Here is a 55,782-nt window from a genome sequence, read left to right on the forward strand (position 1 = left end):
GTTGCCGCTGTCGTTCTGCGGACGCCACATGTGGCCGCGGCGGTCGCGGAACACGACCGGGGCGTCGAGCACGATCGACGCCGGATTGAAGCCGCGCTCGAACGCGGCCGCGTACAGGAACGGCTTGAAGCTGGAACCGGGTTGGCGCCGCGCCTGGGTGGCGCGGTTGAACTTGTTGCCGGCGAAGCTCAGGCCGCCGATCAACGCGCGCAGCGCGCCGGTTTCCGGCTCCAGCGACACGAGCGTGGCTTGCGCGCGCGGCAGCTGATCGATCAACCACTCGCCTTCCTTCTCGCCGCGGCGGATGCGCGCCAGATCGCCGCGCTTGTACAGCGAAGCCGGGCTCTTGCCGGGCCAGCGCGCGCCGGCGGAGGCGGGCAGGACCACTTCGCTGGCATCGGCGAGCACGAGGGTCGCGCTGCCGTCGGCGCCGGTGCTGGCGACGATCGCCGGCACCAGCCCGGCCTGCGCCGGGATCGCGCGCAGCCGCGCCGCGATCGCCGCCGCGTCTTCGTCGGCGGCCAGGTCGAAATGCTGTTCGATCTTGTTCCAGCCGTGACGGTGGTCGTAGACGCGCAGGCCCTGCCGCACCGCGATGTCGGCGGCGGCCTGCATGGTCGGATCGATGGTGGTGGTGACGTGATAGCCCTTGGTCAGCACGTCGCCGCCGAAACGGGCGATCATCTCCTGCCGCACCATTTCAGCCACGTACGGCGCGTACACCTCGACCGGGCGTTCGTGCGGCGTGGCGTGCATCGGCTGCGACTTCGCCCGCGCGGCGGAGGCCGCATCGACGAACTTCAGTTCGACCATGCGATCGAGGATGTAGTCGCGGCGGATGCGGTTGCGTTCCGGATTGCTGATCGGATTGCCGCTGGACGGGAACTTGGGCACGCCGGCGAGCGTGGCGATCTCGTCCAAGCTCAGCTGCTGCAGCGATTTGCCGTAGTAGTACTCCGCGGCCGCGCCGATGCCGTAGGTGCGGTTGCCGAAGAAGCTCTTGTTGAGGTACAGCTCGAAGATCTCGTCCTTGGTCAGCTCGCGCTCCATCTTCATCGCCAGCAGCATCTCGGCGAGCTTGCGCGTATAGCTGTATTCGGAACTGAGGAAGAACTGGCGCGCGACCTGCTGGGTGATGGTCGAACCGCCCGGCACGCGCTTGTCGTCGGTGGTGGCCAGCAGCCAGATCGCGCGCCCCACGCCTTTGTAGTCCACGCCGTGGTGCTGGTAGAAGCGCGCGTCCTCGATCGCGATGAAGGCTTGCTTCACCTGGTCCGGAACTTGCGAAATCTTCACCGGGTAGCGGCGGCTTTCGCCGAACAGCGCCATCAGGCGGCCGTCGCGCGCGTACACGTACAAGGGTTCCTGCAATTCGACGTTGCGCAGGGTCTGCGCATCCGGCAGCTTGGAAGAGACCACGTAATACAAGGTGCCCACGGCCAATAGGCCGAGCACCACCAGGCCGGCGGAGGCGATCAGTCCCCAGCGCAGCAAACGTCGAAAACGGGACATGGAGCGGGCGGCTTCCGATTGCGGATGTCGTGGGGGCGGAGTATAGATGACCCGGGGGCCGGTTCCGCCTGACCTTAAACGGCGCTACCGGACGTTGAATGGGCGATAACGGTCACAGCTCGGCCATTCGGGGGCCCTGGGGGGATTGCCAGGCTGTGAAAAGTCCGTTATTTAATGTGCCCACGCAGTTTGTGTGCGTAAGCACCCGTGGGAAGGGGAGAAACCGTGGGTCTCGTCTCAAAATCTCAAGCGCCGTTGATCGGCGTCGATATCAGTTCGACCGCGGTCAAGCTCCTGCAGCTTTCGCGCTCGGGCGACCGCTATCGCGTGGAACATTACGCGGTGGAACCCTTGCCCCCGAACGCGGTGGTCGAGAAGAACCTGGTCGAGGTCGAGGCAGTCGCTGAGGCGATCCGCCGGGCCGTCAACCGTTCGGGCAGCAAGGCCAAGCACGCCGCGGCCGCGGTCGCCGGTTCCTCGGTGATCACCAAGATCATCCCGATGCCGGCCGGCCTGGACGAGGACGAGCTCGAGGCCCAGGTCGAACTGGAAGCGGTCAACTACATTCCGTATCCGATCGAGGAAGTGAACCTCGATTTCGAAGTGCTCGGCCCGATGCCCAACAGCCCGGACATGGTCCAGGTGCTGCTGGTGGCTTCGCGCTCGGAGAACGTGGAGACCCGGCAGTCCGCGCTCGAACTCGGCGGCCTGACCGCTCGGGTGATGGACGTGGAAGCCTTCGCCATCGAGAACGCGTTCGCGCTGATGGCCTCGCATCTGAACACGCCGCGCGATGGCATCGTCGCCCTGGTCGACGTCGGCGCTTCGATGACCACGCTCAACGTGCTGCGCAACGGCCGCAGCCTGTACACCCGCGAACAAGTGTTCGGCGGCAAGCAGCTCACCGACGAGGTGATGCGCCGCTACGGCCTGAGCTATGAGGAAGCCGGCTTGGCCAAGCGCCAAGGCGGCCTGCCCGAGAGCTACGAGGTCGAGGTGCTGGAACCGTTCAAGGAAGCGATGGTGCAGCAGGTCAGCCGTTTGCTGCAGTTCTTCTATGCCGGCAGCGAATACAACCGGGTCGACCAGATCGTGCTGGCCGGCGGCTGCGCTTCGGTGCCCGGCGTCTCCGAATTGCTGGAAGAGCAGTTGGGCGTGCCTTCGGTGGTCGCCAATCCGCTCGCCCACATGACCCTGGGCCCGCGCGTGCAGGCCCATGCGTTGGCCCAGGACGCGCCCGCGCTGATGATCGCTTGCGGACTCGCGCTGAGGAGCTTCGACTGATGTCCAGGATCAATCTGCTCCCCTGGCGCGCCGAGCGGCGCAAGCAGCGCCAGCAGGAGTTCTACGTGATGCTGGGCATGTCGGCCCTCATCGCCGCGCTGCTCTCGTTCTTCATCATCGGCTACTACAACGCGCAGATCAGCGGCCAGAACGACCGCAACGCCTTCTTGCAGGGCGAGATCGCCAAGGTCCAGAAGCAGATCGACGAGATCAAGCTGCTGGACGAGAAGAAGGGCCGTTTGCTGGCGCGCAAGAAAGTCATCGAAGAGCTGCAGGTCAACCGTTATCAGATGGTGCACCTGTTCGACTCGCTGGTGCGCACGATCCCCGACGGCGTGGTGCTGACCGGCATCAAGCAGGAAGGCGAGCAACTGACCTTGGAAGGCCGGTCGCAGTCCAACGCGCGCGTGGCCACTTACATGCGCAATCTGGAAAGCTCCGGGTGGATGACCAATCCCGAGGTCAACGTCATCGAGGCCAAGGACGCGGATAAGGCGTTGGTCATTCCCTCGTCGAACAACGTGGTCCTGCCTTACGCGTTCACGCTGCAGGTGAAGCTGGCCAATCCGAACGCGCCGAAGGAAGGCGATGTGGCGGCTCCGGGCGCCGCGCCTGCGCCGGCCGCACCGGCAGCGCCCGCCACGCCGCCTGCCAACGCCACGGGGGGAGCGGCGTCATGAGCCAGAAGAAGAAAGTTTCGCTGCGGGATCTGGATTTCAACAACATCGGCGCGTGGCCGCGCCAGGCCAAGCTCGGTTTCTGCGCGATCCTGGGTGTGCTGATCCTGTTCTTGGCCTATTGGCTGTTCGTTCGCGACAAGCGCGACGAATTGGCCGGTCTCGAACAGACCGAAGCCAGCCTGCGCGCCGAGTTCGAAGAGAAGCAGGGCCGCGCCGCCAACCTGGAGCCGCTGAAGCAGCAGTTGGCGCAGATGGAGCAGGTGTTGCAGCAGATGCTGCGTCAGCTGCCCAGCAAGACCGAGATGCCCGATCTGATCGTGGACATCTCGCAAACGGCGCTCGCCACCGGCCTGCAGAACGAGCTGTTCCAGCCCGAGCCCGAAGTGCCCAAAGAGTTCTACGCCGAAAAGCCGATCAGCTTGCGCATGATCGGCAGCTACCACCAGTTCGGCGCCTTCGTCAGCGGCGTGGCTTCGCTGCCGCGCGTGGTCATCATGACTTTCCACAATATTTCGCTGAAGCCCCGGAACAAGGAAGGCGCGATCACCGCCGCCAGCAGCGGCTTGGAATTGGCCGGTACGGTCAAGACCTACCGTTACCTGGACGAAGACGAAACCAAGCAGGCTCAAGCGCCGGCTGCGAACGGTGCGCAACCGCCGCCCGCCGCGCCTGCGCCTGGCGCCGCGGCCACGGGGGGGCAGCCATGACCGGTTTCAAATCCAAGGCCGGCGCCGGTCTGTTGGCCGCGCTGTCGGCGCTTGCGCTCAGCGGATGCGGCCGCAGCATCACCAGCACGCCCGGCGAAGCCCCGAATCTCGAGAAATGGGTCGCCGAAGTGCGCGCGCGGCCCGCGCCGCCGCTGGAACAGATCCCGCTGATGCAGCAGTTCGAAAGTTTCGAATACGCCGCCCAGAACATGCGCGATCCGTTCAGCACCGCCTTCACCAACAACAACGAAGGCAGCGGCCCGCGGCCGAATTCGCAGCGGCGCAAGCAGCAGCTCGAGCAGTTCCCGCTCGATAGCTTGGACATGGTGGGCACCCTGGGCCTCGGCTCGCGGGTGGTGGGATTGGTGATGGCTCCGGACAAGGTGACCTACCGCGTCGTCCCGGGCGAATACATGGGTCAAAGCGACGGCCGGGTGACGGCGGTCTACGAAGACCGGATCGAGCTGGTGGAGCTGGTGCCGGACGGCGCGGGCGGGTGGTTGGAACGCCCGGCCACGGTGGCGCTGGAAGACAAATGATTAGGGGAAAGCACATGAGCCTGTTCAACGCCAACCGTTCTCACGCTGCCGGACCCGCGAACACGGTACGCCTGGCGACGCTCGCCGGACTGGCCTGCGGCCTGCTGGCCGCGGCTTCCGTAGCGGCTGCAGATAAGCAACCCGTCCCGCCTGCGCAGACCGCGCCGGTCAAGATGGCGGCGGTCGATCCTGCGACCAAAGTCCCGGGCGCGCTGGAGGTGTCCAACATCGACTTCAAGCGCGGCGACGGCGGCGCCGGCAAGCTGATCCTGCGCTTCAGCGGCGACGGCGCCACGCCCGACCTGCGCAAGGACGGGTCCGACGTGATCGTCGACATCGGCAACGCTTCGCTGCCGCCGAACCTGCAGAAGCCGCTGAACGTCACCGATTTCGCCACGCCGGTCCGGCAGATCGACGCCCAGGGCAACGGCAAGGGCGCGCGCCTGGTGCTGAGCACCAGCGGCCCGTACGAATCGCTCGCTTACCAGACCGGCCGCGACTACATCGTCGAAGTCGTGCCGCGCGCCTCTTCGCAAGCCCGCGGCGCCGTGCAGGCCGCGGTCGCCGCCGGCCAGACCGCGCCGGCCAAGGCCTTCACCGGCGCGCCGGTGTCGTTCAACTTCCAAGACGTGCCGGTGCGCACGGTGCTGCAGTTCATCGCCGAGGAATCCAAGCTCAACTTGGTGGCTTCCGACACCGTGCAGGGCAACATCACCGTGCGCCTGATCAACGTGCCGTGGGATCAGGCGCTGGAAATCGTGATGCGCGCCAAGGGCCTGGACAAGCGCCGCGAAGGCAACGTGATCTGGGTGGCGCCGCAGGCCGAGATCGCCAAGTCCGAGCAGGACCGCGAGAACGCCCGCATCGAGCTGGAGAACCGCGAGGATCTGCAGACCGAATACATCCGCATCAACTACCACAATGCGGTCGACATCTATAAGGCGCTGACCGAAGCCAAGGGCATCGGCAGCAGCGGCGGCGGTCAGGGCAACAACAACGACAGCGGCTTCCTGTCGCCGCGCGGCCGCCTGGTGGCCGACGGCCGCACCAACACGCTGATGGTCAGCGACATCCCGAAGAAGATCGACGCGATGAAGCGGCTGATCCACGAGATCGACCGTCCGGTCGACCAAGTGCTGATCGAAGCGCGCATCGTCATCGCCACCGATACTTTCGCCCGCGAGCTCGGCGCGCGCTTCGGCGTGGCCGGCACCAAGCAGTACGGCAGCAACCGGGGCGTGACCAGCGGCACTCTGGAAAACAACACGTCGATCATCAACGACGGCGTGCACCAGATTCCGAGCGGCTTGAACGTCGACCTGGGTCTGGAGAATCCCGCCGGTTCGATCGCCTACACCCTGCTCGGCGCCAATTTCTCCATCGATCTGGAACTGCAGGCGATGCAGCGCGAAGAGCGCGGCGAGGTGATCTCCAATCCGCGCATCCTGACCAGCAACCAGCGCGAAGCGGTGATCCGCCAAGGCCAGGAAGTGGGTTACGTGACCTTGACCGGCGTCGGCACCGGCGGCGGCCAGGCCCTGCCGAACGTCCAGTTCAAGGACGTGCTGCTCGAGTTGAAGGTCACCCCGACCATCACCAACGACAACCGCGTGTTCCTGTCGCTGAACGTCAAGAAGGACGAAGTGGTCGGTACGCTGGACACCTCCATCGGCGACGTGCCGCAGATCGCCAAGCGCGAAGTCAGCACCGCCGCTCTGGTCGAAGACGGCCAGACCGTGGTCGTCGGCGGCGTGTACGAATTCAAGGACACCAACAGCGTGACCAAGGTGCCCTTCCTCGGCGACATCCCGTTCCTGGGCAATCTGTTCCGGACCAAGGGCCGCAACAAGGAAAAGGCCGAGCTGCTGATCTTCGTGACGCCGAAGGTGCTGAGGGTCGCGCAGCGCGACAACTTCTGATCCGGGTGCGCGAACCGGAAAAAACGGGGCCTCGGCCCCGTTTTTTATTGCGCGGCGCCGCCTTCGCGAACCATTGCGCCCGGCTTGGGTCAAACTGCGCCTGATCCCCCACCGCGATCGAGAATGGACAGCGCCCAAGAAGACCCCGCCTCCCGCCTGCACCGGACTTTCCGCGAGCTCTCCGAGCGCCTATCCGAGGCCATCGTCGGGCAACAGGCCTTGATCGAACGTTTGCTGATCGCCCTGCTGGCGGACGGCCACTTGCTGGTCGAAGGCGCCCCCGGTCTGGCCAAGACCAGCGCCATCCGCGCTTTGGCCTCGCGCCTGGATGCGGGATTCGCCCGCGTCCAATTCACGCCGGACCTGCTGCCCGCCGACCTGACCGGGACCGAGGTTTGGCGCCCGCAGGACGGGCGCTTCGAATTCCAACCCGGCCCGATCTTCCATCCGGTGCTGCTGGCCGACGAGATCAACCGGGCGCCGGCAAAAGTGCAATCGGCCTTGCTGGAGGCGATGGGCGAACGCCAGGTCACGGTCGGCCGCCACACCTATCCGTTGCCAAAGCTGTTTCTAGTGATGGCCACCCAGAATCCGATCGAGCAGGAAGGCACTTTCCCGCTGCCCGAGGCGCAACTGGACCGCTTCCTGATGTACGTGCGCATCGGCTATCCGGAAGCCGCGGCGGAATCCGAGATCCTCAAGCTGGCCAGAGCGCAGGCGCGCGAAGCGCTGCAATCGACGGCGTCCGCGCTGGCCAAAATATCGTTGGACGACGTCTTCGCCGCGCGCGCCGCCGTGCTCGATCTGCATTTGGCGCCGGCGGTGGAACGCTATTTGATCGAACTGGTGCTCGCTTCGCGCCAGGCGCAGCGTTACGACGCCGAATTGGCGCGTCGCATCGCCTGGGGCGCGAGCCCGCGCGGGTCGATCGCGCTGGAGCGTTGCGCGCGGGCGCGCGCGTGGCTGGCGGGCCGCGATTTCGTCACCCCCGACGACGTGCGCGCGATCGCGCCCGACGTGCTGCGCCATCGCGTGCTGCCGAGCTACGAAGCGACCGCCGAAGGCTGGGACGGCGATCGCTTGGTCGCCGCATTGCTGGACAAAGTGCCGTTGCCGTGACGATGAGCGAAGGCATCGCGCCGAGCCTGGCCGAACTGATCGCGCTGCGCGCCGCCGCGCAGGGCCGGCGTTCGGCCAAGCGCGGCCACCACGGCAACAGCGGCCATGCGCTTTCGCCGATGCGCGGACGCGGCATGGAATACGCCGAATCGCGCGAATACGCGCGGGGCGACGACGCGCGCCACATCGATTGGCGCTTGACCGCGCGCAGCGGCAAGCCGCACACGAAATTATTCCAGGCCGAACGCGAGCGCTTGACCTTGATCGTCGCCGATACCGCGCCCGCGCTGTACTTCGGCACCCGCGTGCGCTTCAAATCGACGCAGGCGGCGCGCGCCGGCGCGGTGGCCGCATGGGTGGCCGTGCGCGACGGCGACCGGATCGCAGCGCTGCGCGGCAGCCGCATCGAAGCGCCGGTGCCGCCCGCGGCGGGACCGCGCGGCGCGCTTCGCGTCCTCGACGCCTTGGTGCGTTGGTACGCCGCGCCGCCCGCGGAAGACGCCGGCCTGGGGATCGCGCTGGACCACGCCGCGCGCCTGCTGCGGCCGGGCTCGCGCTTGATCGTATTGGCCGACCCGCGCAGCGTCGCGGAACTTCCCGCGCGGCGCTGGCCGGCTTTGGCCCAGCACAACGAAGTGATCGTGCTGCTGTTGAGCGATCCTTTGGAGAACGCGCCGCCCAAGGATCTATTGCCGTTCGCGACGGGGCAACGGCGGATCGAGCTGGACTTGGCCAACCCCGCGCAGCGGCAGCGTTGGCGCGACGAATTCGTTGCGCCGGTCGAAACGGCGCTGCAGCGTTTGCCGGCGACCGGCGCGCGCGCGCAGGCCTTGTCCACCGATGCGCGCAGCGATGCTTGGCTGCCGCTGCTGGGCCGCGCGCAGGCCAGGGTGGCTTGAGTGGCGCCGGGCGCGTTGGTGTTGCGCGACATCCATCAACCGCCCGCGCCGGGCTGGTGGCCGCCCGCACCCGGTTGGTGGCTGCTCGCCGTTCTATTGCTGGCCGTGTTCGCGTTCGGAATTTGGATCGCCAGGCGTCGCGCGCGGCGCCGGCGCGAGATCGCCGCGCTGTTCGACGACACGGTGGCGCGAGCGGCATCCGCGCCGGCGCGCGTGGCGGCGGTGTCCGAATTGTTGCGCCGCGCGGCGCGGCGCCGCGATCCCGGCGCCGACCGCTTGCAGGACGAAGCCTGGCTGCGCTTTCTCGACGGCGAACCCGGAGGCGCGCCCTTCTCGGCGGGCGCGGGCCGCTTGCTGCTCGATGGCGGTTATCGCCGGCAGATCGATGAGGCGCAATTCGCCGCCTTGCTGCCGCTCGCGCGGCGCCGCTATCTGCAATTGATGGGGGTGCGGCGATGAACGAATTTTGGTCGACGCTGCGCGAACTGCCGGGCGCTTTCGCTTGGCCGTGGTGGTTGTGCGCGCTGCCGCTGCCGTGGTTGGCGCGGCGGTTGCTGCCGCCGCGGCGCAGCGCGTCGGCGGCGTTGAAAGTCGCGTTCGGCGATCGCCTCGACGCGATTTCCGCGCCGGGCGGCGGCGGATCGTCCGGCGGCATTTCCGTGTTCGCCTGGCTCGCGTGGGGCTTGCTTTGCCTGGCCGCGGCGCGGCCGCAGCAATTGGGGCCGGCGATCGCGCCGCCGCAGGCGGGACGCGACATGATGCTGGCGGTCGACCTGTCCGGCAGCATGAGCGAAGAAGACATGACGCTGGGCGACAGCGTCGTCGACCGCTTGACTGCGGCCAAAGCGGTGCTCGCCGATTTCCTCGACCGCCGCGCCGGCGACCGCATCGCATTGCTGGTGTTCGGCCAGCGCGCCTACACGCTGACGCCGCTGACCTTGGACCGCGACGCGGTGCGCGAACAATTGCGCGACGCCGTGGTCGGCTTGGCCGGCCGCGAAACCGCGATCGGCGACGCGATCGGCTTGGCGGTCAAGCGCCTGCGCGGGCAACCGGCCGAGCAGCGCGTGGTGATCCTGCTCACCGACGGCGTCAACACGGCCGGCGCGCTCACGCCGATGAAAGCGGCCGAGTTGGCGAAGAACGAAGGCGTGCGCGTGCACACCATCGCATTCGGCGGCGAAGGCGGCTTGTCGGTGTTCGGCTTCCGCCTGCCGGGCACGGGCGAGGACGAAATCGACGAAGCCACGCTGCAGGCGGTGGCCAAAACCACCGGTGGACGCTTCTTCCGCGCGCGCGACACCGAATCCTTGTCGGGCATCTACGCCGAGATCGACGCGCTCGAACCGGTGCAACGCCCCGGCCAGCGCGTGCGGCCGCGGATCGAACGCTATCCCTGGCCGCTGGCCGGCGCGGTCGCGCTGGCGCTGCTCGGTTTCGCCGCGCCGTTGCGGAGGCCGGCATGATCGAAGCGATCTCAGGCCTGCATTGGCTGCGCCCCCATTGGCTGTGGGCGCTGCTCGCATTGCCGCTGCTGTGGTTCGCCTGGCGCGCGCGGCGCAAGCGCGAAAGCGTGTGGCGTCGCGCGGTCGATCCGCATCTGCTGCCGCACCTGCTGGAACGCGGCGGCCCGGCGGCGCGAGGCTTCGGAATCTGGGCGGCGGTCTGCTACGTTTTGGCCGTGCTGGCGCTGGCGGGGCCTTCGTGGCGGCAGATCGAACAGCCGTTGTGGCAAACGCGCGCGCCGTTGATGATCGCGCTCGATTTATCGACCGCGACGCTGGCCGCCGATTTGCCGCCGAGCCGCTTGCTGCAGGCGCGCGCGAAGCTCGCTGCGTTGCTGCGCGAACGCGCTGGCGGCCAGGTCGGCTTGGTGGCGTACGCGGACGACGCGTTCACGGTCGCGCCGCTGACCGACGACAGCCGCAACGTCGCGCTCTTTCTCGATTCGCTGGCGCCCGACGTGATGCCGACCGACGGCAACCGCGCCGACCGCGCGATCGACATGTCGGCGAAGCTGCTGAAGCAGGCCGGCTTCGAACAAGGCGACATCCTGCTGGTGACCGATCACGCCGACGCCGATGCGGTCGCCGCCGCGCGCCGCGCGGCGCGCGGCGGCTATCGCGTTTCGGCGTTAGGATTGGGCACCGCGGCCGGCGCGGCTTATCGCGACGCCGCCGGCACGATCGCGCATGCCGAATTGGACGAATCGTCGTTGCGCGCATTGGCCGGCGCTGCGGGCGGCCGCTATGCAGGCGCCACCGCCGACGGCGGCGATTTGCAGGCCCTGGGCGTGCTCGATCCGCAACAAGGCGCAGGCGCCTCCGGCCGCGGCGAGCGCGGCCGCCATTGGCAGGACGACGGCTACTGGCTGTTGCCGCCGCTGTTGCTGCTGTCGCTGTTCGCCTTCCGTCGCGGCGGTGGCGGCGCGGCGATGGCGGCCTTGCTGCTGTGCGCGGTGCTGCCGTGGTCGCCGGCGCAAGCCGCGGGCCAAGAAGGCTGGTGGCGCCGCCCCGACCAGCAGGCGCACCGAAAAATGGAGCAGGGTGCGGAGGCCTATCGCAAGAACGATTTCGCGACCGCGCAGCAGGCGTGGCAAGGCCTGAGCGGCGCGGACGCGCAATACAACCTCGGCAATGCCTTGGCCAAGGCGGGCCGATATCCCGATGCGATCGCCGCCTACGATCGCGCGCTGCGCGCGCAGCCGGACATGCAGGACGCCATCGCGAACAAGCGCGCGGTGCAGGCGGCGATGAAGCGCAAGCCGCCGCAGGGCGGCAAGCAAGACGACAAGGGCGGCCAGGACCCAGGCAAGAATCCGAAATCGGAGCAGGACCAGAACGGCCAATCGCAGTCGCAGCAGGCGCAGCCGCAATCGGGCGGGCAGGAATCGCAGCAACGGCCGCCGCAGTCGCAGCAGAAACAGAACGCGGCCTCGCAGCCGCAACAGGCGCAGCCCAAGCCGCAAGATCCGAATGCGCAGAAGGCGGCCGACGCCGCGCAGCGCGAACGCATGCGCCAAGCCTTGGCCGAGCAAGGCAAGGCGTCGCAGCAAGCGGCGAAAAAGCCGCAGAGCGCGCAGGAAACCGCTGCCGAACGCGAGCGCCGCCAAGCCAACGAAGCTTGGTTGCGGCGCGTGCCGGACGATCCCGGCGGCCTGCTGCGCGCCAAGTTCAGGCTGGAGCAGGAGCGCCGCCAGCAATCCGGATCGTCGCCATGAAGGGCCGACACGCCATGAATTCCCGTTTCGCGCGACTACTCGTCGCTTTCGTCCTTTTGCTCCCCGTGTTGGCCGCGCACGCAGAGATCCGCGCCTGGCTCGATCGCGAACGCGTGTCCCTGGGCGAAACCGCGACGCTCAATATCGAAACCGACGAAGCCGGCGCCGATGCGCCGGATTATTCGTCGCTGATGCGCGACTTCGACCTGAGCGGCAACACCAGCAGCCGCCAGTTCGAAATGATCAACGGCCAGGGCCGCACCCGCGTCCTGTTCGCGGTGGCGTTGCAACCCAAACGCGAAGGTTTGTTGACGGTCCCGCCGCTGACGGTCGGCAAGCAGCGCACGCGGCCGTTGACGCTGACCGCGACGGCGGCATCGGTCGCGCCCGCGCGCGCCGGCGGCCCGGTGTTCATCGAAACCGAAGTCGACGACGACGAGCCCTACGTGCAGCAAGCGGTCGGCCTGGTGATGCGCTTGTACTACGCCGTGCCCTTGCTGTCCGGCCAGCTCGAACTCGACCCGCCCGAAGGCGCTTCGCTGCAACGCGTGGGCGAAGACCTGCAATACGCCCGCGAAATCCAAGGGCGCCGTTACAACGTGATCGAACGCCGCATGCTGCTGATCCCCGAACGCAGCGGCACCCTGACCGTGGCCGGCGCGCGCTTCAGCGGCCGCGGCGCCGGGGGCTTCTTCGACGACATGTTCGGCGACGGACAGCGCGAACTGCGCGCGAACGGCCCGCCGCGCATCCTGAAAGTGCAATCCGCGCCGGCCGATGCGCCGCAGCCGTGGCTGCCGCTGCGCAATCTGCAATTGCGCTACGTCGCCGCGCCGCAACAGGCGCGCGCCGGCGAAGCGGCGACGGTCATCGTCGAAGCGACCGCCGACGGCGCCACCGCCGCGCAGATGCCGGAACTGCAACTGTCCGGCGGCGACGGCGCGCAAGTGTTCGCCGAACCGGCGCAGAGCGACGAGACCTTCGCCGAAGGCCGTCCGCAGGTGAAAGTCACCCGGCGCTTTTCGGTCGTGCCCGCGCGCGTGGGCGATCTGGCCCTGGCGCCGCTGCGGTTGGGCTGGTGGGATGTGCGCAGCGATAGCGCGCGCACCGCCGCCTTGCCGGCCTTGCAATTGAAGGTGGCGCCCGGCGCCGCCGGCAATGCGAACGCGCCCGCGCCGTCGGCGAACGTAGCGCCCACTGCGGCGCCGTCGCGCTGGGTGCGCATTCCCGGTGTGCAGGGCGGCGTCGGCGTATGGGCGGTGACTACGGTGGTGTTCGCGCTGTTGTGGCTGGTGACGCTGGCCTGGGGCTTGAATCGGCGCCATGTTGCGCATGCGCCGAACTCGGCGCCGGCGGGCGAACCGCAGCCTGGAGCGGGCACCGGTTCGCTATCGATGCTGAAGCGCGCCTTGGACGCCGGCGATCTGGGCGACATCACCGATGCCTTGCTCGCCTTGGCCAAACCGGCGGCGGCGGATCTCGAAAGCCTTCTGGAGCGTTTCGACGACGCGCGCCAGCGCGATGCCGTCGAGCAGCTTCGGCGCGCGCGCTGGGGCGGCGGCGATCCGGCCGCCGCACGCACGGCCCTGCGCGCCGCATTCGCCCATGGGCCGCGCTGGAAAGCCGCGCGCGACCCTTCGCTCGCGCCGCTTGCGCCCCTGTACCCGGAGGCCTGACCGGCCAGTTTGCTAAGCTGCCCCGATTGTCTTCCGGGGAGCACCGCATGACCGCATCCGCTCAAGTCGCCGGCCAGGGGCTGCCGTTGCACGTCAAAGTGCTGATTGGATTCGCCCTGGGCGCGCTGCTGGGGTTGTCGGCGCATTTCTGGATGCCGGACGCGCCGCTCACCGCGGGCCTGATCAAATACGTGGCGCAGCCGGCGGGCCAGCTGTTCCTGTCGCTGCTGTTCATGCTGGTGATCCCGCTGATGATGTCCGCGCTGATCCTGGGCGTGTCCGAGCTCGGCGACATCGCCAGCCTGGGCCGCCTGGGTTGGCGCACGCTGATCTATACCGCCGCGCTGACCGCGATGGCGGTCGCCATCGGCTTGATCATGGTCAATCTGATCAGGCCCGGCGATGGGCTCGATCCGGCCATCGTGCAGCAGGCCATGGCCGCCAGCGCGCAGCGCGCGGGCGAGATCGCCGACGCCGGCAAGCATATGGACGCGCTGCAACTCCTGTTGGGCATCGTGCCCAAGAACGTGGTCGCGGCCATGGTCGACGACAAGCAGAAGCTGGGCGTGATGTTCTTCGCGCTGATGGTCGGCATCGGCTTGGTGCTGACGCCCACCGCCGCCACCCAAGCGTTCAAGACCGCCGTGCAGGGCCTGTTCGAGATCTGCATGCGCCTGATCGGCATGATCATCAAGCTGGCGCCGTATGCGGTGGCGTGCCTGATGTTCGCGCTGTGCGCGCAGTTCGGCTGGGATCTGCTGAAGACCCTGGGCCTGTTCGCGCTGACCGTGATCGCGGCGATCGCCGTGCACATGTTCGTGGTGCTGCCGCTGTGGGTGCGCTTCATGGGCGGCATGTCGCCGCTGCGCTTCTTCCGCGACAGCGAGGAAGCGCTGCTGACCGCGTTCGCGACCGCTTCGTCCGCGGGCACGCTGCCGATCACGCTGCGCGTGGCCGAGGAGAACCTGAAGCTGCCCAAGAAGGTCTCGCGTTTCGTGTTGACCATCGGCGCGGCGGCCAACCATCACGGCACCGCCTTGTTCGAAGGCATCACCGTACTGTTCCTGGCGCAGGTATTCGGCATGCACCTGGGCATGGGCGAGCAGCTGATGGTGCTGGGCCTGTGCATTCTCGGCGGCATCGGCACCGCCGGCATTCCGGCCGGATCGCTGCCGGTCATCGCGATGATCTGCGGCGTGATCGGTCTGCCTGCGGAGGGCATCGGCATCATCCTGGGCGTCGACCGGTTCCTGGACATGTGCCGCACCTCGCTCAACGTCACCGGCGATCTGGCGACCGCGGTGGTGGTCTCGCGGCATAGCGGCGACATCGACGTGCCCCCGGCGCTGGCCGACGGCGCAGGCCACGGCCTGCCCGAGGAGCGATAACAGCGCGGGCGACGCGCCGCAAGGGCGACAGCGCCGCGTACGGATGGGACAATAGGCCGCCCGCGACCTTCCCGGGCGCCACGCCGATCCCGACCCCATGACGACGCCCAGCCGCCGCGACCTCGCCAACGCCATCCGTTTCCTCGCCATCGACGCCGTCCAGGCCGCCAACTCCGGCCATCCCGGCATGCCGATGGGCATGGCCGACATCGCCGAGGTGCTGTGGAACGACTACCTCAGCCATAACCCGAACAATCCGAAGTGGTTCAACCGCGACCGCTTCGTGCTGTCCAACGGCCACGGTTCGATGCTGCAGTACGCGCTGCTGCACTTGTCCGGCTACGACTTGGCGATCGAAGAGATCAGGCGCTTCCGCCAACTGGAATCGAAGACGCCGGGCCACCCCGAGAACTTCATGACGCCGGGCGTGGAAACCACCACCGGCCCGCTCGGCCAGGGCTTCGCCAACGCGGTCGGTTTCGCGCTAGCGGAAAAAGTGCTGGCGCAACGCTTCAACCGCCCCGAATTCGAAGTCGTCGACCACCGCACCTGGGTGTTCATGGGCGACGGCTGCCTGATGGAAGGCATCTCGCACGAAGCCGCGTCGCTGGCCGGCACCTGGGGCCTGGGCAAGCTGGTCGCGTTCTGGGACGACAACAAGATCTCCATCGACGGCAACACCGACGGCTGGTTCACCGACGACACGCCGATGCGTTTCGAAGCCTACGGCTGGCAGGTGGTGCGCAACGTCAACGGCCACGATCCGGCCGAAATCAAGACCGCGATCGAAACCGCGATGGCCGAAACCGGCAAGCCGACTTTGATCTGCTGCCGCACCACCATCGGCTTCGGTTCGCCGAACAAGGCCGGCAAGGAATCCGTGCACGGCGCCGCGTTGGGCAAGGAAGAAGTCGCCGCGACGCGCGAAGCGTTGGGTTGGCCGTATCCGGCGTTCGAAATTCCGCAGGAGATCCGCGACGGCTGGCGCGCCGGCAACGCAGGCCTGGTGCGCGAAGAACAGTGGAACAAGCTGTACGACGCCTACGCCGCGCGCTACCCCGAACAGGCCGCCGAGCTGAGCCGCCGTTCGCACGCCGAATTGCCGGAAAGCTTCGCCGAAGCGGCGGATGCCTACATCGCGCGTTTGCAAAAGGACGGTCCGGTGGTCGCCTCGCGCAAGGCTTCGCAGATGGCGATCGAAGCCTTCGCGCCGCTGCTGCCGGAGCTGGTGGGCGGTTCGGCCGATCTGGCGCATTCCAACTTGACCTTGTGGAAAGGCAGCAAGTCGGTCGCAGGCGATTCGCCCGACGCCAACTACATCTATTTCGGCGTGCGCGAATTCGCGATGACGGCGATCAGCAACGGCCTGGCGCTGCACGGCGGCTTCATCCCGTACGACGCCACCTTCCTGGTGTTCAGCGACTACGCGCGCAACGCGGTGCGGATGAGCGCGCTGATGGGCGCGCACGCGATCCACGTCTACACCCACGATTCGATCGGGTTGGGCGAAGACGGCCCGACCCACCAGCCGATCGAGCACCTGGCCGCGCTGCGCTACATCCCGCACAACGATGTGTGGCGGCCCTGCGATGCGGTGGAATCGGCGATGTGCTGGAAGGCCGCCATCGAGCGCAAGGACGGCCCCAGTTGCCTGGTGTTCTCGCGCCAGAACCTCGCCCACCAGATCCGCAACGACGCGCAGGTGGCGGCGATCGCGCGCGGCGGGTACGTGCTGCGCGACAGCATGGGCGCGCCGGACACGATCCTGATCGCCACCGGCTCGGAAGTCGGCCTGGCGATGCAGGCCGCGGACAAGTTGGGCCGCAACGTGCGCGTGGTGTCGATGCCCTCGACCGATGTGTTCGACCGCCAGGACGCGGCCTATCGCGAGTCGGTGCTGCCCAAGGCCTGCCGCAAGCGCGTCGCGATCGAAGCCGGCGTCACCGACTTCTGGCGCAAGTACGTGGGCCTGGACGGCGCCGTGGTCGGCATCGATAGCTTCGGCGCCAGCGCCCCCATCGAAGCGCTGATGCCGCATTTCGGCTTCACCGTCGAGAACGTGGTCGCGACGGTCAAGTCGCTGGGCTGATCGAAGTTCTTGTTGGTCTCTGTCGGGGCTGAAGCCCCTCCCACAAGAGCCGTGAATCGCCGTTTTGTGGGAGGGGCGTGAGCCCCGACAAGTCCTACCCGACATTGGCTAACTGTCCGACAGCGTCCAACTGAATGACTGGCTAGTTTCGGTGCATGGATATTCCTGCATCGAAACCGGGTTATCGCGCTCTCCGCCGCGGCCGTTGGTCGGAACCGGGTCGGATCTATCTGATGACGACCGTCGCGCATGCGCGCGAAAAGCGGTTTGCAGAGTGGGAAGCCGCGTCGGTCGTTTGCGGTGCCATGAGCGAAGCCGAAACTTGGCCGGGCGCTAAGCTCCTATGCTGGGTGCTGATGCCGGATCACTGGCATGGACTAGTCCATCTCGAAGATCCGATTCGATTGGACAGATTGGTTGGGCTGGCCAAAGGCCGATCGGCTCGCGCGTTGATCGCTGCTCAAGAGCGGACCGGACCCGTGTGGATGTCTGGCTTTCATGATCGCGCATTGCGGCGCGAAGAAAATCTTCTGGATGCTGCGAGATATGTCGTAGCGAACCCCTTGCGATCTGGGTTGGTCGAGCGGATCGCCGACTATCCGTACTGGGATTCGATTTGGGTCGAAGAGCGTCGGGGCTGAAGCCCCTCCCACAAGAGCAGCAATCCGCTTTTGTGGGAGGGGCTTCAGCCCCGACGGCTACGGACGTGCGGAGTTCTGCAGCGCGTAAGACACCAGCCGCGCGTACAGCCGTTCCTTGAAATCCTTCGGCGCCCGCAGGCCCATCCGCTCCAGCGCCTCGGCATCGTCGCTGCGACCGGCGAACATCGCGCCGACCACGGTCATGGCCTTGCCCCAGGTTGTCGCCGAATTCGATTTCAGCCAACCCAGCGCCTTCACGAGCCGCTGTTCGACTTCGGTGAAATCGCTGCCCAGCGGATAGTCCGGCAAGGTGCCGTCGGTGCGGAACGGCGCCAGCGCGGCGCGCAAACGCTCGGGCGAATTGCCCGAGCCCAGGCGCAACTGCACGAGTTGGTCATAGAGCTTGCCGCTCCGGTTCGCCGTCGACAGCAGATCGTGACGGAACCGCGCATCGGCGATCCCGGCCATGGCGACGATGCAATCCTCGTCGGTCTTGCCTCGCACGTCGGCGATCCCGTACTCGGTCACGTAGACATCGCGCAGATGGCGCGGAATCGTGGTGTGCCCATAATTCCAGCGGATGTTCGACTCGGCCTTGCCGCCTTGTTCGCGCACCGCGCGCAGCAACAGCACCGAGCGCGCGTCGGGCAGGGCGTGGGCCATCGCGACGAAGTTGTATTGGCCGCCGACGCCCGAGACGACGCGGCCGTCTTCCAAGCCGTCCGACACCGCCGCGCCCAGCGCGGTGGCCATCATGCAGGTGTTGAAGAAGCGCGATTCGCGGCGCTGCAGCCGCTCCAGCGTTTCGTTGCCGCCGTAGAGTTCGTTGACCTCGCTGACCCGGCGCATGCCGATCGCGCGCCGGGTCGCATCGTCCAGGTGGCGCAGCCAACGGTAGAAATCAGGCGAACCCAAATAGAACGCACCGTGCAGGAATTCGCCGTCGCGGTCCAGCAGTTCCAAATCCAATACGCTGGCCTCGCCGTCGGCGATGCGCCGCATCAGCGCTTCGTTTTCGACCACCTTGCGCCGGATCACGCCGACTTCCACCAAATGGCGGAACCCTTCGTTGATCATCTCGCTGCAGCCGTACAGGCCTTGCGGCAGCGGATCCAATCCGCCGCTGGCGACGACCGCCGGATGCTTCTCTATCTCCGGATCCAGCGCCTTCATCACGTTGCGGTAGGCGGCGTTGTCGGTATGGCGCAGGGCGAGCGCATGGCACAACGCGTCGGACAGCGCGCCGATGCCGATCTGCAGCGTGCCGCCGTCGCGCACCAAGGCGCTGGCGTAAAAGCCGATCGCGTACTCCGCGTCGCCCACCGGCTGGCGCGGCAGCGCGAACAGTTTCGGATACGGCGCGGGCGGCGCGACGACCATGTCGAAGAAGTCCGCGTCGACTTCGGCCACGCCGCCCAGCCAAGGCAGTTGCGGGTCGATTTCCGCGATCAGCACCGGCCGCGGCAGGCCGCGCGCCACGATCGCGCCGATCGCATCGAAAGTGAGGTCGGTATTCGACGACAGCGAGAAGCGCGTGCCTTCGTCGTTGCTGGCCACTTTCTGCACCAGTACGTTCATGCCGCGATCGGCCAGCGCCTTGGCCACGTGCGTGTAGTTGAGGCTGGCGTAGCGGCGTTGCGCCTGGCGCGAATTCAGCAGCGCGCCGGATTGCATGTAGAACTCTTCCACTTCGACGTGCGCGGGCAGCGCGTCGCGCTTTTGCGCCTGCACGTAGGCCAGGCGCGGGAAGTCGTCGCCGTACAGACGCGACACGAACGGGCCGAGGAAGCGCTGCTCCAATTCGCTGCCGCCGTCGGGCGGGTCCAGCGACAGCGCGGTGTAGAGCTGCATCGGCCGCGAAGGATCGCGCGCCACGCGCTCGTACAGCGCGTTCAACAAGCGATGCGGCTTGCCGATGCCCAACGGCGCACCGACGCGGAGCGGGCCTTCGAGGCTGGCGAGGAGGGATTCGACGGCGTCGTCGAGCGAAGTGAACAGGGCGGGGGAGCTCGGGCGTGTCATGGCGCTTAGCCTACTCCGTAGCCGGTTTGTCGGCCCACTCCGCTGCCCGCAGCGTTATGCGAGCAGTAATTTGCCCGCCGCGATCAACAGCACCAGGCCCAACGCGTAGCGCAAACCCTTGACCGGCAGCCACTTCAACCCCAGCTGCGTACCGATCAGGGCGCCGACTGCGACCGCGCCCAGCCATAGGGGCAACGCGGTCGGCAATGTGCCGCTGGCGTGCATCAGGCCGGCCAGGCCCGTCAATGAGTTGATCCAGACGAATGCGACCGAAGTGCCGCTGGCCTCGCGGGTCGGCATCCAGTGCGCGAACAGCAGCAGCGGCGTGAGGAAGATCGCGCCGCCCGTGCCGGTGAGTCCCGATAGCGCGCCGATCGCGGCTCCGACCAACAGTCCCGCCAACCAAGGGACACGGCGTCCGGCGTCCTGGGTGTCGGTGGCCTCGGCGCGGGAGGCGCTGCGGAAAACGCCGAAGGCCGCAATCAGCAGCACCAAGCCCAGCAGTATCGAATAGCTTTCCTTGGGCAACTTGACCTGCGCGGCGAAGAAAGCCGCCGGCGCCGATGCCAGCACGAATGGCAGCACGTTGCGCCACCGCACGTAGCCGCTGCGCCAGAAACGGAACAGGCCGATGCCGCCGACCAGCAGGTTCAGCGCCAGCGCGGTCGGGCGCATTTGTTCCGGCGCGAAATTAAGCAACGCCATCGCAGCGATGTAGCCGCTGGCGCCGGCGTGGCCGACCGATGAATACAGTACCGCCACCGCGAACAGGAGCGCGGCGAGGATCAATTCGACCTCGCTCATGGAGCCGTCACCACCGTTATGGATTTCACTTGCCGCACCCAGCGGGCCGGACGCGCGTCTTCGGGTGCGATCAGTCGCAGCGGTCCATCTTCTTCGCCCAGCGCCGCGCCGTTGCAGCGGTCGACAAGCAGCGCGCGGCGCTTGCCGGTGCCGGGATCCAGCTCGGCGAGCGAATACAGCACGCGATAACCGTCGCGCGCGCCCACCAGCACGTAGCGCGCGAGCTGCGGGCCGGGCAATTTGTCGGCGGGCAGCGCGCCGGTCGCGCGCAGCAGCGCGTCGAGCGCCACGCCTTCGCAGTCCAGCGATTCGCCGTGCGCCGCGGCTTGCACGGTTTCGCGCGGCAGTTTGGCCAAGGTCGCGGCGTCCAGCGGTACGGCGAAAGGCGAAGGCGCGAAAGGTTCCGAAGCGTGGCCGCCATGGCCGGCAGGCTCGGGAGCGGCTTCGCGTACCGGCCTCGCGCCGGCGCAGGCGGACAGGCCCGCGGCGAGCGCGAAGCCGAGCGTAAGCCGCAGCGTCTTTTCGGCGGTGGTCATAATTTGTCCAGGGGTACCTTGAAATAGCGTACGCCGTTGTCCTCGGCCGGCGGCAATTCACCGGCGCGGATATTGGTTTGCACCGAGGGGATGATCAACGCCGGCATGGCGAGGGTGGCGTCGCGCTCCTCGCGTTTTTTGACGAACTCGGCTTCGCCGATGCCGTCGCGGACGTGGATGTTGGCGCGTTTCTGCTCGCCGATGGTGGTTTCGCAGGCCGGTTCGCGGCCGCCGGGGCCGTAGTCGTGGCAGACGAAGACGCGAGTGTCGTCGGGCAATTCGAACAGCCGCTGGATCGAACGGTACAGCGTCGCAGCGCTGCCGCCCGGAAAATCGCAGCGCGCGGTGCCGCCATCGGGCATGAACAGCGAGTCGCCGGTGAACAGCGCGTCGCCGATCAAATAGGCGCTGCTGTCGCTGGTGTGGCCCGGCACCGGAACGACCCGCGCTTCGATCGAGCCCAATGCGAAACGTTCGTCCGCTGCGAACAGGCGATCGAACTGCGAACCGTCGGTGGGGAAGTCCGCGCCCAGGTTGAAGATCGGCGCGAAGGTCCTCTGCACGGTGCGGATGCCTTCGCCGATCGCCAGCGTCGCATGCGGAAAACGCTGCTTCAGCCAGTGCGCCGCGGAAAGATGATCGGCATGCGCATGCGTTTCCAGCAGCCAGCGGACCCGATAGCCGTTCGCGTCGACATCATCGAGCAAGGCTTGCGATGAAACGGTCGAAGTGCGGCCCGATGCGGCGTCGTAATCCAGCACCGGATCGATCAGCGCCGCTTCCCGCGTCTGCGGATCGGCCACGACATAGCTCCAAGTGCCGGTGCCGGCGTGGCGGTGCGGATGCACGATCGGCTTCATCGTCGTCGCCTCGGACTCAGTGGCCGAGTGTCTCATTGAGCAGGTTGGCCAGCCGGTAAGCCGCCTGGCGCACGCGTTGCTCGGCCAGCGGGCGCTGCGCGTCCAGATAGGCGATGTCGAGTTTGTGGCCTTCCGGATAGAGATGGCGCGATTCGATCAACCGGCACGATTCGCCCGCCCATGCGGCCGGATCGCTCGTCGTCGGCGCAGCCGGCGGCCAGGGCGGGGCGTCGAGCTTGGCCGCGTACGGCGACAGCTCCAATTTCTTCGAGCCGAGGATGTAGTAGTCCCAGACTGAATGCAGATTGGTACCCATGACGCCGTCGACGTAGTTCTTGCGCGCGTAGGCTTCCGGCTGCAGATCGGTGCGCAGACTGATCTGGTAGCCGTTGCCGCCCTTGTCGGTGCGGTTGCTGGCGTGCATCGGCTGATGCACGTCGCCGACGAAATGGACGATGAACTTCAGCGCGTCGCGTCGCGCTTCCAGCGGCTGGCTCCGGTCGGCCAGGATCGCGCGCTGTTTTTCGATCGCGGCGATGACGCAATTGCCGTCCGGGCAGTCGCGCTCCGGCTTGTATTCGCAGGTGCCCGGCGGCGTGTTGATGTAGTGCCAGGACTGGGTCTGCTTGAACCGCGCAGGATCGGTATCGCGCAGCTTATCGGCCCAGTCGGCAACGCCGGCCAGGGTCGGATCGGGCTCGCCGGCCAGCAGCTTGTCGACCTCGGCGCGGGCGGCCGGATTCAGATGGCGTTGGGCCAATTCGCCCACCAGGCGGTGGCCGAGGGCGCTCCAGCCCAGCGCGATGGGGGCCAAAAACAGCAAAAAAGCGATCAGAAGCGTTCTGCGCAGCGTTTTCATCGGCGGCCGGTCGAGGTGATGGGGGTTATGGGGGTCTGGACGAACCGCTAAAATACCGGTCTTTCCCTTCCCCGTCTTTGCAGGAGCGGCTTCATGGCGATCAAGGTAGGCATCAATGGTTTCGGCCGGATCGGACGCAACGTGCTGCGCTCGGCCGTGCAGAACTTCGGCAACGAGATCGAGATCGTCGCGATCAACGACCTGCTCGAGCCGGACTACCTGGCCTATATGCTGCAGTACGACTCGGTCCACGGCCGCTTCAAGGGCGAGGTCGCGGTCGAAGGCAACACCCTGATCGTCAACGGCAAGAAGATCCGCCTGACCCAGGAACGCGACCCGGCGAACCTGAAGTGGGACGAAGTGGGCGCCGAGGTGGTGATCGAATCCACCGGCCTGTTCCTGGACAAGGCCACCGCGCAGAAGCATCTGGACGCCGGCGCCAAGAAGGTGATCCTATCGGCGCCGTCCAAGGACGACACGCCGATGTTCGTCTACGGCGTCAACGACAAGACCTACAAGGGCGAGGCGATCGTTTCGAACGCCAGCTGCACCACCAACTGCCTGGCGCCGCTGGCCAAGGTGCTGCACGACAAGTGGGGCATCAAGCGCGGCCTGATGACCACCGTGCACGCCGCCACCGCCACCCAGAAGACGGTCGACGGCCCCAGCAACAAGGATTGGCGCGGCGGCCGCGGCATCCTGGAGAACATCATCCCGTCCAGCACCGGCGCGGCCAAGGCGGTCGGCGTGGTGATTCCGGAATTGAACAAGAAGCTCACCGGCATGAGTTTCCGCGTGCCGACCAGCGACGTGTCGGTGGTCGACCTGACCTGCGAACTCGAGAAGCCTGCCACCTATGCCGAGATCTGCGCGGAAATGAAGGCGCAGAGCGAGGGCGCGCTGAAGGGCATCCTGGGTTACACCGAAGACAAGGTGGTCGCCACCGATTTCCGCGGCGACACCCGCACCTCGATCTTCGACGCCGACGCCGGCATCGCGCTCGACGGCACCTTCGTCAAGCTGGTCAGCTGGTACGACAACGAGTGGGGCTATTCCAACAAGTGCTTGGAGATGGTCAAGGTCGTCGCGAAGTAAGTCTTTGCTGTTGCCCCCTTTGAAAAGGGGGCGAATCGCCGAAGGCGATGGGGGATTTGCTTTTGATTTGCTTCGCTTCGCTTCGCATTAGGAGCAATGCAAGATCAAAGCAAATCGCTGCGCGATTCCCGGCCGTCGCCTACGCGACGGCGCTCAGTCAGCCGCAAGCCTACGGCTTGCAAGCGGCTCCCTTCGCTCCCCCTCAATCCCCCTTTTTCAAAGGGGGAGGAACAGCGGATTCCATCGCTCCGCCCCGCCACCCTTTGAACGCGGCCATCGCGAAGTAATAGAACGCCATGCCGGCCACGGCCGTGTGCGGCCGCTCGATCCACTCGCCGCTACCGGGCAATCCCAACGTCGGCAGCAATTCCTCGGTGATGCCCAACCTGGGTAGCGGCAAGATCACGCCGCCGAACACCGCCGCCAGGTAAACGACCACCGAAAACGCCCAAGCGCCCATCTGCCGCGCGGTTTCGGCTTCGCGGTCGCGCGGCGCCGCGAAGATCCAGATCGCCTTGCTCGCCGCCAGCCACAGGAAGACCCACACCGGCCACCAGGCGCGGAATACGGCCACGAACGCGCCGACGAACAGCGCATAAAAACAGAGCAACCCAGACATCGCCAACAGCCGCTTCACACGCGAAACATCTTCGAGCAGTGCGACCACGGTAAAGAAACCGGTGCCATGCACCAGCAGGAATTCCATCAGCATCATCAGCACGACGGTCTTGACCGCGCCCTGGCCGAAGGTGAGCGGCGAAATCCAGACGATCAGACAAGCGATCCCGGTGATCACATCAGGAGCGGCGCCGAGCAGTCGGCCTAGCATGGGTCCGGGCAGAATGGCGGTCTGGGGATGTGTGCTCATGCGTTCCCATAACGAATTCGCGCCGACGCCGGGGCCAGCGGGTTTGCCTGCCCGGCGGCAGCCTAGGACAATACGCGTCTGATCCCTTTCCGGAAACGCCCATGGCCATCGTCCGCATGACCGACCTCGACCTGCGCGGCAAGCGCGTGCTGATCCGCCAGGATCTGAACGTGCCGGTCGAAGCCGGCCGGGTGACGTCGGACCAGCGCATCCAGGCCTCGCTGCCGACGCTGCGCCGCGCGCTGGACGCCGGCGCGGCGGTGATGGTGATGTCGCACCTGGGCCGGCCCAAGGAAGGCGCGTGGAGCGAAGAGGATTCGCTGGCGCCGGTGGCCGCGCGCTTGTCGGAATTGCTGGGCCGCGAAGTGCCGCTGGTCCGCGATTACCTCGATGGCGTCGAAGCCGCGCCCGGTTCGATCGCGCTGCTCGAGAATTGCCGCATGAACGTGGGCGAAGGCAAGGACGACGAAGCCTTGTCGAAGCGATACGCGGCGCTGTGCGACGTGTTCGTGATGGACGCGTTCGGCACCGCGCACCGCGCGCAGGCGTCGACGCACGGCGTCATCCGCTTCGCGAAACAAGCCGCGGGCGGTCCGCTGCTGATGGCCGAGTTGGATGCGTTGGCGAAGGCACTGGAAAAACCCGCGCGGCCGCTGTTGGCGATCGTCGCCGGCTCGAAGGTGTCGACCAAGCTCGAATTGCTGTCCTCGCTGGTCGGCAAGGTCGACCAGCTGATCGTCGGCGGCGGCATCGCCAACACCTTCATCGCCGCGCAAGGCCATGCGGTCGGGAAATCGCTGTACGAGCCGGATTTGATCGATACCGCGAAAAAGATCATGGCCGATGCGAAAGCGCGCGGCGCCGATATCCCGGTGCCTGTCGATGTCGTCGTCGCCAAGGAATTCAAGGCCGATTCGCCGGCCTCGATCGTGCCGGTCGACCGGGTCGGCGCCGACGACATGATCCTGGACATCGGCCCGGAAACCGCGACCCGCTATGCGCGGGTGATCGCCGACGCGCGCACCGTGGTCTGGAACGGCCCGGTCGGCGTGTTCGAATTCGACGCTTTCGGCCGCGGCACCGAGACCTTGGCGCACGCCATCGCCGAATCGGACGCGTTCTCCATCGCGGGCGGCGGCGATACTTTGGCCGCGATCGACAAATACGGCATCGCCGGCGAAATCGGCTACATCTCCACCGGCGGCGGCGCCTTCCTGGAGTTCCTGGAAGGCAAGACCTTGCCGGCGGTCGCTGCATTGCAACAACGCTGCTGACGCCTCGCTCTTCGTAGGAGCGGGCTTCAGCCGCGAGCTTTACTCCCAAATCGCTGCATTGTCGCGGTTTGAGGAAAGAGCTCGCGGGCTGAAGCCGCTCCTACAAAAAAGCCCGGGTTCGGCGGACATAGCGCCCGTTCACCTTTGTCGTTTCGGCGACTGCATCAAGTTTCCCGCGCGGCCCCGGGAGTAATCTCCGGCGCGGTCCAACGACGGACCGATCATCGGGAGCGACCCATGCGCCGTGCAAGGATTCTTCTCGGCATCGTCGCGCTGCTCGGCATCGCCGGCGCAGCGTTGGCGGGACGATGGCCTTACATCATGACGTTCTACGACCAAGCCGGTAACGAAGTCGGTTATCAGATCGGCGCCTGCGACGGCCACGTGTACTACAGCGGCCAGCGCACGGACACGTACACCATCAGGCAGCTGAGCTGCCCGGACTGAACCACGACGCGGCGCGATCGCCGCACGACAAGGAGGACGACAATGCGCAACACGAAACTGCTGTTGGCGGGCATCCTGCTCGCGGCCGTGTCCGGCATCAGCTCGGCCGGCGGCTGCCTGCAAGGCACCTTCGTCTATTACGGCGCGGACGGCGGCTACGTCGGCCATCGCACGGTCGGCTGCGGCGCGGCCGACGGCACCTGGGGCACGGTCACCGGCGACTACAGCTTCACACAAGGCTGTTCGTCGCCGATCTGAGCAAGGCAGGGCCCTGTGGGAGCGGCTTCAGCCGCGAGTTTTCATGATGTTCGCATGAATGCGGAAGAGCTCGCGGCTGAAGCCGCTCCCACAAAATCCGAATCTGCGACGTGGCGCCATTCTCGTTAACGGATATTTGATCCGCACGCTGCGCGGACGTGCCAATCTCCCGATGCGGAAACGAATTCCGCGTCCATGGAGGAGAGAGCATGAGCCGTAACAGGATAATCGCCGCGACGGTCGCGGCCGTTTTGTTCGCCTGCCTGTCGTTCAGCGCAGCCGCGAATTGGCAGGGTACTTGGCACTACTACGACGACGAAGGCGCGCTGGTGGGCGCCTGGACCGCGGGCTGCGGCGCGATGGACGGGCGCTGGGGCATCGAAACCGAGAACAAATGGTTCACCCAAGGCTGCAGGCCGGACAGCTGAGCGCGCATCGTCGACATCGGCCCCGATCCAGCGATCGGGGCTCCGATTTCGATTTTTAGAGCGGGCTCGCTCCCTGCCTTGCGCTTGTGTAGAGCGTAGTTTGCTGCGCTGCTCTTGATTTTTTAAACCGCAAGAAAATGCAGCGGAGCGAGCTCCGCTCTACACGAGCTGAAGGTTCAGGCTTCGCGCTTCATCCAATCCTCGGCCAGCAGACCGAAGACTTCCGAATCGGTCGCCTGGTCGCCGACGAAGAAACGTTCGCGCAGCACGCCTTCGCTGACGAAGCCCAGCCGCCGCAGGATCCGCCGCGAGGCCTCGTTGCGCGGATCGATGTCCGCTTCGACGCGATGCAGCCGCAGCGTGCGGAAGGCCCAATCCAGCGCGGCCGACGCCGCCTCGCGGGCCAGGCCCTGGCCCCACAAGTCGGAACGCAGCGCGTAGCCGAGTTCGGCGTGGCGGTGGCGCGCATCGAAGCGGAACAGGGTGCAGGTGCCGATCGCCTCGTCCCGCTTGTCGACGACGACCCAGTTGAGCTTGTCGCGTTCGGCGAAGGCTTCCTGCATCTCGGCGATCAGCGCCGCTGCTTCGTCGCGCACGATCATCGGCGGCCGGCTCCAATAGCGCATCACGGCCGGATCGGAAAACAGCGCGAAAACCGCATCGGCGTCCTCCCGGCGCGGGCCGCGCAGGCGGACGCGCGGGCCGCGCAGTTGCGGAAACGCCGGCAATGCGGCCAGGGCCGCGGGCAGATCGAAGGACATGTAGCTTTTCCGGTCGCGGGTCTGGGCTAGGATAGGGCGATTCCCACGCGCGAACCCGACCCGCATGTCCGAACACCGGCGCCGCACCCGCATCCTCGCTACCCTGGGCCCGGCCACCGATGCGCCCGGCGTGCTCGATGCGCTGTTCCGCGCCGGGGTGAACGTGGTCCGCCTGAATTTCTCGCACGGCGATCCCTCCGCGCAGGTGGTTCGCGCGCAAGCCGTGCGCGAAGCCGCGCAGCGGGTCGGCGCCGAAGTCGGCATCCTCGCCGACTTGCCGGGGCCGAAGATCCGCATCGAGCGGTTCGCCGAAGGCAAGGTGAAGCTGCGCGCCGGCGACCGCTTCGACCTGATCGCGCGCGCCGATGCGCCGCCCGGCGATGCGACCCAAGTCGGCGTGAGCTATCTGGGCCTGGTCGACGACGTCGCGGCCGGCGACGTGCTGTTGCTGGACGACGGCGTCGTCCAACTGCGCGTCGAAAAAGTGGAAGGCGAGCGCATCGTCACCCAGGTGCTCAACGACAGCGTGCTGTCGGACCGCAAGGGCCTCAATCGCCTCGGCGGCGGCCTGTCGCTGGGCGCATTGACCGAACGCGATCGCGAGCTGATCGGCGTGGCGGCGCAGATCGAAGTCGACTTCATCGCCGTCTCGTTCTGCCGCAACGCGGCCGACATGGAAGAAGCCCGTTCGATCGCCCGCGCCGCCGGCAGCGATGCCGCCTTGGTGTCCAAGATCGAACGCGCCGAGGCGATCGAGAACCTGGAAGAGATCATCGACGCCAGCGACGTGGTGATGGTCGCCCGCGGCGACTTGGGCGTGGAGATCGGCGACGCCGAATTGCCCGGCCTGCAGAAGAAGATCATCCGCGAATCGTTGCTGCGCAACAAAGTGGTGATCACCGCCACGCAAATGCTGCAGTCGATGGTCGCCAGCCCCATCCCGACCCGCGCCGAAGTGCTCGACGTCGCCAACGCCGTGATCGACGGCACCGATGCGGTGATGCTGTCGCAGGAAACCGCGGCCGGCGATTTCCCGGTCCGCGCGGTCGAAGCGATGGCGCGCATCTGCGTCGGCGCCGAGCGCCAGTTCGAGGCCAATACCGATTTCGAAAAAGCGCAGCGCGATCTGCAGCGCGCCGACCAGGCGATCGCGATGGCCAGCATGTTCCTGTCCGAGCACATCGGCGTGCGCGCGATCGTGGCGATGACCGAATCCGGCGGCACCGCGCGCTTCCTGTCGCGGTTCCGCTCCAGCGTGCCGATCTTCGGCCTGTCGCGTCACGGCGGCGCACGGCGGCGGATGGCGCTGATGCGCGACGTGTTCCCGATCGATTTCGACAGCCGCGGCCTGGCCACCCGCGAAGCCGCGCGCGCCGCGCTGAAAGCTCTGTTCGGCGCCGGCCTGCTGGCCGAGGGCGACCGGGTGATCTTCACCAGCGGCGACCACATGGAGCACCACGGCGCGACCAACACGCTGCGCTTGCTGGAAGTCGGGCCGGAAGGTGTGGCCCAGGGCCTGGGCGAGATCTGAAGGCCTTCGGACGATCCAAGCCAGCGATACGTCCCGGAGCCCTTGACAGCGCCTGCGCCAGGGCGTTTAAGGGGGGACGAATACGGGAGGAGGGCCTATGAACATTCGTGTCCGCCTGGCGGCGCTGGCCGCTTGCTTATTGCTCTACGCCGCCGCAGGCGCGGCGGCGGATAAGAAAGTGAGGATCGTCAACGAAGGCGGCATCCGCGACGAATGGATGCTGGCCGACGGCGTCAAATTGGCGGCGCCCGGTTATCCCAGCTCGTTCGCCGACCGCGGCGATAGCGTCTGCGTGGCGATGGGCTATTCGATCAAGCCCGACGGCACGACTTCGGACTTCAGCCTGGTGAAAGCCTGGAACAGCGCCAACGCGGACAAAGAGCCCGTGCCCGGTTATTGGGAAGCGTTCTCCCAGGCCAGCGCGCAGGCGTTGGCGCAGTGGAAGTTCAAGCCGCGGCCCGAGATCACGGAGCCGAAGCCGACTTACACCGTCGCGACCATGACCTTCATGGGCAAGGACGGCACCGATCCGGCCGGATTGCGCAGCAAATGCGGCATCGCCGATTTGGCCGATTTGGTCCAGGAGCAGAAATCGAGCGGCTTCCAGAAGAGCGGCAGCCGCCAGGCGCAGGAGAACGCGAGACGCGCGATGGACCAGCAGCGGCAATCGGCCGTTCAGCCCATTCGCGGCGGCAGCAACCGCTGATTCTTCGAGCGACGGATAGACCGACAGGAGAAACGATATGGCCGACAGGAAGCGTTGGGTATTGGCGGCCGCGATCGGTCTGCTCGCGCTCGGCGACGCATGCGCCGAAAGAGTGCGCGTGGTCGACGAAGGCGGTTTGCGCGGAGCCTGGTCGTTGCGCGAAGGGGCCGCGTTGGAGGCCCCGGCTTATCCGGCCGAATTCGCGGCGCGCGGCGACAACGTCTGCCTGGCCATCGGATACGCGGTGCGGCCGGATGGCACCACGTCGGATTTCAGCCTGCTCAAGGCCTGGAACAGCGCTTCGGACGACGACGAACCCGAACCCGGCTATTGGGACGCGTTCGCCCAGGCGGGCGCGGCGGCGGTTTCGAAATGGAAGTTCCAGCCGAAGCAAGTTCGTCCCGATGCGGCTACCTACACGGTCGCGACCTTGCATTTCATGGGCCGCCAAGCCGTCGACGTCGCCGGCCTGACCAGCCATTGCAAGATTTCGGACCTGGCCGGCTTCATCCAGCGGCAGAAGGCCGACCGTTTCTTCGCCGGGCTGGACAAGCACGAGATGGAGCGACTGCAGCGGCTGCAAGATCGCCAACAGCAGGCCGCCGCGGCCGCAGCGGCGCTGAGGCGGGTCCAGCAACAGAATCCGCCGCCGCCACCCCCGCCGACGCCTTAATTCCAGCCTGTTCAGACCGTCGCCGGCCGCCTTCAACGGCGGCCGCGCTGTTGCGGGCGGCTATAATGGCCGTTTCCCACGCCGAGCCAGCCCCATGAGCATCGAACAGCTTGCCGAAACCGCCCTGGCCATGGTCGCCGCGGGCAAGGGCATCATCGCCATCGATGAGTCCAACAACACCATCGCCAAGCGTTTCGCCGGCGTGGGCATCGACAACACCGAAGAGAACCGCCGCGCCTACCGCGAGCTGCTGCTGACCACGCCCAAGCTGGGCGACTACATCAGCGGCGCGATCCTGTACGACGAGACGATCCGCCAGTCGACCAAGGCCGGCGTGCCGTTCACCAAGGTGATGACCGAAAACGGGATCATCCCGGGCATCAAGGTCGACAAAGGCCCGTTCGCCCTGGCCGGCTTCCCCGGCGAAGTGGTCACCGAAGGCCTGGACGGCCTGCGCGGCCGCCTGGAGGAGTATTACAAGCTCGGCGCCCGCTTCGCCAAATGGCGCGCGGTGATCAACATCGGCGACGACATCCCGTCGGGCACCTGCATCGAAGCCAATTCGCATGCCTTGGCGCGCTACGCCGCGCTGTGCCAAGAGCAGGGCCTGGTGCCGATGGTCGAGCCGGAAGTGCTGATGGACGGCAGCCACGACATCGAGACCTGCTACGAGGTCACCGAAGTGGTGCTGCGTTCGCTGTTCGACGCGCTGTACCAGCACAGCGTGATGCTGGAGGGCACCATCCTGAAGGCGTCGATGGTGATTCCGGGCAAGGACAGCGGCGAGAAGGCGTCGGTGGACGAAGTCGCCGAGTCGACCCTGATGTGCCTGAAGTCGACCGTGCCGGCGATCCTGCCGGGCATCGTATTCCTGTCCGGCGGCCAGAGCGACGAAGAAGCCACCGCGCACCTGGACGCGATGAACCGCCTCGGCCCGAATCCGTGGCCGCTGTCGTTCTCCTACGGCCGCGCCATGCAGTCGGCCGCGTTGAAGCTGTGGTCGCAGGACCTGGCCAACAACGTGGCCAAGGCGCAGCAAACGGTTTATGCCCGCGCCAAGGACAATGGCTTGGCGGCCCTGGGCAAGTGGAGCAAGGCGGCCTGATTCGGCGCTGATCTCCGCATGCGAAAACGCCGGCCTCGTGCCGGCGTTTTTGTTTTTAAGCGGAAGAATTGCGGAGGCCCGCGAACAGCTTTCCTCCCCCTTGCGGGGTCAAGAGACATGTTTGCGAAGCAATGCTCCGCAAGCAATGCGCCTTCACCCCGAAATGGGAGAGGGACAACAGCCGTCGTTCGCACTCGCCGTGAATTGGCCACATCCAAAATGCCTCAGGCGGCCCTTGAACGCGTTCCGTGCACGAAGAACCTTGGAGGCCATTCCAAGACGGGGACGCGAAATGGCTACATTCGTCGTTGCAGGGTTGGCGTCTGCGCTTCTACTCGCCTCGGCGGCCTCCGTCGCTGCCAAAGACCGCATCGCGATCGTCGACGAAGGCGGCATCCGCAAAGAATGGAAATTGGCCGATGGCGCCAAACTCGCCGCGCCGGCCTATCCCGCCGAATTCGCCGCGCGCGGCGACAACGTCTGCGTGGCGGTCGGCTATGCGATCCAAGCCGACGGTTCGACTTCGGACTTCAGCCTGCTGAAGGCCTGGGCCAGTTCCACCGACGGCGATCGCGAACCGGCGCCCGGCTTCTGGGAAGGTTTCGCGCAGGCCGCCGGCGCGGCGGTGGCGCAGTGGAAATTCGCGCCGCGGCCGGAAGTAGCTGAGCCGCGGCCGGTGTATACGGTGGCCACGATGCACTTCATCGGGCGCGAGGCCGCCGATCCGGCGGCATTGCGAGCCCGTTGCGCCATCTCCGACCTGGCCGGCTATGTGCAGAAGCAGAAGTGGGACAAATACCAGGCCGGCAATCTGACCAAGAACGAACTCCAACGCTTCCAGCGGCTGCGCTCGAGCCAGCCGGCCGTGCTGGCGCAGCCGATACGCAACGGACGGCGCTGAAGCGGGACGCGCTCCGGTATGCTGGCCTCCGATCGGCCAGAACGGGGTAGGCGCGTGGCGCAAGGCGAGATCCGGATACCGCCCGAAGCGATCGCGGCCCTGCGCCAAGGGCGCACGATCGAGGCGATCAAACTGCTGCGCGAAGCGACCGGCTTGGACCTCAAGCGGGCCAAGGCCGTCATCGACGCGCGCATCGCCGGCGCGGCCGCGGTCCGCGACCAGGTGGAGTCCGCCAGGTCCGCGTCGAACGAGGCCGCTACCGGCATCGTATTGCCGCGTGACGCCGCCGAAGCGCTGTCGCGCGGCGAAGTGATCGAGGCGATCAAGCGCCTGCGTGCGGCCAATCCGCAGTTCGACCTGAAGACCGCCAAAGAACTGGTCGAGCAGCACCGGCACGGAAACCGGGCGACGGCGGCCGTGCCGGTGATGCAGAAGCGCGTGCCGACTGTGGTCGAAGGCGACCGCGGCAGCCACGGCTGGCTGTGGCTGGTCGCATTGGCGGCGATTTTCGCGCTCTGGTATTTCTTTTCGGGGCAGGGCTGACGATGCGGGCGAACGCGATGCGCCTGGCGGCGCTGCTGTGCGCATTGGCGCTGCCGATCGGCTGCGCGACGGGAGGCAAGACGGTGCAGGAATCGGTCGACGCGCTGATGCGCGATTACGCGGGCGACGGCCCGGGCGCTTCGGTGCTGGTGATCCAGGACGGCAAGCCGGTCGTCGAACGCGCCTACGGCTTCGCCGACTTGGAAGCGCGCACGCCGGCGACGCCGCGCAGCAACTACCGCCTGGCTTCGGTCAGCAAGCAGTTCACCGCCACGGCCGTGCTGCTGCTGGCGCGCGACGGCAAGCTCGGCCTGGACGATCCGGTGCGCAAGTGGCTGCCTTCGTTGCCGGCCAAGGCGGCGGATGCGATCACGATCAAGCATCTGCTCACCCATACTTCGGGCCTGATCGACTACGAAGACCTGATGGCCGAAGACGCCACCGAACAGGTCCACGACGCCGACGTGCTGCGCCTGCTCGAAACGCAGGACCGTACCTATTTCGCGCCGGGCGCCGATTACCGTTACAGCAACAGCGGCTACGCCTTGCTCGCGCTGATCGTCGAAAAAGCCTCCGGCAAGCGCTACGCCGATGTCCTGCGCGAACGGATCTTCCTGCCCTTGGGCATGGACCGTACCGTCGCTTACGAAAAAGGAATATCCGAAGTCGCCGACCGCGCCTACGGCTACAGCCTGATCGACGGCCGTTGGCGGCGCACCGACCAAAGCTCCACCAGCGCGGTGCTGGGCGACGGCGGCATCTATTCGTCGATCGACGACTTGGCCAAGTGGGACGCCGCGCAATACGACGATCGCCTGCTCGACGCGCAGTCGCGCAAGCTCGCCACCACGCCTTGGACCAAGACCGACGATCCGGCGATCGAATACGGCTACGGCTGGCGCATCACCGGCGAAACCTTGTGGCATTCGGGCGAAACGATCGGTTTCCGCAACGTGATCGTGCGCTATCCGCAGCGCCGCTTGACGGTGATGGTGCTGACCAACCGCGACGATCCCGAGCCTTACCGCACCGCGCTGCGCATCGCGGAACTGTTCCTGCGCTAGCGCCTAGGTGCGCGCGACGCGCGCCTTGTCCGCGGATTTTTCCGCCATGCGCCGGTCGATGCCGTCCAGCAGCAGATCGGACGCGGTCTTGAGCGCGGCGAAAAACAGCACCGAACCGCTGCCGCCGAAGACCGAGCCGACGATGATCGCCAAATGCATCGGCACCACCCGCAGGTAAGGCGTGAACATCAGCGCGCCCAGATTGGGCCGTCCGCGCAGATCCGCGGCGTGCTGGACCGCATAGGTCTGGCGCTGCGACAGCGCGAAGGACACGCCGCAGGCCAGCAGTATCAGCGCGTCGCGCAGCTGCCCGACCGGATGCTCCGCGCACAGGAATATCAAATAGGCGAGGTGGAAGAAGCCGTAATGGAGAGTGAAGAACAGGGCGGTGGAGCGTTTTCCCGCTTCGTTCTCCGGCACCGGCTGGTCGTTGGAAGTGAAGCCTTCGGTGCTGAAATCCGCCAGCTGGAGCATGCGTTTGCGCGCGTACCCGCCGACGATCACGCTCTGGATCCAATACGGCCATAGCAGCCAACCCACGTCCCAACGGAAAAACAACGCCGCGGCCAAAGTCGCGGCGTTGCTCAACAGCAGGTTGCGGGCGGAAGGGTTCAAAGTCCGCCCGTCAGCCCAGAGAAGCCAGCCATTCGTCGTCGGAGCCTTCGTTGACGCCTTCGAACAGGAAGGTCGACAGATAGCGTTCGCCGGTATCGGGCAGCATCGCCAGGATCGCGTCGCCGTCCTTCGCCGACTTCGCCACTTCCAGCGCCGCGGCCACGGTGGCGCCGGCCGAGATGCCGACAAACACGCCTTCTTCCGAGGCCAGGCGGCGCGCGGTGTCGCGGGCCAGCACGTCGTCGATCGGCAGGATCTGCGCCGCGGCATCGCGGTTCAGCACCGCCGGAACGAAATCCGGCGTCCAGCCTTGGATCTTGTGCGGCTGCCATTCCTTGCCGCTCAGCAGCGAAGCGCCGGCCGGTTCGCAAGCGGTGACCTTCACTTCCGGGCGCGCGACTTTAAGCACTTCGCCCACGCCCGTCAGCGTGCCGCCGGTGCCCCAGCCGGTGACGAAATGGTCGAGCCGGCGGCCGGCGAAATCGCGCAGGATTTCAGCCGCGGTGGTTTGCCGATGATAAGCGGGATTGGCCGGATTCTCGAATTGCCGCGCCAGGAACCAGCCGTGCTTCTTCGCCAACTCCTCGGCGCGGCGCACCATGCCGCTGCCGCGTTCGGCGGCCGGCGTCAGGATCACTTTCGCGCCGTAAGCGCGCATCAGTTTGCGGCGCTCGATCGAGAAGGTTTCCGACATCGTCGCGACGAATTTGTAGCCGCGCGCCGCGCACACCATCGCCAAGGCGACGCCGGTATTGCCGGACGTGGCCTCGATCACGGTGTCGCCGGGCTTCAACACGCCTTTGGCTTCGGCGTCCAGAATGATGGCGATGGCGAGGCGGTCTTTGACCGAGCCGCCGGGATTGAACGATTCGACCTTGGCGTAGAGTTCGACGTTCGCCGGCGCGATGCGCCGCAGGCGCACGACCGGCGTGCGGCCGATCGTGTCGAGGATGCTGTCGTGGATCATGGCTTCGCTCCTGAGCGGGGGATCGGGCGGATTCCGGAATGAAATGCGTGTGCCGATAGCAAGCGATACGCGAAACGGACACAGGACGGGACGCCCGCGATGCCAGACTGCCGCGTAACGCACGCGAGCGCCAGCGGTTGACCGGAACGGGGCGTTCCGCGCCATGGCCGATGGCATACGTGGGTGTCACGGCCAAAGGCTAGAATCGACGGGATTTGATCCGACCGACCGCGCGAATGCCGATCCGACGCCCGTTCCTCGCCCTTCCGTTCCTGGCCTTGTGCCTGGCCGTGGCCGCTTGCGGCAAGGACGAGGCCGGCGACCGCCGGCAGCCGCCCGCCACCGTCACCACGATCCGTTTGCAACCGGTGCGCTGGAGCGACGAACTGACCGCGCTGGGCACGGCCAAGGCGCGCGAATCGGTCGACATCACCGCCAGCGTCACCCAGACCGTGGCGAGCGTGGATTTCGACAGCGGGCAGTTCGTCAAACGCGGCCAGGGCCTGGTCACGCTGACCCAGGGCCAGCAGAGCGCCAGCGTCGCCGAAGCGCAGGCGTCCTTGCGCGATGCCGAGCAGCTGTACGACCGCAACCGCCGCCTCGCCGACCAGCAACTGATCGCGCGTTCGGAACTGGAAACCCAGCGCACGGCTTTGGAAGCGGCGCGCGCGCGCCTCGCCGCGCAACGCGCCACGGTCGCCGACCGCGTGATCCGCGCGCCTTTCGACGGCGTGCTCGGCCTGCGCTTGGTCAGCGCCGGCACCTTGGTGACGCCGGGCACGCCGATCACCACGCTCGACGACGTTTCGCTGATCAAGTTGGATTTCACCTTCCCCGAGTCGGCGCTGTCGCAATTGGCCGTGGGCCAACGCGTCAGCGCGCGCAGCGACGCGTGGCCCGATGCCGTTTTCGAAGGCACGATCGCCACCATCGATTCGCGCGTCGATCCCGCTACCCGCGCGGTGACGGTGCGCGCCGAAATCCCGAACCCTGACGGCAAGCTGCGCCCCGGCATGCTGCTCGAGGTCGGCGTCGAGCGCGCCGCGCGCCAAACCCTCGCCATCCCCGAATTGGCGCTGCAGCAGTCCGGCGCCAACGCCAGCGTGTTCCGGGTCGAGGCGGGCAACAAGGTCAAGCAGGTGCCGGTGAAGATCGGCGCGCGCCGGCGCGGCGAAGTGGAGATCGTCGAAGGCTTGAAGGCCGGCGACCGCATCGTCGTTGACGGCACGGTCAAGCTGCGCGACGGCTCCGCGATCCAGGACGTGACCCAACAGCAGGCGACCGCGCAAGCGGACGAAGGCTGAGCCATGTTCTTATCGGACGTTTCGATCAAGCGTCCCGTCTTCGCGACGGTGATGTCGCTCATCCTGATCGTGCTGGGCGTGGTGGCCTTCACCCGCCTGCCGCTGCGCGAATTGCCGGACGTGGATCCGCCCATCGTCTCGGTGAGCGCCAGCTACACCGGCGCCTCGGCGGCGGTGGTGGAAAGCCGCATCACGCAAGTGCTGGAAGACGCGATCAGCGGCATCGAAGGCGTGGATTTGATCACCGCCGACAGCCGCAACGGCCGTTCCAACATCAATATCGAATTCACCCTGACCCGCGACATCGAAGGCGCGGCCAACGACGTGCGCGACGCGATCAGCCGCGTCGCCAACCGGTTGCCGCCCGAAATCGATCCGCCGCAGGTGTCCAAGCAGCAGAGCGACTCCGCGCCGATCATGTTCTTCAACCTCAGCGATCCGAACATGACCGCCGAGGAACTCACCGACTACGCCGACCGCTATCTGGCCGACCAGTTTTCGTCGATCGACGGCGTGTCCTCGGTCAACATCGGCGGCGGCCAGCGCTACGCCATGCGCGTGTGGCTGGACGACAAGGCGATGGCCGCGCGCGGGCTGACCGTCGACGACATCAACGGCGCGCTGCAGCGCGAGAACGTCGAGTTGCCGGGCGGCAGCCTGGAATCGACCGACCGCGATTTTTCGCTGCGGGTGATGCGCGGCTATCTCACGCCGGAAAACTTCGAGGAACTGGCGGTCGGCAAGGGCAGCGACGGCCATGTGATCAAGCTGCGCGAGGTGGCGCGGGTCGAACTGGGTTCGGAGGAACGCCGCTCCTATTACCACGGCAACGGCGTGCCGCAGGTCGGCATGGGCATCGTCGCCACGTCCACGGCGAACCAGCTGGAAGTGGCGCACAAGGCCCGGGAATTGGCCGACCGCATGGGCGCCTCGCTGCCCAAGGGCATGAACATCGCCCTGGCCTTCGATTCGACGGTCTTCGTGGACGCGGCGGTGGAGGAGGTCTACAAGACCCTGGCCGAGGCGATCGCTTTGGTGCTGCTGGTGGTGTTCGTGTTCCTGGGCAGCGTGCGCGCCTCGCTGATCCCGGCGGTGACCGTGCCGGTGTGCATCACCGCCGCGTTCATCGCGCTGTACGCGTTCGGATTCTCGATCAACCAGCTGACGCTGTTGTCGCTGGTGCTGTCGATCGGCCTGGTGGTGGACGACGCGATCGTCGTGCTGGAGAACTGCCAGCGCCGCGTCGACCTGGGCGAGCCGCCGCTGCTGGCCGCCGCGCGCGGCACGGGCCAGGTGGCGTTCGCGGTGGTCGCCACGACCGTCGTGCTGATCGCGGTGTTCCTGCCGATCGCCTTCATGGAAGGCAACCAAGGACGGCTGTTCCGCGAACTGGCGGTGGCCGTTGCCGGCGCGGTGCTGATTTCGGGCTTCGTCGCGCTCACGCTGACGCCGATGATGTGCTCGATCCTGCTGAAGCCCCACGCATCCGCGGGTCCTTCCGCGAACAGCCCGGCCGTCCCTGGCCGGACTCTCCATAAAGCGAAAGGCTTCAACAACTGGGTCAACGATCGCCTCGACAACCTGACGCGCTGGTATCGCAACGTGCTCGGCAAAGTGATCGGGCGCGGCTGGCTGCTGGCGATCGCGATGCTGATCACCTTCGCCATCAGCGGCTTGCTGTTCAAGCTGGTGCCTTCGGAGCTCGCGCCGGTCGAGGATCGCGGCAACTTCAACGTCAACGTCACCGGGCCGGAGGGCGCGGGCTACGACTATATGGTCAAGCAGATGGCCGAAGTCGAGAAGCGGTTGCTGGCCTACGCCAGCGGCGATAGGCCCATCAGCCGCGTGATCACGCGCGTGCCCGGCGGTTTCGGCGGCAGCGCGGGGGTGATGAACAGCGGCCGCGCGACCGTCTTCCTGAAGCCGTGGAACGAGCGCGACGTCACCACCCAGCAGGTGATGGAAGAAGTACGCAAGAACTTGTCCGACCTTCCCGGCGTGCGCATCACCGCGGACGTGCAGCAGGGCCTGGTGCGCGGCGGCGGCCGGCCGGTGCAATTCGTGTTGCGCGGGCCCACTTACGAAACGCTGGCGCAGTGGCGCGACCGCATGGTGCGCCGCATGGACGAGAATCCCCGGCTGCTCAACGCAGACTACGACTACAAGGAAACGCTGCCGCAGATCCAGGTCAACATCGACAAGTCGCGCGCCGCGGACCTCGGCGTGCCGGTGCAAGCGATCGGCAACACGCTGCAGACCATGCTCGGCTCGTTGCGCTCGGGCACGTACCAGAAGGACGGTCAAGAGTATTACGTGATGACCCAAGCCGCGCTGGAGGACCGGCGCAGTCCGGCCGACATCACCGGCTTGTACGTGCGTTCCACCACCACCAACCAGCTGATTCCGCTGTCGAACCTGGTGAAGCTGGAAGAGATCGCCGAAGCCGGCACGCTCAGCCGCTTCAACCGGATGCGCGCCATCACGCTCACCGCCGGCCTGGCGCCGGGCTACACGGTCGGCGAGGCGCTCGAATACCTGCGCGGGCTGGCCGCGCAAGAACTGCCGCCGGAAGCGCAGATCGACTACAAGGGCGAATCGCGCGAGTTCCAGAAATCCAGCAGCGCGATCTTCTTCACCTTCGGCATGGCGTTGCTGGTGGTGTTCCTGGTGCTGGCGGCGCAGTTCGAGAGCTTCCTGCATCCGATCGTAATCATGCTGACCGTGCCGCTGGCCATGCTCGGCGCGCTGATCGGCTTGTCGATCTGGGGCACCAGCCTGAACCTGTACAGCCAGATCGGCATCGTCATGCTCGTGGGCCTGGCGGCGAAGAACGGCATCCTGATCGTCGAATTCGCCAACCAGCTGCGCGACGAAGGGCGCAGCGTCGCCGAAGCGATCGTGGAATCGGCCGCCGTGCGCTTGCGTCCGATCCTGATGACCTCGGTGGCGATGATCTGCGGCGCGATCCCGCTGATGCTGTCCACCGGCGCCGGCGCGGCCAGCCGCTCGGCGATCGGCGTGGTGATCGTGTTCGGCGTGGCGTTCTCGACCCTGCTGTCGCTGTTCGCGGTGCCCGCGTTCTACAGCCTGCTGGCGCGCTTCACCCATTCGCCGGAAGCCGTGGCGCACGAACTGGCCAAGCTGGAGAAGGAAGTCCCGCCTGTCGGCGGCCATGCCTGATCGCGTATCCTGCCGATGCACGGCAGGAGGCGGATGTGGATTGGCGCGGCACCGAAATCGAAGTGGGCGACGGCATCCGTCTGCGCGCTTGGCGCGCTGACGATCTGGATGCGCTGGTGCGCCACGCCGACGACGAGCAGGTCTCGCGCGGCGTCAGCGACCGTTTCCCGTGGCCTTACGCCCGCGCCGACGGCGAAGCCTTTCTGGCCGGCAAAGTGATCGATTTCGACCTCGGCCCGGCCTTCGCCATTGAACTCGGCGGCGAGGCCTGCGGCAGCATCGGTGCGCGCCCCGGCCGAGGCGAGCGGCGCCATAGCGCGGAATTCGGCTACTGGCTGGGGCGCGAACATTGGGGCCGCGGCCTGATGACCCGGATCGTGGCGGCGTTCGCGCCTTGGGCGATGCGCGAGCTGCGCTTGTACCGTTTGCAAGCCGGCGTGCTCGACTTCAATATCGGTTCGGCCCGCGTGCTGCAGAAGAACGGCTTCGTCGAAGAAGGCGCGCAGCGCAACGCGGTGTTCAAACGCGAACGCTTGCACGATCTGCGCGTGTTCGCCAAGACCAGGGATGCGCTCGACGATGGCGCGTGAACCGGATTCGCCGTGGCGCAGCAAGCGGTTGCCTTCGACGGGCGGGCACCAGCCGTCCGAGCGGGTGCAGCGCGCCGATCCGAGGGCGGAGCTGCGCTTGTACGGTTTCAACGCGGTGCGGGCGGCGTTCGCGCGCCGGCCCGAAGCCTTGCGCAAGCTCTATCTGACCCAGGCGCGCATACCGCAATTGCAGCTCCTGCTGAAATGGTGCGTGGCCCATCGCATCGGCTATCGCGTGGTCGAAGAGTCCGATCTGCAGAAACTGGCGGCGAGTTCGCATCACGAGGGCGTGGTGGCGGACGTGCTGCGCGAGGAACCGCTGACGCTGGAAGCCTGGCTGCGCGATCTGCCGGCGGGACCGCAATGCGCGATCTGGTTGGACGGCGTCGGCAATCCGCACAATCTCGGCGCGATCCTGCGCTCGGCCGCGCATTTTGGCGCGAGCGCCGTGCTGTTGCCGGAGCATTCGGAGCTGGCGCTGTCCGGCGCTGCGGCACGCGTGGCCGAAGGCGGCGCCGAAGCGGTGCGGTTCGTGCGGCTGCCGTCCGGCGATCGGGCCATCGCGCGTTTGCGCGAAGCGGGTTTCGGCCTCGCCGCGACCGTCGTGGAAGGCGGGGAAGACCTGTTCTCCGCGGCATTGCCGTCGCGTTTGATTTATGTGCTCGGCGCCGAAGGCGAGGGCATGGATCGCGGTTTGGCCGCCGCTTGCGATCTGCGTCTGTCCATTCCCGGCAGCGGTGCGGTCGAGAGCCTCAACGTCGCTTCCGCTTCGGCGGTTCTGTTGGCCGCGTGGTATCCGAAGCGGTGAACGCCGGCGCGCTAGGGCGTTTTCGCAGCCAAGCGGAATGGAGCAGCGTATCGGAGGGCTGGAGAACGTCGGAAACCGAGGCCCTGCAAGCGGCCGCGGACGCGCCTCTCTCGGGCTATTGCGGATTGTGCCGACGAGAAACTTCGTTCCGGCCGCTTCCGGAATCTCCATCGCCTTGGCGCGAAGGCCTGCATTGCCTGCACTGTCGCTGCAATGCGCGACAGCGGGCCGCAGGAACGGTTTTGCTGGACGCGCTGAAGCATTCGCAGGCGCGGGTGTACGCCACCGAGCAGACCAGCGCTTTCTATTTGGCGCTGCGTAGACGCGTGGCCCGTTTGCACGGCAGCGAATTCGGAGTCGGCTTGCGGCAGCGCATGCATTTGGCGCTTTGGTTGCTGCGGAAAGGCGTGCCGCCGTGGATCCGCAGCGAAGATGTGACCGCTCTGCGCTGGTCCGACGCCACGATGGACGGTGTCGTCAGTCTCGACGTATTGGAGCACGTACCCGATTACCGGGCGGCGCTGCGGGAGTTCGCGCGCGTGCTGCGGCCAGGCGGTGCGTTGGCGCTAACGGTGCCTTTCTACGAGTACCAGTCCGAGAACGTGCGGATCGCGCGGCTGGACGCGCGCGGCCGCATCGAGCATCTGGGCGAGCCGGAGTTCCACGGCGATCCGATCCGCGGAGGCGTGCCTTGCTTCCATCACTTCGGTTGGGCTTTGCTGGACGACATGCGCGAAGCCGGTTTCGCCGATGCCCAAGCTTGCCGCGTGCAGGATCCGTCGAGCGGTTTGCCGCAAGGGCAGTGGGTGTTGCTCGCCCGGCGGTGACAGAATTTGTGGGAGCGGCTTCAGCCGCGAGCTCTTTCCACCAGGTCGCAGCGGTCTGCGGCAAAGAGCTCGCGGCTGAAGCCGCTCCCGCAAGAGCAAAGAATCAGCGCTGGCGGCGCGGTTCGGCTTCCTTCGGCGCGCTGCCGAAGCCGCCGTCGGACTGCGCGGAAAGATAGGTGAACACCGCGTACGCCGCCACGTTCTGCGCCAGCACCTTCGGATCGATCTTGTCGAGCGTGTCGTCGGCGTTGTGGTGCAGATCGAAGTAGTCGGTGCCGTCGTGGCCCAGCCAGCCCCAGGCCATGCCGCGCGCGGTCAGCGCGCCGATGTCCGATTCCGGATCGCCCTTGCCCGGCAGACGCTCGATGCCGAGCGGCGCCAAGGCTTGCGCGATCTGTTCGATTGCCGGCTTGGCGAAGTCCGGCGCGCTGCTGTCGAAACCGTAGATGCGGCCCGCGCCGAAATCGCTTTCCGCGGCGATGTGGTGCTTTTCGACATCCTTGAAATACTTCTCGGCATAGGCGCGGCCGCCGAACAGGCCCTGTTCCTCGTTGGCGAACGCGACCACGCGGATCGTGCGCGCCGGCTTGAGCGGCTTGATCAGCGCCGCGGCGGCCATGGTGATGCCGACGCCCGCGCCGTCGTCGATCGCGCCGGTGCCATGGTCCCAGGAATCCAGATGGCCGCCGATCAGCACGACTTCATCGGGCTTCTTGCTGCCGCGGATCTCGCCGATCACGTTCTGCGAGGTGTATTCGCCGTCGTAACCGCAATCCAGCGCCACGCGCACCTGGGTCGGGCCCAGCGCAACCAGGCGCGCCAGTTGATCCGCATCCGGAATCGACAGCGCCGCGGCGGGGATCGGCTTCAGGCCTTCCTCGAAGCGGGTGGCGCCGGTGTGCGGCGTGCGATGCGATTCGGTGCCGGCCGAGCGCATCAGGAACGCGACCGCGCCCTTGCGCACCGCCGCCGACGGACCGCGGCCGCGGATGCCGCCGCCGTTGCGGTAGTCGCTGCCGTCCTGCGCTTTCTTCATCTGGTAGTCGACGAAGGCGATCTTGCCCGCCAGCGAACCGTCGGGCGCCGCTTGCAGCGCGGCGAGGTCGGGGAAGCGGACGACTTCGGCTTCCACCGTGCCGCCCGGGCTGCCGCCCAGCGCGGTCAGGTAAAGCTTCTGCGAATGCGCGCCGAGCACTTCGCCGTGCTCGCTGCGGCGCACCCATTTCGGGAACGTCACCGGCTCGGTCCAGACCTTGTCGTAGCCGAGTTGCTTGAACTTGGCGACCGCCCAGGCGACCGCGCGCGCATCGGCTTCGCTGCCGGCCAGGCGCGGGCCGACTTCGGTGGTCAAGGATTCGGTGATCTTCCAGCCCAGATCGCTGGCCAAGGCTTTTTCGCGCAGTTTCGCGGCTTCGGCGACGGCGGAGGCGGGAATCGTGGTTCGCTGCTGCGCGAGAGCGGCGGAGCAGGCGACGGACAAGGCTAACGCGGCGATCGACAGCGAAAAACGCATTGCAATCCCCCGGGACGCGGCAAAGCCGCGAGCTTAGCAGCCCGCGGCTGCGCGTCTTTGTGCCAGTCGTCATGGCCGCCGTTGCGTTTCGCAGGGGGCCATTGTTCCGCGGTTGTAGAGTCGAGCTTGCTCGACTGCTTTTGCCTTTGTAGGAGCGGCTTTAGCCGCGAGTTTTTTCTCTGAAATCGCTGCGATGCCGCGATATGAAGGAAAGAGCTCGCGGCTAAAGCCGCTCCTACAAAAGCCCGGTTCGAAAGAGAGCCGGGCCGGAGTAGTTCAGCGCTTGAGGCTGTCGCGGATCTCGCGCAGCAGCAGCACTTCTTCCGCCGGTGCGGCGGGCGCTTCGGGCGGCTTGCGGTTCATGCGGTTGATCGCCTTGACCACCAGGAAAATGGCGAAGGCGACGATGACGAATTGCACGACCGCGTTCAGGAATTCGCCGATGCCGATCGCGATCGCCGGTATTTCCTTGCCGGCCGCATCCACGCCGGCTTCCTTCAGCGTGATCGCCCATTTCGAGAAATCCACCCCGCCGATCAGCATGCCGATCGGCGGCATGATGATCTTGTCGACCAGCGCGGTGACGATCTTGCCGAACGCGGCGCCGATCACCACGCCCACGGCGAGGTCGACCACGTTGCCGCGCATCGCGAATTCCTTGAATTCACCCATCATGCCCATCGCCACTCCTCCATTCCGCGGTTGGGAGAGGCTAGGCTACACCGGTCCCGGTGGGCGGTGCGATGACGCCCTGCAATTCGGCCACGCCGTCGAGCCGGGCATGGAAAGCGTCGCCGACCTGCAGCGGGCCGACGCCGGCCGGGGTGCCCATGAAGATCAGGTCGCCGGCGCGCAGCGCGTAGAGCTTGGACAACTCGTGCAGGATGTCGCCGATATCCCAGATCAAGTCCGACAGCGCGCCGTGCTGGCGCTGTTGGCCGTTGATCTCCAGGGTCAGTGTGCGTCCGTAGAGTCCATCCACTTGCGCGGCCGGCACCAATTCGCTGATCGGAGCGGAATGATCGAAGGCTTTGCCGGTATCCCAGGGCAGGCCTTTAGCCTTGGCCGCGGCTTGCAGATCGCGCCGGGTCAGATCCAAACCGATGCCGTACGCGTACACCAGCGCCATCGCCGCGTGCGGATCGAGCACGCCGGCGGGCGCGTCGCGGCCCAGCGCCGCCACCAGTTCGATTTCGTGATGCAGATCGTGCGTGCCGTGCGGATAAGGCACGATCCCGTCGACGACGATGGCGTCGGCGGGTTTGAGGAAGAACACCGGTTGCCCGCGTTCGGCTTTCGATGCCGGCGCGACCGCGCCCATTTCGCGGGCGTGGTCGGCGAAATTGCGGCCGACGCAGTAGATGCGCCGCACCGGGAACGTGCCGCCGCCGCGCAGCGGAACGCGCGGCGTAACGGGCGCCGGAATCGCGTCGGTCACGGAGGCTTAGCGCAGCAGAGGTTTGCCGACGACGCGATATTCGCCTTCGACGACGTTCTTGTCGGCGGCGACCGGTTTGCCGCGCTGGCGCCACAGCTTGATCAGCAGGCCCGCCGCCAGCATCGCCGCGCCGACGAACAGGCCGAACACCAGCAGCACCGCCAACAACGCCAATCCGACTAGGCCGAACGCGATGCGCAGCAGCGGATGGCGCGGTTTGCGCGGCGCGAAGGCCCAGCGCACGGAATCGCGATGGAAACGGAAAGCGGTCATCGGCGGCGGTCGTGACAGAATGCGGCCCGAAGGCGGGCGGCAAGTATCGGACAGCGCCTCGGAGCAGTTGTAAGGAGTTTGTTAATGTTTGATGACAGCCGGTTTGATGACAGTCGCCCAGATCATCGCCAGCAGCGGCTGATCGGCCTGGCCGAGATCCAGGACGGCGGCTTCGCGGAGGCCGAGGCCTCCCTGGGTGGGGATGCGGAGTCCTTGATCCTGTATCGCGACGGCGATCGGGTCCGCGCCTGGCTCAACGTTTGCCCGCATGCCGGCCGGCGGTTGGATTGGGCGCCGGGCAGGTTCCTGAAAAGCAAAGAAGGGCATCTGGTGTGCGCGTCGCACGGCGCCAGCTTCTCGTTGGAAAACGGTGTGTGCGTCGCCGGGCCTTGCCGCGGCGCTTCTTTGCGCGCGATCGAGGTGACCGTGCAAGGCGATGAGGTGTTCCTGTGGGAGCGGCTTTAGCCGCGAGTTCTTCGTTCCAAGTCGCTGTCGTCTGATGGAAAGAGCTCGCGGCTGAAGCCGCTCCCACAAAAGAGCGCTAGAACCCGGCGGCTTGCATGCCCGCGCGCGCGATCTCGGCGTCGATATTGGACTGCGCGCCCGACACGCCGACCGCGCCGACCACTTCCTCGCCGACCTTCAGCATCAGCCCGCCTTCGATCGGCAAACTGTCGGGCAGGCCGAGCACGACGTTGTTGCCTTTCTCCAGCAGGTTCTGGTGGAAAACGGTGTCGCGGCGGAAATTGACCGCATGTTCGGCCTTGCGGACGGCGACATCGACGGTCGAGTTGGAAGTGCCGTCCATGCGCGAGAAGTGCACCAGCCGACCGGCTTCGTCCAATACCGCGATGCTGACCTTGAGGCCGCGCTTGGCCGCTTCCTGTTCGGCCGCGGCGACCAGGCGTTTGGCGGCGTCCAGATTCACCGATTTCCTGACGGCGTAGTTTTCCGCGGCCGTGGCGGGCGCGAGGAAGGCGAGGGCGAGCAGTGCGGGCAATAGGCGCTTCATCGGATCATTTCCCCCAAAACATCACGTTGACCGCCAGCACCGTGATCGCGATATAGATCAGGGCTAACGGTCCGCCGATCTTCCACAATTCCTTGGAGGTATAGCCCGCCGGGCCGGTGATCATCGACATCACCGGATTGGACGCGGTCATGAAATTGTTCGACGCCGATAGCGCCACGATCAGCGCGAACGCGGTCGGATTGCCGCCCGCGGCCAAGGCCAGGTTGACCGCCATCGGCACCATCACGATGGTCGCGCCGACGTGGCTGATCACCAGCGCGAACGACGTCGTCAGCACGCCGACCGCGATCTCCAGCACCCACACCGGCAATCCTTCCGGCAAGCGGGCGATGGTGTGCCCGGCGATCCAGGCCGCCGCGCCGCTGGAATCCATCGCCCAGCCCAACGGAATCAGGCAGGCCATCAGGAACACCGTCTTCCAATTGATCGCGGCGTAGGCTTCGTCGATGTGCAGCACGCCGGCGATCAGCATGCCGGCCACGCCGGTCATCAGCGCGATCGACACCGGGATGCGCGAGCTCAGCGCCAGCAGCATGGTGATCGCGAAGATCGTCATCGCGATCTTGAACTTGTGCGGCCGCTGCTCGCCTTTCGGATAGTCGGTGACGACCACGAAATCCTTGGCCGCCGCGGCTTCGCCCAGGTCCTGCCAGATGCTGTGCAGCACCAGCATGTCGCCGGCGCGCAGCGGCACCTGGCGGACGTTGTCGCGGATCACGTCCTTGTCGCGGTTGATCGCCAACAGGCTGATACCGCTCTGCTTGCGCAACTGCAGGTCGGCCGAGGTCTTGCCGATGAATTTCGACGTCGGCGGCACCACCGCTTCGGAAATGCCGGCGCGGCTGGGGTTGAACAGGTCGCGGAATTCGCGCAGGCGCGTGCTCATGCGCAGGAACTGGTTCTGGGCGAAGTCGGCGACCTTGTCGCGCGGGCCCATCGCGCCGAGCACGCTGCCGACCCAGATGCGCGCATCGGCCGGCGGCGCCAGCCGCGATTCGTTGCCGGTCTTCAGCGCCAGCAGCAGCGGCGCGCCGCGCAGGGATTCGGCTTCGCCCAGCGACATGCCGACCAGCGGACTGTCGGCGCTGACGGTGAGTTCGAACACGTCGCCTTCGATGCCGTAGGCGCGGGCGAAATAGCTTTCGGTGCGGGCCGGAGTGACGCCGCCTTCGCTCTCGTCGCTCAGGCGCTTGTCGCCGTAGTAGCGGAAGTACAGCAGCGACGCGCCCAGCAGCGCCAGGCCGATCGGCAGCGGCGCGAACATGCGCAGCGGCTCCAGCGTCGCGGCGCCGGAAGGCAAGTTGCTGTTGGCCGAGACCAGCAAGTCGTTGAGCAGGATCAGCGGCGAGTTGCCCACCATGGTCAGCGCGCCGCCCATCACGATCGCCGCCGCGATCGGCAACAGCAGCCGCGACAGCGCCAAGCCGGTGCGCGAGCTCAAGCGCGAGGCGACCGGCAGGTACAGCGCCATCACCGACGGGTTCTGCATGATCGACGAATTCAAACCGGCGACCGCGGTGGTCAGCAGCAGCAGGCGCTGCTCCACGCCGTGCGCGCGCCGCAGCAGCCACCCGGCCAAACGGTTGAGCGCGCCGGTGCGTTCCAGGCCGGCGCCCAAAATCATGGTGGAAATGACGCTGATTACCGCGCCGCCGGAGAAACCGCCGAACAGGTCCTCGGGCGCGACCAAGCCGGTCAGCCCCAGCAGCACCAGCACCACCAGCGCGACCACGTCGGCGCGGATCCGGTCGAATAGGAACAGCGCCATCGTCAGGCCGACCAGCCCGAGGACGAGCTTCATGTCGGCGGTGAGGATCAGCGCGCTGTCCATGTCTTGCGGCTATCTCAGGTCCGGTCGTACAACAGGTCGAAGACTTCGTGGCCCAGGCGCTGGCCGCGCGATTCGAAGTGCGTTTGCGGCCGCCACGCCGGCCGCGGCACGTGCCCGCCCGGCCCGGCCCGGTTGCGCAGGCCTTCGGCGGCGTCGAGCACTTCCCACATCTGCTCGGCATAGTCCCGCCAATCGGTGGCCAGGTGCAAGCGGCCGCCGGACGCGAGTTTGCGCGCCAGCAGTGCGGCGAACTCGGGTTTCAGCAAACGCCGCTTCTGGTGGCGCTTCTTGTGCCAGGGATCGGGGAAGTAGATGCGGATCTCGTCCAGCGAAGCGTCGGCGATCTCGCGTTCCAGCACTTCGACCGCGTCGTAATGGTAGAGGCGGACGTGATCGCTGCCGTCGGCGGCCAAACCGTTGAGCAGGCGGCCGACGCCCGGCGCATGCACCTCGATGCCGATGTAGTCGCGCTCGGGATCGTGCGCGGCGGCGTAGCGCAGCGCTTCGCCGTTGCCGAAGCCGATCTCGAGCACGCGCTTGGCCCTGCGGCCGAACACGGCGTCGAAGTCTCTCGGTTCGCCTTGGAATTCCAATCCGAAACGTGGCCACAGTTCGTCGAACGCGCGCTGTTGCGCGGGAGTGAAGCGGCCCTGCCGCAGCACGAAGCTGCGCACGCTGCGGCGGCCTTCCTGCGCGGTGTAGGGCTTCTTTTGCAGCGGTTCGGTCATCGTCGCTGGCGCGCGCTCAGCCGATCAGGCCGTCGACCGGCGACGAGGCGCTGGCGTAGCGCTTGCGTGGAATGCGCCCGGCGCGGAACGCGGCGCGTCCGGCTTCGACCGCGAGCTTCATCGCCTGCGCCATCAGCACCGGATCCCTGGCGCCGGCGATGGCGGTGTTCATCAGCACGCCGTCGCAGCCCAGTTCCATCGCGATCGCGGCGTCGGAAGCGGTGCCGACGCCGGCGTCGACGATGATCGGCACCTTGGCGTTCTCGACGATCTCGATCAGGTTCCACTTGTTCTGGATGCCCAGGCCCGAGCCGATCGGCGCGGCCAGCGGCATCACCGCGACGCAGCCGATCTCCTCCAGGCGCTTGGCCAGGATCGGATCGTCGCTGGTGTAGACCATCACGTCGAAGCCGTCGGCGACCAGCATCTCCGCCGCTTTCAAGGTCTGCACCACGTCGGGGAACAGCGTCTTCTGGTCGCCCAGCACTTCCAGCTTGGTGAGCTTGTGGCCGTCGAGCAGTTCGCGCGCCAGGCGGCAGGTGCGCACCGCGTCTTCGGCGGTGTAGCAGCCGGCGGTGTTGGGCAGGATCGTATAGCGGTCCGGCGGCAATACGTCGAGCAGATTCGGCTCGCCGGGGTTCTGGCCGATGTTCGTGCGGCGGATCGCGACGGTGACGATCTGCGCGCCGGCCGCATCGGTGGCGCGCCGGGTTTCGTCGAGGTCCTTGAACTTGCCGGTGCCGGTGAGGAGGCGGGATCGGTAGGGCTTGCCTGCGATGATCAGGGCGTCATCGGGCGCGTGCGGAAGAGTCATCGCGGGATTATCGCAGGTTGGGCCGGCGCAGGCTGTGTTTTGTAGAGTCGAGCTTGCTCGACTGCCGTTCGGTCCGTCGCCGGGAACCTATGAAACAGTCGAGCAGGCTCGACTCTACAAAAAGCGGGTCAGCCGCCGCCCAAGGCATGCACGATTTCGACCTTGTCGCCGGCCCGCAGCCGATGCTCGCCGTGCAAGCCGCGCGGCACGATCTCGCCGTTCACCTCGACCGCGACGCGGCGTTCGGACAGGCCCTGCGCGGCGAGCAGGGCGGCGACGGTGGCGGCGGGGTCGGGCAGCGACACCGGGTCGCCGTTCAAGAGGATGTCCATGCCGCCATTGTCGCGCGCCGCGCGCGATGCGGCCAGGCGGGCCTGGGCCATCGGTCACGCTTGAGCGGGCCCGGCCTTCGTGAAACGATTCGCTAACATCCGGTGCCGTACCGAAGGATCCGGACCCACGCGATTCAGGAGAACCGCCGTAATGAAGTCCATCCGCCCCGTCCGCAGCCTGCTTGCCGCCGCCTTGGCCTTCGTCGCCGCGCCGGCGCTGGCGCAGACCTATTCCCAGACCGTCTTCATCGGCGACAGCCTCACCGACTCGGGCCACTTCCGCCCGGCGTTGATCGGCGTGGTCGGCCCGAACGGCGCGCTGATCGGCCGCTTCAGCACCAACCCTACCTGGGTCTGGTCGGAATTCGTGGCCGACTACTACGGCACCAACGCCACCAGCGACAACCAGGGCGGCACCAACTACGCCGTCGGCGGCGCCCGCACGGGCACCAACACCAGCGGCGCGCTCGGCCCGATTCCCTCGCTCGCCACGCAGACCACCAACTACCTCGCCGCGCACGGCGGCCGCGCCGATCCGCGCGCGCTGTACACGGTTTGGGGCGGCGCCAACGACTTGTTCGCGGTCGCCGGCGGCGCGCCGCCGGTGCCGACCATCCCCAATGCGGTCGCGTCCGAAGTCGGCGTCGCCGTGGCGCTACAATCGGCCGGCGCGCGCTACATCCTGGTGCCGAACGTGCCGGATCTGGGCCAGACCCCGCAGTTCCGCGCCGGCGGTCCCGCGCAGCAAGCGGCGGGCACCCAATTGTCGACCACGTACAACAACGCGCTGTACGCCGGTTTGGCTTCGGCGGGCGTGCGCTTCATTCCGCTGGACACCTTCAGCCTGATCCGCGAAGTCGTGGCCAATCCGGCGCCGTTCGGCATCACCAACGTCACCGGCACGGCTTGCAATCCGCAGATCACCGCTTCGTCGGTGACCTGCAGCCCGACCAACTTCGTCAACCCGAGCGCGGCGGAAACTTACGCGTTCGCCGACGGCGTGCATCCTTCCAGCAAGTCGCACCGCATCCTCGCCGACTACGCCATCGCCACGCTGGAAGGTCCGCGCCAGATCGCGGTGCTGCCGTATTCGGCCTCGAACGTGGGCCGCTCGCGCGCCGAGCGCGTGGCGGCGCACCTGACGGGCGCGAGCCAAGCGGACGGCATGCGCTGGTGGGCCGACGTGCGCGGCGACAGCCAGCGTTACGACCACGATCGCGGTACCGGCGCCGGCTTCGACGGCGGCGGTCCGACGCTGACTTTCGGTATCGACTGGGCCAGCGGCAACCTGACCTACGGCGCGTTCGCCGGCTATGGCCGGCAGAAGCTCGACTTCGGCGGCCGCGGCGGCGACTTCGACCAGAAGGACACTTCGATCGGCGGCTTCATCGGCTGGCAGGGCGACGGCGGCCTGTGGGCGAACGCGCAAGTCAGCTACAGCAAGATCGCCTACGACGTGACGCGCAAGGTGCGCTTGGATCAGGTGACCCGCGCGCATCACGGTTCGCCCGACGGCGACAACCTCAGCATCGGCGCCGAAGCCGGTTGGGAATTCGGCGAAGGCAAGCTGCGCCACGGTCCGGTGATCGGCGTGCTGTCGCAGCGCATCGACGTCGACGGCTACGCGGAAAGCGATGCGAACTTGTCCACTTCGCTGGCGTTCCCGGAACAGAATTTCGATTCGCTGATCGGCCACGCCGGCTGGCAGGCGAGCTACGCGATCAACGATCACCTGACGCCGTACGCGCGCCTGACCTACGACCGCGAGTTCGAAGATCCGGCCAAGGAAGCCTTCGGCCGCGTGCAATCGCTGCCCGGCACCGGCAACTACGCCGTTCCCGGCCTGGACATCGACCGCGACTACGGGACGCTGCAGCTCGGCGCCCGTTCCAAGCTGTTCGGCCTGGACGCCAACATCGGCGCCAGCGTCACCTTGGGCCAGGAAGGCGGCAACAACGCCGGCGTGTACGCCACTTTGGGCAAGGGTTTCTAAGGCGAGCGGCGATGCGCCGGCGATGCGCCGGCGCTTCGCCGGCGCGTTGCCAAGCTTGGCCGCGCAGTCATAGACTGGCCGCGAAACGCGGGTGTAGTTCAATGGTAGAACTGCAGCTTCCCAAGCTGCTAGCGTGGGTTCGATTCCCATCACCCGCTCCAAACGCGACTACGGCGACCCTGCGCGGTCGCCGTAATCATCTCCGGAGTTCCGTATGCCCGATTCGCTCGTCACCCTGGGTTGGCGCGAATGGGTGGTCCTGCCGGGGTTGGGGATTCCGCGGCTGCGGGCGAAGGTCGACTCGGGCGCGCGCAGTTCGTCGCTGCATACCGATGCGCAATGGCGTTTCACCGAGGCCGGCGCGCCTTGGGTCGGGTTCCGGCTGACTCACGGCAAGGCGCGCGGGCTCGTCGTCGAAGCGCAGGCGCCGGTCCACGACGAGCGCGATGTGATCGATTCCGGCGGCCGTCGCGAGCGCCGCGTGTTCCTGCGTACGCCGCTGCGCCTGGCCGGATGCGAGCGCGAGATCGAAATCAATCTGACAAACCGCGGCGCGATGCTGTTCCCGATGCTGCTCGGACGCACCGCCATCGCCGGCCTGTTCACCATCGACCCGGCAAGCTCTTTCCTGCACGGCCGCCCGCCGCGCCCACCTTCTTCCGCCGACACCGCCGCATGAAACTCGCCATCCTGTCCCGCAACGGCAAGCTGTATTCGACCCGGCGCCTGGTCGACGCCGCGCGCGAGCGCGGCCACACCGTGCGCGTGCTAGATCCTTTGCGCTGCTATATGCGCATCGCCAGCGACGGCTTCCAGATGCATTACAAGGGCCGCCAACTCGCCGGCTACGACGCGGTGCTGCCGCGCATCGGCGCCTCGATCACGCGCTACGGCACGGCCGTGCTGCGCCAATTCGAATTGATGGGCAGCTACACGCCCAACCCCGCCGGCGCGGTGCTGCGCGCGCGCGACAAGCTGCGCTGCCACCAGTTGCTGGCCGCGCAAGGCATCGACCTGCCGGCCACAGTGTTCGGCGACAATCCGGACGACACGATGGACCTGCTGTCGATGCTCGGCCCGCCGCCGCACGTGATCAAGCTCAACGAAGGCACCCAAGGGGCGGGTGTGATGCTGACCGAAAAGCCCTCGGCTTCGCGCGGCGTGATCGAAGCGCTGCGCGGGCTGTACGCGAACTTCCTGGTGCAGGAGTTCATCGGCGAAGCCAAGGGCGCGGATCTGCGCTGCTTCGTGGTCGGCGGCCAAGTGGTGGCGGCGATGCGCCGACAAGCCGAGCAGGGCGAGTTCCGTTCCAACCTGCACCGTGGCGGCACCGCCGAACGGGCCGTGGCCAGCGCCGACGAACAGGCCGCGGCCGTCCGCGCGGCCAAGGTGATCGGGCTGGGGGTGGCCGGCGTGGATCTGATCCAGTCGGCAAGGGGGCCGCTGATCCTGGAGGTCAATTCGTCGCCGGGCCTGGAAGGCATCGAAGCGGCCAGTGGCATCGATATCGCCGGCAAAATCATCGAAAACATCGCTAAAAAGCAGAAACGGCATAAAGCCGCGCTAGCCAAGAATGGGGTCGCTCCGCTTCTTAACAAATAGTTAGCATTCCGTTTAACTGAGCTTTAATCGACCCCGGCGTAGCCTAGTCCGGACCGAAATCCCGCGCCTCTCTCTTGGTTGGACTATCCCTGTCGAGAACGCAGATTACGGTAATCGGGGCAGTACTTTTCGCCCAAGCGGCCAACACCGCTTGGGCTTTTTTCTGTCCGTTCGCCGAGGGCCGCGCGGGATTTTCCTTTCACCCGATTTGTTAAGCGGCCTGTGCAAGAATGCCGGATCGATCGATTCGGAACTGGCCGCGCCGGTGCCGGTCGAATCACCACTCACACGGGACAGCCTGATGCGCATCCTCGTCATCGAAGACAACCAGGACATCGCCGCCAACCTGGGCGACTACCTCGAAGACCGCGGCCATACGGTCGATTTCGCCGCCGACGGCGTCACCGGCCTGCACCTGGCCGTGGTCAACGACTTCGACGCGATCGTGCTCGATCTGAACCTGCCCGGCCTGGACGGGCTGGAAGTCTGCCGCAAGCTGCGCAACGAAGCGCGCAAGCAGACCCCGGTGCTGATGCTCACCGCCCGCGACAGCCTCGACAACAAACTGGCAGGCTTCGATTCCGGCGCCGACGACTATCTGATCAAGCCGTTCGCACTGCAGGAAGTGGAAGTGCGCTTGAACGCGCTGTCGCGCCGCGGCCGCGGCGTGCAGACCCGGGTGCTGGAAGTGGCCGACCTGGAATACAACCTGGACACGCTGGAAGTGCGCCGCGAAGGCAAGCTGCTGCAGCTCAATCCGACCGCGCTGAAGATCCTGCAGGCATTGATGGAAGCCTCGCCGGCGGTGGTCACGCGGCAGGAGCTGGAAACCCGGGTCTGGGGCGAGGAATTGCCGGATTCGGATTCGCTGCGCGTGCACATCCACGGTCTGCGCGCGGTGGTCGACAAGCCGTTCCCGACCCAGCTGATCCAGACCCGGCACGGCATCGGCTACCGCATCGCCGCGCCCGATGCCGGCACCTGACCCGGCGCCCGCGCGACGCGTTTCGCGCTACCGGAGGCGGCTGCGCAGCCGCATCATCCTCTCGTTCGTGCTGCTGGGCTTCGGCCTGACGGCGCTATTCGCGTTCGCCACGAACTGGACCCGCACCCGGGTCGAGAACTCGCTGGTCGAAGACGTGATGAACCGCAACATCGACGAATACGCGCGCCAGTATTTCGCCGATCCGGACCGCAAGCCCGAGTTCGGCGTGCAGCAGATGCTGGGCCGGGTGGTGAAGAAGGACCGTTTCGACGAACTGCGGGTCGAACAGCCGGAGTGGTACGCGCTGTCCGACGGCATCCACAGCATCCAAGGCAAGAACGAGGACGGCAGCCCGTTCGCCTACAAGCTGGCGGTGCGCAAGACGCCGGACGAATGGTTCTTCCTGGCCTACGACATGACCCAGGCCATCCGCAGCGAAGAGCAGTTCAACCGCGCCATCTACAGCTCGGTGATCTTCTTCACCTTGCTGTCGCTGGTGGTCGGGCTGTGGGCGGCCTCGCGCGTGATGAGCCCGGTGTCG

56 protein-coding genes and 1 tRNA gene (2 of these 57 only partly in view) are annotated in these 55,782 nt (G+C 66.9%); 38 read left to right on the top strand and 19 right to left on the bottom strand.

The window, feature by feature from the left end; translation table 11 throughout:
* Positions 1–1,512, bottom strand: the 5' portion of a protein-coding gene (locus FCE95_RS11620; protein WP_137267173.1) for a penicillin-binding protein 1A. Its footprint begins 966 nt before the window's first position; only the first 1,512 of its 2,478 coding nucleotides appear in the window; its start codon is at positions 1,510–1,512; its stop codon lies beyond the left edge, outside the window.
* A 225-nt stretch (positions 1,513–1,737) separates the two neighbouring features.
* Between FCE95_RS11620 and FCE95_RS11625 the strand changes: the two genes are divergently transcribed.
* From FCE95_RS11625 to FCE95_RS11690, 14 genes are all read left to right on the top strand, one after another.
* Positions 1,738–2,796: a pilus assembly protein PilM gene (locus FCE95_RS11625; protein WP_137267174.1), complete on the top strand. Its 1,059-nt coding sequence runs from the start codon at positions 1,738–1,740 to the stop codon at positions 2,794–2,796.
* Positions 2,796–3,476, top strand: coding sequence for a PilN domain-containing protein (locus FCE95_RS11630; RefSeq protein ID WP_137267175.1), 681 nt, complete (start codon positions 2,796–2,798; stop codon positions 3,474–3,476). The genes FCE95_RS11625 and FCE95_RS11630 overlap by 1 nt, the downstream gene beginning before the upstream one ends.
* Positions 3,473–4,183, top strand: a complete 711-nt coding sequence (locus tag FCE95_RS11635; RefSeq protein WP_137267176.1) for a type IV pilus inner membrane component PilO — start codon at positions 3,473–3,475, stop codon at positions 4,181–4,183. Before FCE95_RS11630 ends, FCE95_RS11635 begins: the two co-directional genes overlap by 4 nt.
* Entirely contained in the window at positions 4,180–4,722 is a 543-nt protein-coding gene (locus FCE95_RS11640; RefSeq protein ID WP_137267177.1) for a pilus assembly protein PilP, read from the top strand. Before FCE95_RS11635 ends, FCE95_RS11640 begins: the two co-directional genes overlap by 4 nt.
* Before the next feature lie 14 nt (positions 4,723–4,736).
* Positions 4,737–6,641, top strand: coding sequence for a type IV pilus secretin PilQ (locus FCE95_RS11645; RefSeq protein WP_425481299.1), 1,905 nt, complete (start codon positions 4,737–4,739; stop codon positions 6,639–6,641).
* Positions 6,642–6,764: 123 nt separating this feature from the next.
* On the top strand, positions 6,765–7,760 hold the full coding sequence (locus FCE95_RS11650) for an AAA family ATPase (protein ID WP_137267178.1): 996 nt from the start codon (positions 6,765–6,767) through the stop codon (positions 7,758–7,760).
* Positions 7,761–7,762: 2 nt separating this feature from the next.
* Positions 7,763–8,659, top strand: coding sequence for a DUF58 domain-containing protein (locus tag FCE95_RS11655; protein ID WP_137267179.1), 897 nt, complete (start codon positions 7,763–7,765; stop codon positions 8,657–8,659).
* A complete protein-coding gene (locus FCE95_RS11660) occupies positions 8,660–9,118 on the top strand; it encodes a DUF4381 family protein (protein ID WP_137267180.1) in 459 nt (152 codons plus the stop codon). It begins immediately after the preceding gene.
* Positions 9,115–10,125, top strand: coding sequence for a vWA domain-containing protein (locus FCE95_RS11665; protein WP_137267181.1), 1,011 nt, complete (start codon positions 9,115–9,117; stop codon positions 10,123–10,125). The genes FCE95_RS11660 and FCE95_RS11665 overlap by 4 nt, the downstream gene beginning before the upstream one ends.
* The gene (locus FCE95_RS11670; RefSeq protein ID WP_137267182.1) at positions 10,122–11,879 is read left to right on the top strand and encodes a VWA domain-containing protein; all 1,758 of its coding nucleotides are present in this window, start codon (positions 10,122–10,124) and stop codon (positions 11,877–11,879) included. The genes FCE95_RS11665 and FCE95_RS11670 overlap by 4 nt, the downstream gene beginning before the upstream one ends.
* A 14-nt stretch (positions 11,880–11,893) precedes the next feature.
* On the top strand, positions 11,894–13,555 hold the full coding sequence (locus FCE95_RS11675; protein ID WP_223266876.1) for a BatD family protein: 1,662 nt from the start codon (positions 11,894–11,896) through the stop codon (positions 13,553–13,555).
* Between the two features lie 47 nt (positions 13,556–13,602).
* Entirely contained in the window at positions 13,603–14,943 is a 1,341-nt protein-coding gene (locus FCE95_RS11680; RefSeq protein ID WP_137267184.1) for a dicarboxylate/amino acid:cation symporter, read from the top strand.
* Between the two features lie 97 nt (positions 14,944–15,040).
* Positions 15,041–17,032 carry a transketolase gene (gene tkt, locus FCE95_RS11685; protein ID WP_137267185.1) on the top strand — a complete coding sequence of 664 codons (1,992 nt, stop codon included), beginning with the start codon at positions 15,041–15,043 and terminating at the stop codon, positions 17,030–17,032.
* A gap of 155 nt (positions 17,033–17,187) precedes the next feature.
* Positions 17,188–17,673, top strand: coding sequence for an REP-associated tyrosine transposase (locus tag FCE95_RS11690; RefSeq protein ID WP_137267186.1), 486 nt, complete (start codon positions 17,188–17,190; stop codon positions 17,671–17,673).
* 57 nt (positions 17,674–17,730) lie between these two features.
* Here the strand turns inward: FCE95_RS11690 and FCE95_RS11695 are convergent, their stop codons facing one another.
* Genes FCE95_RS11695 through FCE95_RS11715 form a run of 5 tightly spaced genes read right to left on the bottom strand, consistent with a single transcriptional unit; the run spans position 17,731 to position 22,718 of the window.
* Positions 17,731–19,695 (bottom strand): acetyl-CoA hydrolase/transferase C-terminal domain-containing protein, encoded by a 1,965-nt coding sequence (locus tag FCE95_RS11695; protein WP_137267187.1) that lies wholly within the window; start codon positions 19,693–19,695, stop codon positions 17,731–17,733.
* Between the two features lie 54 nt (positions 19,696–19,749).
* Positions 19,750–20,499 carry a sulfite exporter TauE/SafE family protein gene (locus tag FCE95_RS11700; protein WP_137267188.1) on the bottom strand — a complete coding sequence of 250 codons (750 nt, stop codon included), beginning with the start codon at positions 20,497–20,499 and terminating at the stop codon, positions 19,750–19,752.
* On the bottom strand, positions 20,496–21,035 hold the full coding sequence (locus FCE95_RS11705) for a molybdopterin-binding protein (protein WP_137267189.1): 540 nt from the start codon (positions 21,033–21,035) through the stop codon (positions 20,496–20,498). Before FCE95_RS11705 ends, FCE95_RS11700 begins: the two co-directional genes overlap by 4 nt.
* Positions 21,032–21,895, bottom strand: coding sequence for an MBL fold metallo-hydrolase (locus FCE95_RS11710; RefSeq protein ID WP_137267190.1), 864 nt, complete (start codon positions 21,893–21,895; stop codon positions 21,032–21,034). Before FCE95_RS11710 ends, FCE95_RS11705 begins: the two co-directional genes overlap by 4 nt.
* Before the next feature lie 16 nt (positions 21,896–21,911).
* Complete coding sequence (locus FCE95_RS11715) at positions 21,912–22,718, bottom strand: S1/P1 nuclease (RefSeq protein ID WP_223266878.1); 807 nt, start codon at positions 22,716–22,718, stop codon at positions 21,912–21,914.
* Positions 22,719–22,847: 129 nt separating this feature from the next.
* On the opposite strand from FCE95_RS11715, the gene gap reads away from it, so the two are divergent.
* On the top strand, positions 22,848–23,849 hold the full coding sequence (gene gap / locus FCE95_RS11720) for a type I glyceraldehyde-3-phosphate dehydrogenase (protein WP_137267192.1): 1,002 nt from the start codon (positions 22,848–22,850) through the stop codon (positions 23,847–23,849).
* Between the two features lie 202 nt (positions 23,850–24,051).
* On the opposite strand, the gene FCE95_RS11725 is transcribed toward gap, so the two are convergent.
* Positions 24,052–24,717 (bottom strand): hypothetical protein, encoded by a 666-nt coding sequence (locus FCE95_RS11725; RefSeq protein ID WP_137267193.1) that lies wholly within the window; start codon positions 24,715–24,717, stop codon positions 24,052–24,054.
* A gap of 101 nt (positions 24,718–24,818) precedes the next feature.
* Between FCE95_RS11725 and FCE95_RS11730 the strand changes: the two genes are divergently transcribed.
* The 4 genes from FCE95_RS11730 to FCE95_RS11745 all read left to right on the top strand — a co-directional run bounded on the left by FCE95_RS11730 (position 24,819) and on the right by FCE95_RS11745 (position 27,124).
* Positions 24,819–25,991, top strand: a complete 1,173-nt coding sequence (locus FCE95_RS11730; RefSeq protein ID WP_137267194.1) for a phosphoglycerate kinase — start codon at positions 24,819–24,821, stop codon at positions 25,989–25,991.
* Positions 25,992–26,228: 237 nt separating this feature from the next.
* Positions 26,229–26,438 carry a DUF6289 family protein gene (locus FCE95_RS11735; RefSeq protein WP_137267195.1) on the top strand — a complete coding sequence of 70 codons (210 nt, stop codon included), beginning with the start codon at positions 26,229–26,231 and terminating at the stop codon, positions 26,436–26,438.
* Between the two features lie 42 nt (positions 26,439–26,480).
* Entirely contained in the window at positions 26,481–26,696 is a 216-nt protein-coding gene (locus FCE95_RS11740; protein ID WP_137267196.1) for a DUF6289 family protein, read from the top strand.
* Positions 26,697–26,905: 209 nt separating this feature from the next.
* Entirely contained in the window at positions 26,906–27,124 is a 219-nt protein-coding gene (locus FCE95_RS11745; RefSeq protein WP_137267197.1) for a DUF6289 family protein, read from the top strand.
* Positions 27,125–27,300: 176 nt separating this feature from the next.
* Here the strand turns inward: FCE95_RS11745 and FCE95_RS11750 are convergent, their stop codons facing one another.
* A complete protein-coding gene (locus tag FCE95_RS11750) occupies positions 27,301–27,885 on the bottom strand; it encodes a GNAT family N-acetyltransferase (RefSeq protein ID WP_189644735.1) in 585 nt (194 codons plus the stop codon).
* A 64-nt stretch (positions 27,886–27,949) separates the two neighbouring features.
* Here FCE95_RS11750 and pyk point away from each other — a divergent pair, with 64 nt between their 5' ends.
* From pyk to FCE95_RS11785, 7 genes are all read left to right on the top strand, one after another.
* The gene (gene pyk, locus FCE95_RS11755; RefSeq protein WP_137267199.1) at positions 27,950–29,416 is read left to right on the top strand and encodes a pyruvate kinase; all 1,467 of its coding nucleotides are present in this window, start codon (positions 27,950–27,952) and stop codon (positions 29,414–29,416) included.
* A gap of 97 nt (positions 29,417–29,513) precedes the next feature.
* A complete protein-coding gene (locus FCE95_RS11760; RefSeq protein WP_137267200.1) occupies positions 29,514–30,122 on the top strand; it encodes an energy transducer TonB in 609 nt (202 codons plus the stop codon).
* Positions 30,123–30,159: 37 nt separating this feature from the next.
* A complete protein-coding gene (locus FCE95_RS11765) occupies positions 30,160–30,795 on the top strand; it encodes a hypothetical protein (RefSeq protein WP_137267201.1) in 636 nt (211 codons plus the stop codon).
* Positions 30,796–30,889: 94 nt separating this feature from the next.
* A complete protein-coding gene (locus tag FCE95_RS11770; RefSeq protein ID WP_137267202.1) occupies positions 30,890–31,900 on the top strand; it encodes a class I fructose-bisphosphate aldolase in 1,011 nt (336 codons plus the stop codon).
* Between the two features lie 292 nt (positions 31,901–32,192).
* Positions 32,193–32,801 carry a hypothetical protein gene (locus FCE95_RS11775; protein WP_137267203.1) on the top strand — a complete coding sequence of 203 codons (609 nt, stop codon included), beginning with the start codon at positions 32,193–32,195 and terminating at the stop codon, positions 32,799–32,801.
* 54 nt (positions 32,802–32,855) lie between these two features.
* A complete protein-coding gene (locus tag FCE95_RS11780; RefSeq protein ID WP_137267204.1) occupies positions 32,856–33,344 on the top strand; it encodes a hypothetical protein in 489 nt (162 codons plus the stop codon).
* 2 nt (positions 33,345–33,346) lie between these two features.
* Positions 33,347–34,408 (top strand): serine hydrolase domain-containing protein, encoded by a 1,062-nt coding sequence (locus tag FCE95_RS11785; protein ID WP_223266879.1) that lies wholly within the window; start codon positions 33,347–33,349, stop codon positions 34,406–34,408.
* A gap of 3 nt (positions 34,409–34,411) precedes the next feature.
* Here the strand turns inward: FCE95_RS11785 and FCE95_RS11790 are convergent, their stop codons facing one another.
* A complete protein-coding gene (locus FCE95_RS11790; protein WP_137267205.1) occupies positions 34,412–35,023 on the bottom strand; it encodes a DUF6498-containing protein in 612 nt (203 codons plus the stop codon).
* Positions 35,024–35,033: 10 nt separating this feature from the next.
* Complete coding sequence (cysK, locus tag FCE95_RS11795; RefSeq protein WP_137267206.1) at positions 35,034–35,990, bottom strand: cysteine synthase A; 957 nt, start codon at positions 35,988–35,990, stop codon at positions 35,034–35,036.
* A gap of 236 nt (positions 35,991–36,226) precedes the next feature.
* Here cysK and FCE95_RS11800 point away from each other — a divergent pair, with 236 nt between their 5' ends.
* The 5 genes from FCE95_RS11800 (at position 36,227) to FCE95_RS11820 (ending at position 42,699) form a co-directional block, all read left to right on the top strand.
* Positions 36,227–37,294, top strand: a complete 1,068-nt coding sequence (locus tag FCE95_RS11800; RefSeq protein WP_137267207.1) for an efflux RND transporter periplasmic adaptor subunit — start codon at positions 36,227–36,229, stop codon at positions 37,292–37,294.
* Between the two features lie 3 nt (positions 37,295–37,297).
* Complete coding sequence (locus FCE95_RS11805; protein WP_137267208.1) at positions 37,298–40,474, top strand: efflux RND transporter permease subunit; 3,177 nt, start codon at positions 37,298–37,300, stop codon at positions 40,472–40,474.
* 35 nt (positions 40,475–40,509) lie between these two features.
* Entirely contained in the window at positions 40,510–41,064 is a 555-nt protein-coding gene (locus tag FCE95_RS11810; protein WP_137267209.1) for a GNAT family N-acetyltransferase, read from the top strand.
* Positions 41,054–41,872, top strand: a complete 819-nt coding sequence (locus FCE95_RS11815) for a TrmH family RNA methyltransferase (RefSeq protein WP_223266880.1) — start codon at positions 41,054–41,056, stop codon at positions 41,870–41,872. The genes FCE95_RS11810 and FCE95_RS11815 overlap by 11 nt, the downstream gene beginning before the upstream one ends.
* A 242-nt stretch (positions 41,873–42,114) precedes the next feature.
* On the top strand, positions 42,115–42,699 hold the full coding sequence (locus FCE95_RS11820) for a class I SAM-dependent methyltransferase (RefSeq protein ID WP_137267211.1): 585 nt from the start codon (positions 42,115–42,117) through the stop codon (positions 42,697–42,699).
* A 103-nt stretch (positions 42,700–42,802) separates the two neighbouring features.
* On the opposite strand, the gene FCE95_RS11825 is transcribed toward FCE95_RS11820, so the two are convergent.
* The 4 genes from FCE95_RS11825 to FCE95_RS11840 all read right to left on the bottom strand — a co-directional run bounded on the left by FCE95_RS11825 (position 42,803) and on the right by FCE95_RS11840 (position 45,923).
* Positions 42,803–44,212 (bottom strand): M28 family peptidase, encoded by a 1,410-nt coding sequence (locus FCE95_RS11825; RefSeq protein WP_137267212.1) that lies wholly within the window; start codon positions 44,210–44,212, stop codon positions 42,803–42,805.
* Between the two features lie 276 nt (positions 44,213–44,488).
* On the bottom strand, positions 44,489–44,893 hold the full coding sequence (gene mscL / locus FCE95_RS11830) for a large-conductance mechanosensitive channel protein MscL (protein ID WP_137267213.1): 405 nt from the start codon (positions 44,891–44,893) through the stop codon (positions 44,489–44,491).
* Positions 44,894–44,924: 31 nt separating this feature from the next.
* Entirely contained in the window at positions 44,925–45,650 is a 726-nt protein-coding gene (locus tag FCE95_RS11835) for a fumarylacetoacetate hydrolase family protein (protein ID WP_137267214.1), read from the bottom strand.
* Positions 45,651–45,656: 6 nt separating this feature from the next.
* Positions 45,657–45,923 (bottom strand): hypothetical protein, encoded by a 267-nt coding sequence (locus FCE95_RS11840; RefSeq protein WP_137267215.1) that lies wholly within the window; start codon positions 45,921–45,923, stop codon positions 45,657–45,659.
* A gap of 84 nt (positions 45,924–46,007) precedes the next feature.
* Between FCE95_RS11840 and FCE95_RS11845 the strand changes: the two genes are divergently transcribed.
* On the top strand, positions 46,008–46,388 hold the full coding sequence (locus FCE95_RS11845; RefSeq protein ID WP_137267216.1) for a Rieske (2Fe-2S) protein: 381 nt from the start codon (positions 46,008–46,010) through the stop codon (positions 46,386–46,388).
* A gap of 76 nt (positions 46,389–46,464) precedes the next feature.
* On the opposite strand, the gene FCE95_RS11850 is transcribed toward FCE95_RS11845, so the two are convergent.
* From FCE95_RS11850 to thiS, 5 genes are all read right to left on the bottom strand, one after another.
* On the bottom strand, positions 46,465–46,935 hold the full coding sequence (locus tag FCE95_RS11850; RefSeq protein ID WP_137267217.1) for a GlcG/HbpS family heme-binding protein: 471 nt from the start codon (positions 46,933–46,935) through the stop codon (positions 46,465–46,467).
* A 4-nt stretch (positions 46,936–46,939) separates the two neighbouring features.
* Positions 46,940–48,787, bottom strand: a complete 1,848-nt coding sequence (locus FCE95_RS11855; protein WP_137267218.1) for an SLC13 family permease — start codon at positions 48,785–48,787, stop codon at positions 46,940–46,942.
* Between the two features lie 14 nt (positions 48,788–48,801).
* The gene (gene trmB, locus FCE95_RS11860; protein ID WP_137267219.1) at positions 48,802–49,515 is read right to left on the bottom strand and encodes a tRNA (guanosine(46)-N7)-methyltransferase TrmB; all 714 of its coding nucleotides are present in this window, start codon (positions 49,513–49,515) and stop codon (positions 48,802–48,804) included.
* Positions 49,516–49,531: 16 nt separating this feature from the next.
* Positions 49,532–50,329 (bottom strand): thiazole synthase, encoded by a 798-nt coding sequence (locus FCE95_RS11865; protein WP_137267220.1) that lies wholly within the window; start codon positions 50,327–50,329, stop codon positions 49,532–49,534.
* 128 nt (positions 50,330–50,457) lie between these two features.
* On the bottom strand, positions 50,458–50,661 hold the full coding sequence (thiS, locus tag FCE95_RS11870; RefSeq protein ID WP_137267588.1) for a sulfur carrier protein ThiS: 204 nt from the start codon (positions 50,659–50,661) through the stop codon (positions 50,458–50,460).
* Between the two features lie 151 nt (positions 50,662–50,812).
* Between thiS and FCE95_RS11875 the strand changes: the two genes are divergently transcribed.
* From FCE95_RS11875 to FCE95_RS11900, 6 genes are all read left to right on the top strand, one after another.
* Complete coding sequence (locus FCE95_RS11875; RefSeq protein WP_137267221.1) at positions 50,813–52,654, top strand: autotransporter domain-containing protein; 1,842 nt, start codon at positions 50,813–50,815, stop codon at positions 52,652–52,654.
* An 87-nt stretch (positions 52,655–52,741) separates the two neighbouring features.
* Positions 52,742–52,815 (top strand) — tRNA-Gly (locus tag FCE95_RS11880).
* 53 nt (positions 52,816–52,868) lie between these two features.
* Positions 52,869–53,333: an ATP-dependent zinc protease family protein gene (locus FCE95_RS11885; RefSeq protein WP_137267222.1), complete on the top strand. Its 465-nt coding sequence runs from the start codon at positions 52,869–52,871 to the stop codon at positions 53,331–53,333.
* Complete coding sequence (rimK, locus tag FCE95_RS11890; protein ID WP_137267223.1) at positions 53,330–54,256, top strand: 30S ribosomal protein S6--L-glutamate ligase; 927 nt, start codon at positions 53,330–53,332, stop codon at positions 54,254–54,256. The genes FCE95_RS11885 and rimK overlap by 4 nt, the downstream gene beginning before the upstream one ends.
* Positions 54,257–54,557: 301 nt before the next feature.
* Positions 54,558–55,241 (top strand): response regulator transcription factor, encoded by a 684-nt coding sequence (locus FCE95_RS11895; RefSeq protein ID WP_137267224.1) that lies wholly within the window; start codon positions 54,558–54,560, stop codon positions 55,239–55,241.
* Positions 55,228–55,782: the 5' end (the start) of a sensor histidine kinase gene (locus FCE95_RS11900; protein WP_137267225.1), read on the top strand. Its footprint extends 792 nt past the window's final position; the window shows 555 of its 1,347 coding nt (coding positions 1–555); it begins with the start codon at positions 55,228–55,230; the stop codon falls past the right edge of the window. Before FCE95_RS11895 ends, FCE95_RS11900 begins: the two co-directional genes overlap by 14 nt.

This window comes from Luteimonas gilva, assembly GCF_005239095.1.
Lineage (GTDB): Bacteria > Pseudomonadota > Gammaproteobacteria > Xanthomonadales > Xanthomonadaceae > Luteimonas_C > Luteimonas_C gilva.

Bases quoted from the DNA above. Each gene is read 5' to 3' on its own strand.
- FCE95_RS11645 (WP_425481299.1), top strand. From the start codon at position 4,737: ATGAGCCTGTTCAACGCCAACCGTTCTCACGCTGCCGGACCCGCGAAC.
- FCE95_RS11705 (WP_137267189.1), bottom strand. From the start codon at position 21,035: ATGACCACCGCCGAAAAGACGCTGCGGCTTACGCTCGGCTTCGCGCTC.
- FCE95_RS11845 (WP_137267216.1), top strand. From the start codon at position 46,008: ATGTTTGATGACAGCCGGTTTGATGACAGTCGCCCAGATCATCGCCAG.
- FCE95_RS11765 (WP_137267201.1), top strand. From the start codon at position 30,160: ATGGCCGACAGGAAGCGTTGGGTATTGGCGGCCGCGATCGGTCTGCTC.
- FCE95_RS11690 (WP_137267186.1), top strand. From the start codon at position 17,188: ATGGATATTCCTGCATCGAAACCGGGTTATCGCGCTCTCCGCCGCGGC.
- FCE95_RS11875 (WP_137267221.1), top strand. From the start codon at position 50,813: ATGAAGTCCATCCGCCCCGTCCGCAGCCTGCTTGCCGCCGCCTTGGCC.
- FCE95_RS11815 (WP_223266880.1), top strand. From the start codon at position 41,054: ATGGCGCGTGAACCGGATTCGCCGTGGCGCAGCAAGCGGTTGCCTTCG.
- FCE95_RS11730 (WP_137267194.1), top strand. From the start codon at position 24,819: ATGGCCATCGTCCGCATGACCGACCTCGACCTGCGCGGCAAGCGCGTG.
- FCE95_RS11700 (WP_137267188.1), bottom strand. From the start codon at position 20,499: ATGAGCGAGGTCGAATTGATCCTCGCCGCGCTCCTGTTCGCGGTGGCG.
- FCE95_RS11805 (WP_137267208.1), top strand. From the start codon at position 37,298: ATGTTCTTATCGGACGTTTCGATCAAGCGTCCCGTCTTCGCGACGGTG.
- FCE95_RS11895 (WP_137267224.1), top strand. From the start codon at position 54,558: ATGCGCATCCTCGTCATCGAAGACAACCAGGACATCGCCGCCAACCTG.
- FCE95_RS11640 (WP_137267177.1), top strand. From the start codon at position 4,180: ATGACCGGTTTCAAATCCAAGGCCGGCGCCGGTCTGTTGGCCGCGCTG.
- tkt (WP_137267185.1), top strand. From the start codon at position 15,041: ATGACGACGCCCAGCCGCCGCGACCTCGCCAACGCCATCCGTTTCCTC.
- FCE95_RS11885 (WP_137267222.1), top strand. From the start codon at position 52,869: ATGCCCGATTCGCTCGTCACCCTGGGTTGGCGCGAATGGGTGGTCCTG.
- FCE95_RS11675 (WP_223266876.1), top strand. From the start codon at position 11,894: ATGAATTCCCGTTTCGCGCGACTACTCGTCGCTTTCGTCCTTTTGCTC.
- FCE95_RS11800 (WP_137267207.1), top strand. From the start codon at position 36,227: ATGCCGATCCGACGCCCGTTCCTCGCCCTTCCGTTCCTGGCCTTGTGC.
- FCE95_RS11745 (WP_137267197.1), top strand. From the start codon at position 26,906: ATGAGCCGTAACAGGATAATCGCCGCGACGGTCGCGGCCGTTTTGTTC.
- FCE95_RS11740 (WP_137267196.1), top strand. From the start codon at position 26,481: ATGCGCAACACGAAACTGCTGTTGGCGGGCATCCTGCTCGCGGCCGTG.
- FCE95_RS11655 (WP_137267179.1), top strand. From the start codon at position 7,763: ATGAGCGAAGGCATCGCGCCGAGCCTGGCCGAACTGATCGCGCTGCGC.
- FCE95_RS11865 (WP_137267220.1), bottom strand. From the start codon at position 50,329: ATGACTCTTCCGCACGCGCCCGATGACGCCCTGATCATCGCAGGCAAG.
- FCE95_RS11785 (WP_223266879.1), top strand. From the start codon at position 33,347: ATGCGGGCGAACGCGATGCGCCTGGCGGCGCTGCTGTGCGCATTGGCG.
- mscL (WP_137267213.1), bottom strand. From the start codon at position 44,893: ATGGGCATGATGGGTGAATTCAAGGAATTCGCGATGCGCGGCAACGTG.
- FCE95_RS11630 (WP_137267175.1), top strand. From the start codon at position 2,796: ATGTCCAGGATCAATCTGCTCCCCTGGCGCGCCGAGCGGCGCAAGCAG.
- FCE95_RS11735 (WP_137267195.1), top strand. From the start codon at position 26,229: ATGCGCCGTGCAAGGATTCTTCTCGGCATCGTCGCGCTGCTCGGCATC.
- FCE95_RS11850 (WP_137267217.1), bottom strand. From the start codon at position 46,935: ATGAAGCGCCTATTGCCCGCACTGCTCGCCCTCGCCTTCCTCGCGCCC.
- FCE95_RS11840 (WP_137267215.1), bottom strand. From the start codon at position 45,923: ATGACCGCTTTCCGTTTCCATCGCGATTCCGTGCGCTGGGCCTTCGCG.
- FCE95_RS11695 (WP_137267187.1), bottom strand. From the start codon at position 19,695: ATGACACGCCCGAGCTCCCCCGCCCTGTTCACTTCGCTCGACGACGCC.
- rimK (WP_137267223.1), top strand. From the start codon at position 53,330: ATGAAACTCGCCATCCTGTCCCGCAACGGCAAGCTGTATTCGACCCGG.
- FCE95_RS11855 (WP_137267218.1), bottom strand. From the start codon at position 48,787: ATGGACAGCGCGCTGATCCTCACCGCCGACATGAAGCTCGTCCTCGGG.
- cysK (WP_137267206.1), bottom strand. From the start codon at position 35,990: ATGATCCACGACAGCATCCTCGACACGATCGGCCGCACGCCGGTCGTG.
- FCE95_RS11760 (WP_137267200.1), top strand. From the start codon at position 29,514: ATGAACATTCGTGTCCGCCTGGCGGCGCTGGCCGCTTGCTTATTGCTC.
- FCE95_RS11775 (WP_137267203.1), top strand. From the start codon at position 32,193: ATGGCTACATTCGTCGTTGCAGGGTTGGCGTCTGCGCTTCTACTCGCC.
- FCE95_RS11680 (WP_137267184.1), top strand. From the start codon at position 13,603: ATGACCGCATCCGCTCAAGTCGCCGGCCAGGGGCTGCCGTTGCACGTC.
- FCE95_RS11670 (WP_137267182.1), top strand. From the start codon at position 10,122: ATGATCGAAGCGATCTCAGGCCTGCATTGGCTGCGCCCCCATTGGCTG.
- thiS (WP_137267588.1), bottom strand. From the start codon at position 50,661: ATGGACATCCTCTTGAACGGCGACCCGGTGTCGCTGCCCGACCCCGCC.
- trmB (WP_137267219.1), bottom strand. From the start codon at position 49,515: ATGACCGAACCGCTGCAAAAGAAGCCCTACACCGCGCAGGAAGGCCGC.
- FCE95_RS11710 (WP_137267190.1), bottom strand. From the start codon at position 21,895: ATGAAGCCGATCGTGCATCCGCACCGCCACGCCGGCACCGGCACTTGG.
- FCE95_RS11825 (WP_137267212.1), bottom strand. From the start codon at position 44,212: ATGCGTTTTTCGCTGTCGATCGCCGCGTTAGCCTTGTCCGTCGCCTGC.
- FCE95_RS11635 (WP_137267176.1), top strand. From the start codon at position 3,473: ATGAGCCAGAAGAAGAAAGTTTCGCTGCGGGATCTGGATTTCAACAAC.
- FCE95_RS11665 (WP_137267181.1), top strand. From the start codon at position 9,115: ATGAACGAATTTTGGTCGACGCTGCGCGAACTGCCGGGCGCTTTCGCT.
- gap (WP_137267192.1), top strand. From the start codon at position 22,848: ATGGCGATCAAGGTAGGCATCAATGGTTTCGGCCGGATCGGACGCAAC.
- pyk (WP_137267199.1), top strand. From the start codon at position 27,950: ATGTCCGAACACCGGCGCCGCACCCGCATCCTCGCTACCCTGGGCCCG.
- FCE95_RS11725 (WP_137267193.1), bottom strand. From the start codon at position 24,717: ATGAGCACACATCCCCAGACCGCCATTCTGCCCGGACCCATGCTAGGC.
- FCE95_RS11650 (WP_137267178.1), top strand. From the start codon at position 6,765: ATGGACAGCGCCCAAGAAGACCCCGCCTCCCGCCTGCACCGGACTTTC.
- FCE95_RS11750 (WP_189644735.1), bottom strand. From the start codon at position 27,885: ATGTCCTTCGATCTGCCCGCGGCCCTGGCCGCATTGCCGGCGTTTCCG.
- FCE95_RS11770 (WP_137267202.1), top strand. From the start codon at position 30,890: ATGAGCATCGAACAGCTTGCCGAAACCGCCCTGGCCATGGTCGCCGCG.